The sequence below is a fragment of the Stenotrophomonas sp. MH181796 genome (assembly GCF_009659995.1).
Lineage (GTDB): Bacteria > Pseudomonadota > Gammaproteobacteria > Xanthomonadales > Xanthomonadaceae > Stenotrophomonas > Stenotrophomonas riyadhensis.
Genome location: NZ_RAHU01000007.1, coordinates 1 through 56,316, shown reverse-complemented (window position 1 = coordinate 56,316; position 56,316 = coordinate 1). Strand labels below are relative to the sequence as shown.

At 66.8% G+C, this 56,316-nt stretch carries 50 protein-coding genes and 1 tRNA gene (1 of these 51 only partly in view); 25 read left to right on the top strand and 26 right to left on the bottom strand.

Annotation, left to right across the window (positions count from 1 at the left end):
- Together D5301_RS17370 and D5301_RS17365 are read right to left on the bottom strand one after the other, a co-directional pair.
- On the bottom strand, window positions 1–302 hold the 5' portion of the coding sequence (locus D5301_RS17370; RefSeq protein WP_110711578.1) for a GNAT family N-acetyltransferase. 145 nt of this gene lie to the left of the window's left edge; 302 of the gene's 447 nt are visible here — the first part of the coding sequence; its start codon is at window positions 300–302; its stop codon lies off the left edge, out of view.
- Between the two features lie 182 nt (window positions 303–484).
- Window positions 485–1,390 (bottom strand): LysR family transcriptional regulator ArgP, encoded by a 906-nt coding sequence (locus D5301_RS17365; RefSeq protein ID WP_006424060.1) that lies wholly within the window; start codon window positions 1,388–1,390, stop codon window positions 485–487.
- Between the two features lie 138 nt (window positions 1,391–1,528).
- Here D5301_RS17365 and D5301_RS17360 point away from each other — a divergent pair, with 138 nt between their 5' ends.
- Together D5301_RS17360 and D5301_RS17355 are read left to right on the top strand one after the other, a co-directional pair.
- A complete protein-coding gene (locus tag D5301_RS17360; RefSeq protein ID WP_005415673.1) occupies window positions 1,529–2,164 on the top strand; it encodes a LysE family transporter in 636 nt (211 codons plus the stop codon).
- Between the two features lie 178 nt (window positions 2,165–2,342).
- The gene (locus tag D5301_RS17355; protein WP_153856400.1) at window positions 2,343–4,331 is read left to right on the top strand and encodes a prolyl oligopeptidase family serine peptidase; all 1,989 of its coding nucleotides are present in this window, start codon (window positions 2,343–2,345) and stop codon (window positions 4,329–4,331) included.
- 55 nt (window positions 4,332–4,386) lie between these two features.
- Here D5301_RS17355 and D5301_RS17350 read toward each other — a convergent pair whose 3' ends face one another.
- Window positions 4,387–6,141, bottom strand: coding sequence for an oligopeptide:H+ symporter (locus D5301_RS17350; RefSeq protein WP_094002397.1), 1,755 nt, complete (start codon window positions 6,139–6,141; stop codon window positions 4,387–4,389).
- Window positions 6,142–6,396: 255 nt separating this feature from the next.
- On the opposite strand from D5301_RS17350, the gene D5301_RS17345 reads away from it, so the two are divergent.
- The 3 genes from D5301_RS17345 to D5301_RS17335 all read left to right on the top strand — a co-directional run bounded on the left by D5301_RS17345 (window position 6,397) and on the right by D5301_RS17335 (window position 12,034).
- Entirely contained in the window at window positions 6,397–8,361 is a 1,965-nt protein-coding gene (locus D5301_RS17345) for an oligopeptide transporter, OPT family (RefSeq protein ID WP_153856399.1), read from the top strand.
- Between the two features lie 234 nt (window positions 8,362–8,595).
- Window positions 8,596–10,674: a S9 family peptidase gene (locus D5301_RS17340; protein WP_153856398.1), complete on the top strand. Its 2,079-nt coding sequence runs from the start codon at window positions 8,596–8,598 to the stop codon at window positions 10,672–10,674.
- 130 nt (window positions 10,675–10,804) lie between these two features.
- Window positions 10,805–12,034, top strand: a complete 1,230-nt coding sequence (locus tag D5301_RS17335; protein ID WP_153856397.1) for a DUF819 family protein — start codon at window positions 10,805–10,807, stop codon at window positions 12,032–12,034.
- 201 nt (window positions 12,035–12,235) lie between these two features.
- Here the strand turns inward: D5301_RS17335 and D5301_RS17330 are convergent, their stop codons facing one another.
- Genes D5301_RS17330 through D5301_RS17310 form a run of 5 tightly spaced genes read right to left on the bottom strand, consistent with a single transcriptional unit; the run spans window position 12,236 to window position 15,257 of the window.
- Entirely contained in the window at window positions 12,236–12,715 is a 480-nt protein-coding gene (locus tag D5301_RS17330; RefSeq protein WP_110711585.1) for a hypothetical protein, read from the bottom strand.
- A 46-nt stretch (window positions 12,716–12,761) separates the two neighbouring features.
- The gene (minE, locus tag D5301_RS17325; RefSeq protein ID WP_004148073.1) at window positions 12,762–13,022 is read right to left on the bottom strand and encodes a cell division topological specificity factor MinE; all 261 of its coding nucleotides are present in this window, start codon (window positions 13,020–13,022) and stop codon (window positions 12,762–12,764) included.
- Between the two features lie 2 nt (window positions 13,023–13,024).
- The gene (minD, locus tag D5301_RS17320) at window positions 13,025–13,834 is read right to left on the bottom strand and encodes a septum site-determining protein MinD (protein ID WP_010483375.1); all 810 of its coding nucleotides are present in this window, start codon (window positions 13,832–13,834) and stop codon (window positions 13,025–13,027) included.
- A gap of 35 nt (window positions 13,835–13,869) precedes the next feature.
- Window positions 13,870–14,658: a septum site-determining protein MinC gene (gene minC / locus D5301_RS17315; protein WP_204303175.1), complete on the bottom strand. Its 789-nt coding sequence runs from the start codon at window positions 14,656–14,658 to the stop codon at window positions 13,870–13,872.
- Window positions 14,659–14,660: 2 nt separating this feature from the next.
- A complete protein-coding gene (locus tag D5301_RS17310; RefSeq protein WP_008267255.1) occupies window positions 14,661–15,257 on the bottom strand; it encodes a GNAT family N-acetyltransferase in 597 nt (198 codons plus the stop codon).
- A gap of 150 nt (window positions 15,258–15,407) precedes the next feature.
- On the opposite strand from D5301_RS17310, the gene D5301_RS17305 reads away from it, so the two are divergent.
- The 4 genes from D5301_RS17305 to D5301_RS17290 all read left to right on the top strand — a co-directional run bounded on the left by D5301_RS17305 (window position 15,408) and on the right by D5301_RS17290 (window position 19,028).
- Window positions 15,408–16,604: a sensor histidine kinase gene (locus D5301_RS17305; RefSeq protein WP_153856396.1), complete on the top strand. Its 1,197-nt coding sequence runs from the start codon at window positions 15,408–15,410 to the stop codon at window positions 16,602–16,604.
- Window positions 16,604–17,245 (top strand): response regulator transcription factor, encoded by a 642-nt coding sequence (locus D5301_RS17300; protein WP_006424175.1) that lies wholly within the window; start codon window positions 16,604–16,606, stop codon window positions 17,243–17,245. Before D5301_RS17305 ends, D5301_RS17300 begins: the two co-directional genes overlap by 1 nt.
- Before the next feature lie 233 nt (window positions 17,246–17,478).
- The gene (locus D5301_RS17295; protein WP_110711588.1) at window positions 17,479–18,552 is read left to right on the top strand and encodes an SRPBCC family protein; all 1,074 of its coding nucleotides are present in this window, start codon (window positions 17,479–17,481) and stop codon (window positions 18,550–18,552) included.
- A gap of 104 nt (window positions 18,553–18,656) precedes the next feature.
- Window positions 18,657–19,028 (top strand): DUF423 domain-containing protein, encoded by a 372-nt coding sequence (locus D5301_RS17290; RefSeq protein ID WP_110711589.1) that lies wholly within the window; start codon window positions 18,657–18,659, stop codon window positions 19,026–19,028.
- Window positions 19,029–19,420: 392 nt separating this feature from the next.
- Here D5301_RS17290 and D5301_RS17285 read toward each other — a convergent pair whose 3' ends face one another.
- Genes D5301_RS17285 through D5301_RS17265 form a run of 5 tightly spaced genes read right to left on the bottom strand, consistent with a single transcriptional unit; the run spans window position 19,421 to window position 22,119 of the window.
- Window positions 19,421–20,230 carry a M15 family metallopeptidase gene (locus D5301_RS17285; RefSeq protein ID WP_153856395.1) on the bottom strand — a complete coding sequence of 270 codons (810 nt, stop codon included), beginning with the start codon at window positions 20,228–20,230 and terminating at the stop codon, window positions 19,421–19,423.
- Between the two features lie 9 nt (window positions 20,231–20,239).
- A complete protein-coding gene (locus tag D5301_RS17280) occupies window positions 20,240–20,833 on the bottom strand; it encodes a PH domain-containing protein (RefSeq protein WP_032127599.1) in 594 nt (197 codons plus the stop codon).
- 3 nt (window positions 20,834–20,836) lie between these two features.
- The gene (locus D5301_RS17275; RefSeq protein WP_032127598.1) at window positions 20,837–21,016 is read right to left on the bottom strand and encodes a DUF4177 domain-containing protein; all 180 of its coding nucleotides are present in this window, start codon (window positions 21,014–21,016) and stop codon (window positions 20,837–20,839) included.
- Window positions 21,013–21,192 carry a hypothetical protein gene (locus D5301_RS17270; protein WP_049398902.1) on the bottom strand — a complete coding sequence of 60 codons (180 nt, stop codon included), beginning with the start codon at window positions 21,190–21,192 and terminating at the stop codon, window positions 21,013–21,015. Before D5301_RS17270 ends, D5301_RS17275 begins: the two co-directional genes overlap by 4 nt.
- 45 nt (window positions 21,193–21,237) lie before the next feature.
- Complete coding sequence (locus D5301_RS17265; protein WP_032127597.1) at window positions 21,238–22,119, bottom strand: SPFH domain-containing protein; 882 nt, start codon at window positions 22,117–22,119, stop codon at window positions 21,238–21,240.
- A 137-nt stretch (window positions 22,120–22,256) separates the two neighbouring features.
- Between D5301_RS17265 and purT the strand changes: the two genes are divergently transcribed.
- The gene (purT, locus tag D5301_RS17260) at window positions 22,257–23,444 is read left to right on the top strand and encodes a formate-dependent phosphoribosylglycinamide formyltransferase (RefSeq protein ID WP_153856394.1); all 1,188 of its coding nucleotides are present in this window, start codon (window positions 22,257–22,259) and stop codon (window positions 23,442–23,444) included.
- A gap of 77 nt (window positions 23,445–23,521) precedes the next feature.
- On the opposite strand, the gene D5301_RS17255 is transcribed toward purT, so the two are convergent.
- Both D5301_RS17255 and D5301_RS17250 read right to left on the bottom strand, forming a co-directional pair.
- On the bottom strand, window positions 23,522–24,730 hold the full coding sequence (locus tag D5301_RS17255) for an endonuclease/exonuclease/phosphatase family protein (protein ID WP_153856393.1): 1,209 nt from the start codon (window positions 24,728–24,730) through the stop codon (window positions 23,522–23,524).
- Window positions 24,731–24,768: 38 nt separating this feature from the next.
- Complete coding sequence (locus D5301_RS17250) at window positions 24,769–25,524, bottom strand: arginyltransferase (RefSeq protein WP_049447050.1); 756 nt, start codon at window positions 25,522–25,524, stop codon at window positions 24,769–24,771.
- Window positions 25,525–25,680: 156 nt separating this feature from the next.
- On the opposite strand from D5301_RS17250, the gene D5301_RS17245 reads away from it, so the two are divergent.
- On the top strand, window positions 25,681–26,241 hold the full coding sequence (locus D5301_RS17245) for an EF-hand domain-containing protein (protein WP_153856392.1): 561 nt from the start codon (window positions 25,681–25,683) through the stop codon (window positions 26,239–26,241).
- Window positions 26,242–26,292: 51 nt separating this feature from the next.
- Here D5301_RS17245 and D5301_RS17240 read toward each other — a convergent pair whose 3' ends face one another.
- From D5301_RS17240 to D5301_RS17225, 4 genes are all read right to left on the bottom strand, one after another.
- Complete coding sequence (locus tag D5301_RS17240; protein WP_049398908.1) at window positions 26,293–27,510, bottom strand: sigma-70 family RNA polymerase sigma factor; 1,218 nt, start codon at window positions 27,508–27,510, stop codon at window positions 26,293–26,295.
- A 207-nt stretch (window positions 27,511–27,717) separates the two neighbouring features.
- Complete coding sequence (locus D5301_RS17235; RefSeq protein ID WP_153856391.1) at window positions 27,718–28,227, bottom strand: pathogenicity-like protein; 510 nt, start codon at window positions 28,225–28,227, stop codon at window positions 27,718–27,720.
- A gap of 4 nt (window positions 28,228–28,231) precedes the next feature.
- Complete coding sequence (tesB, locus tag D5301_RS17230) at window positions 28,232–29,140, bottom strand: acyl-CoA thioesterase II (RefSeq protein WP_008265305.1); 909 nt, start codon at window positions 29,138–29,140, stop codon at window positions 28,232–28,234.
- A 138-nt stretch (window positions 29,141–29,278) separates the two neighbouring features.
- A complete protein-coding gene (locus D5301_RS17225; RefSeq protein ID WP_153856390.1) occupies window positions 29,279–30,055 on the bottom strand; it encodes an enoyl-CoA hydratase/isomerase family protein in 777 nt (258 codons plus the stop codon).
- Window positions 30,056–30,089: 34 nt separating this feature from the next.
- On the opposite strand from D5301_RS17225, the gene D5301_RS17220 reads away from it, so the two are divergent.
- A complete protein-coding gene (locus D5301_RS17220; protein WP_153856389.1) occupies window positions 30,090–30,536 on the top strand; it encodes a copper chaperone PCu(A)C in 447 nt (148 codons plus the stop codon).
- 71 nt (window positions 30,537–30,607) lie between these two features.
- On the opposite strand, the gene D5301_RS17215 is transcribed toward D5301_RS17220, so the two are convergent.
- From D5301_RS17215 to uvrA, 3 genes are all read right to left on the bottom strand, one after another.
- On the bottom strand, window positions 30,608–31,333 hold the full coding sequence (locus D5301_RS17215; RefSeq protein WP_153856388.1) for an enolase: 726 nt from the start codon (window positions 31,331–31,333) through the stop codon (window positions 30,608–30,610).
- Window positions 31,334–31,431: 98 nt separating this feature from the next.
- The gene (locus D5301_RS17210) at window positions 31,432–31,839 is read right to left on the bottom strand and encodes a thioesterase family protein (protein ID WP_006424673.1); all 408 of its coding nucleotides are present in this window, start codon (window positions 31,837–31,839) and stop codon (window positions 31,432–31,434) included.
- Window positions 31,839–34,841: an excinuclease ABC subunit UvrA gene (gene uvrA / locus D5301_RS17205; RefSeq protein WP_153856387.1), complete on the bottom strand. Its 3,003-nt coding sequence runs from the start codon at window positions 34,839–34,841 to the stop codon at window positions 31,839–31,841. Before uvrA ends, D5301_RS17210 begins: the two co-directional genes overlap by 1 nt.
- Window positions 34,842–35,157: 316 nt before the next feature.
- On the opposite strand from uvrA, the gene rplU reads away from it, so the two are divergent.
- The 3 genes from rplU (at window position 35,158) to cgtA (ending at window position 36,978) form a co-directional block, all read left to right on the top strand.
- The gene (gene rplU / locus D5301_RS17200; RefSeq protein WP_005408557.1) at window positions 35,158–35,466 is read left to right on the top strand and encodes a 50S ribosomal protein L21; all 309 of its coding nucleotides are present in this window, start codon (window positions 35,158–35,160) and stop codon (window positions 35,464–35,466) included.
- A gap of 18 nt (window positions 35,467–35,484) precedes the next feature.
- Complete coding sequence (rpmA, locus tag D5301_RS17195) at window positions 35,485–35,748, top strand: 50S ribosomal protein L27 (RefSeq protein ID WP_005415704.1); 264 nt, start codon at window positions 35,485–35,487, stop codon at window positions 35,746–35,748.
- 177 nt (window positions 35,749–35,925) lie between these two features.
- Window positions 35,926–36,978, top strand: coding sequence for an Obg family GTPase CgtA (gene cgtA / locus D5301_RS17190; RefSeq protein WP_153856386.1), 1,053 nt, complete (start codon window positions 35,926–35,928; stop codon window positions 36,976–36,978).
- A gap of 195 nt (window positions 36,979–37,173) precedes the next feature.
- On the opposite strand, the gene rpsT is transcribed toward cgtA, so the two are convergent.
- Window positions 37,174–37,443 carry a 30S ribosomal protein S20 gene (gene rpsT / locus D5301_RS17185; RefSeq protein ID WP_005408560.1) on the bottom strand — a complete coding sequence of 90 codons (270 nt, stop codon included), beginning with the start codon at window positions 37,441–37,443 and terminating at the stop codon, window positions 37,174–37,176.
- A gap of 117 nt (window positions 37,444–37,560) precedes the next feature.
- Between rpsT and murJ the strand changes: the two genes are divergently transcribed.
- From murJ to D5301_RS17150, 7 genes are all read left to right on the top strand, one after another.
- Window positions 37,561–39,165: a murein biosynthesis integral membrane protein MurJ gene (gene murJ, locus D5301_RS17180; RefSeq protein WP_110711602.1), complete on the top strand. Its 1,605-nt coding sequence runs from the start codon at window positions 37,561–37,563 to the stop codon at window positions 39,163–39,165.
- A gap of 75 nt (window positions 39,166–39,240) precedes the next feature.
- Window positions 39,241–40,188 (top strand): bifunctional riboflavin kinase/FAD synthetase, encoded by a 948-nt coding sequence (locus D5301_RS17175; RefSeq protein ID WP_110711603.1) that lies wholly within the window; start codon window positions 39,241–39,243, stop codon window positions 40,186–40,188.
- Window positions 40,185–43,016 carry an isoleucine--tRNA ligase gene (gene ileS, locus D5301_RS17170; protein WP_180855542.1) on the top strand — a complete coding sequence of 944 codons (2,832 nt, stop codon included), beginning with the start codon at window positions 40,185–40,187 and terminating at the stop codon, window positions 43,014–43,016. The genes D5301_RS17175 and ileS overlap by 4 nt, the downstream gene beginning before the upstream one ends.
- Window positions 43,016–43,540, top strand: a complete 525-nt coding sequence (gene lspA / locus D5301_RS17165) for a signal peptidase II (protein WP_153856385.1) — start codon at window positions 43,016–43,018, stop codon at window positions 43,538–43,540. The genes ileS and lspA overlap by 1 nt, the downstream gene beginning before the upstream one ends.
- A 27-nt stretch (window positions 43,541–43,567) precedes the next feature.
- Window positions 43,568–44,518: a 4-hydroxy-3-methylbut-2-enyl diphosphate reductase gene (ispH, locus tag D5301_RS17160; protein ID WP_019337505.1), complete on the top strand. Its 951-nt coding sequence runs from the start codon at window positions 43,568–43,570 to the stop codon at window positions 44,516–44,518.
- A gap of 222 nt (window positions 44,519–44,740) precedes the next feature.
- The gene (locus tag D5301_RS17155) at window positions 44,741–46,624 is read left to right on the top strand and encodes a M61 family metallopeptidase (RefSeq protein WP_153856384.1); all 1,884 of its coding nucleotides are present in this window, start codon (window positions 44,741–44,743) and stop codon (window positions 46,622–46,624) included.
- Complete coding sequence (locus tag D5301_RS17150; protein WP_153856383.1) at window positions 46,621–47,286, top strand: lysoplasmalogenase; 666 nt, start codon at window positions 46,621–46,623, stop codon at window positions 47,284–47,286. The genes D5301_RS17155 and D5301_RS17150 overlap by 4 nt, the downstream gene beginning before the upstream one ends.
- A gap of 153 nt (window positions 47,287–47,439) precedes the next feature.
- On the opposite strand, the gene D5301_RS17145 is transcribed toward D5301_RS17150, so the two are convergent.
- Genes D5301_RS17145 through D5301_RS17135 form a run of 3 tightly spaced genes read right to left on the bottom strand, consistent with a single transcriptional unit; the run spans window position 47,440 to window position 51,742 of the window.
- A complete protein-coding gene (locus D5301_RS17145; protein ID WP_324187343.1) occupies window positions 47,440–50,238 on the bottom strand; it encodes a TonB-dependent receptor in 2,799 nt (932 codons plus the stop codon).
- A gap of 11 nt (window positions 50,239–50,249) precedes the next feature.
- Window positions 50,250–51,218 (bottom strand): FecR domain-containing protein, encoded by a 969-nt coding sequence (locus D5301_RS17140; protein WP_153856381.1) that lies wholly within the window; start codon window positions 51,216–51,218, stop codon window positions 50,250–50,252.
- Window positions 51,215–51,742: a sigma-70 family RNA polymerase sigma factor gene (locus D5301_RS17135; RefSeq protein ID WP_110711610.1), complete on the bottom strand. Its 528-nt coding sequence runs from the start codon at window positions 51,740–51,742 to the stop codon at window positions 51,215–51,217. Before D5301_RS17135 ends, D5301_RS17140 begins: the two co-directional genes overlap by 4 nt.
- Before the next feature lie 238 nt (window positions 51,743–51,980).
- Between D5301_RS17135 and D5301_RS17130 the strand changes: the two genes are divergently transcribed.
- From D5301_RS17130 to D5301_RS17120, 3 genes are all read left to right on the top strand, one after another.
- Window positions 51,981–54,851: an autotransporter outer membrane beta-barrel domain-containing protein gene (locus D5301_RS17130; protein ID WP_153856379.1), complete on the top strand. Its 2,871-nt coding sequence runs from the start codon at window positions 51,981–51,983 to the stop codon at window positions 54,849–54,851.
- 97 nt (window positions 54,852–54,948) lie between these two features.
- Window positions 54,949–55,953 (top strand): 2-hydroxyacid dehydrogenase, encoded by a 1,005-nt coding sequence (locus D5301_RS17125; protein ID WP_153856378.1) that lies wholly within the window; start codon window positions 54,949–54,951, stop codon window positions 55,951–55,953.
- A 50-nt stretch (window positions 55,954–56,003) separates the two neighbouring features.
- Window positions 56,004–56,079 (top strand) — tRNA-Thr (locus tag D5301_RS17120).
- The last annotated feature ends 237 nt before the right edge of the window (window positions 56,080–56,316 follow it).

Here is a 56,316-nt window from a genome sequence, read left to right as displayed (position 1 = left end):
AGGCTGACCACTTCCTGCAGCAGCTGGCGGCCGATGCCGCGGCCTTCGTAGTCCGGCAGCAGGGCCAGCACCAGCACCTCGCCGCTGTCGCGGTCGGCGAAGCAGTAGCCGGCCATGCGCTCGCCTTCCCAGGCGACGCGGCCGATGAAATCACCGGCCGAGATGCCCTCGGCCCACGTCTGAGCGGTGATGCCCAGCTGTGCCAGTTGTGCAGCACTGAAGGCATTCTCGCGGGTACGCCCGCGCAGGTCGATGCAGGCGGCGGCATCGTCGGGGTGGGCATCGCGGACCGAGATGGGCATGCAGGGCATCCTTGCAATGATCGGCCCGCCAGTATCCGCATCACGCATGGACCCGGTGTGGAGGCTTCGTGGAGATTGGATGGAGCAAAAAGGGGACGGAGGGGATTAAGTCGTCTTTGCCTGATATGTCGTTTGGGTCTTAAACGACTTAATCCCCTCCGTCCCCTTTTAGCGGCTTTCGCTCAACGCTTGCGCCGGATCAGCGCCGAGGAGGCGTCCAGCACCGCGCGGGTCAGCAGGGCCATGGTCTGTACGTCGCCCTTCCAGTGCTGCCAGTACAGCGGCACGTCTTCCCACGCGCGCTGGCGCACATAGACCAGGCGGCCGGCGTCCAGATGCCGCTTGACCAGGGGCAGGGGGTTCATGGTCCAGCCCATGCCGCCCAGGTTGGCCTGCACGAACGCGCGGGTGGAGGGAATCCACCAGGTCGGCGCGGTGCTGGGCAGGTCGTCGCCCGCCATCCGTCGGGCGAAGCGCGACTGCATTTCGTCCTTGCGGTTGAACACCAGCACCGGTGCCTGCGCCAGCGCTTGTGCGGTCACACCCTTGGCGAAGTGGCGCTCACGGAACTCGGGGGTACAGGTCGCCGCGTAGCGGATGCTGCCCAGGGCGTGGATCTGGCACCCCTGCACCGGCTCGTCCAGCGTGGTCACCGCGCCCAGCACCGTGCCCTGGCGCAGCAGTTCAACGGTGTGGTCCTGGTCTTCCACGCGCAGGTCCAGCGTGGTGCCGGTGCTCTGCGCGAACTGCGAGGCGGCCTGCGGGAACCAGGTTTCCAGGCTGTCATGGTTCACCGCCACCGGGATGCTGGCCTGCGGCAGGTCTTCGTCAGCCAGGCCCATCCGGTGCAGCGCGTCGTGTTCGAGCAGAGCGGTCTGCTCGGCCAGCTGCACCAGTACCTGGCCCTCGGCGGTCGCGGTGGCCGGGGTGCCGCGCTTGACCAGCAGGCGGCCGACCCGATCCTCCAGCGCCTTGACCCGCTGCGAGATGGCTGACGGCGTGACATTCAGCGACTGTGCGGCGCGGTCGAAGCTGCCTTCGCGGATCACTGCGGCGAGGGCGCGCAGCTGGGCATGGTCGATACGCATCGAATTAAGTTCCGCTAATGTTGGTTTAGGAAGTTTAGCTCGTCTTTTTCATGTTGCGGCGCGACAATGGCGCCTGTTCCGGTGCTGTCCGCCTTCGCGAGGCACCGTCCCCCCAAGCAATACAAGGCAGTGAATCCCATGTTCTCGGTCATCTCCGCCAGCACCGGCCTCGGTGCCTGGTTCTCTGGTGCAGCTACCGGCATCGGCCTGTTCGCCGTGGTCGGCGCCCAGAGCGCCTTCATTCTGCGCCAGGGCATCCTGCGCAAGCACATCGTGCCGGTGGTCGCCACCTGTGCGGCCATCGATGCGATCTTCATCTTTGCCAGCGTGGCCGGCCTGCGCACGCTCACTTCGGCGCTGCCGTGGCTGACCACCGCCGTGCTGTGGACCGGCGTGGCGTTCCTGGCCTGGTACGCAATGAAGTCGGCACGCCGTGCGATCGCCGGTGGCGGCGGCATGGGCGAGGCTGACAGCGACGACGGCAGCCGCCGCGCGGTGCTGATGGCCGCGGTCGGCTTTTCGCTGATCAACCCGCACTTCTGGCTGGACATGATGGTGATCGGCTCCATCGCCGAGAACTTCGGCAACGCCCGCATGGCCTTCGCCGCCGGCGTGGTCACTGCCAGCTGCCTGTGGCTGACCGCGCAGGGCCTGGGTGCACGCCTGCTGGCGCCGCTGTTCACCAAGCCCAGCACCTGGCGCGTGCTCGACGGCACCATCGCCGTGATCCTCAGCATCCTGGCCCTCATGTTGGCGGTGCGCGGGGTCCACTGACCCGGCGCACGCCCCCCGAACCCACGTCCTGACTCTCTCTCCAAGGTAGTGGTAACGACGGCACCGGCAACGGTGCCGTCGTTTTTTCCGCGTTGTCCCGTCTGCCTCTGGCAGGGACTGCAGAAGCCTGCCTAGAATCCGCCATCAGGACAAGGTGTCCGCAGGAGCAGGGGGAAGGATGCGCAGGACGATACTGGCGGCCGCATTGGCCGCCCTGGGGTGCGTTGCGATCGGCGGCGCGGGTGCGGTGGACCTGTCGCAGTACGTGCGGCAGGAAGCCTTCACCGACATCAAGATTTCACCGACGGGCGAGTACGTGGCGGCGACCGTGCCGCTGGAGGATGCCACCGCGATCGTGGTGCTGCGTCTCAAGGACAAACAGATGGTCGGCAATTTCCGGCCACCGGACAAGAATCATGCCTACGAGTTCGATTGGGTCAGTGACGAGCGACTGCTGATCGGGCTGGCCCAGAAATGGGGCTCGCTCGACCAGCCCAATCCCACCGGCGAGCTCTATGCGATCAATGCCAATGGCAACCGCGGCGAGCTGCTGGTGGGCTACCGGGTGGAAAGCAAGGGGCCGGGCACGCGGATCCAACCGAAGAAGGTGGAGGCCGTTGCCGCGTTCCTGGCCGATGACCTGCCAGATGATGAGCGCAACGTGCTGGTCACTGTCTGGCCACTGTCGGAAGATCCATTCACCCGCGTCGATCGCATGGATGTGACCAGCGGGCGTCGCTCGCGGGTCGCGTCTTCACCGGTAAGGCGCGGCGAGTTCACCACCGACGGTGCGGGCGAGGTCCGCTTCGTGCATGGCGCCGGCAGTGACAACGTCAACAAGCTCTACTTCCGTGAACGTTCCGGCGACAACTGGAAGCTGATCAACGACGAAGCCGTCAGCAAGCGCATCGAAACCGCCATCGGCTTCTCCGCTGATGGCAGCGTGGCCTATCTCAATGCCGAGCAGGCACAGGGCCCCAATGCGATCATCAGCTGGAATCCGCAGACCGGCGAGCGCGCGACGCTGTTGCGTGACGAGATGGTCAATCCGTACCGGATCATCCATCGGCCCGGGACCCACGTGCCGGTCGGTGCGTTGTATCTGGGCGATACGCCGCGCACCCGCTTCTTCGACGAGAAGTCGCCGGAGGCGCGCTTGTACCGCAGCCTGGAGGCGGCATTCGGCGGCGCGGTCTACATCACCTCCAGCACCCGCGATGGGCGTGTCGTGCTGGTGGAAACCTGGTCAGGCACCAATCCGGGCGATTTCTACGTGTATGACACAGTCGCGCGCAAGGCCGACCACCTGATCAGCCGCAGTGAGTGGATCGACGTGGACCGCAGCGCCAGCGTGCGGTCGATTGCCTTGAAGGCCCGCGACGGCCTGCCGTTGCACGGCTTCCTGACCCTGCCGGCCGGCAGCGACGGGCGCAACCTGCCGATGGTGGTGATGCCGCATGGTGGCCCGTTCGACATCTTCGATTCCGGCCAGTACGACCGCGAAACGCAGATGCTGGCCGCCGCCGGTTATGCCGTGCTGCAGGTCAACTTCCGCGGGTCAGGCAACTACGGCCGGGCCCACACCCAGGCCGGTGCGCAGCAGTGGGGGGCGGCGATGCAGGACGACGTCACCGATGCCACCCGCTGGGCGATCAGCGAAGGCATCGCCGACGGCCGTCGCATCTGCATCTACGGCGCCAGCTACGGGGCCTACTCGGCGATGATGGGCGCTGCCCGCGAACCGGGGCTGTACCAGTGCGCGGCCGGTTATGTCGGCGTCTACGACCTGCCGATGATGTATACCCGCGGTGACATCCAGGACCGCGGTTCAGGCGTGACCTACCTGCGCGAATGGCTGGGGGACCCGGCCAAACTGGGCGCGGTGTCGCCGGTGAACCTGGCCGAGCGGATAAAGGTGCCGGTGTTCCTCGCGGCCGGTGGCGAAGACAAGCGCGCGCCGATCCAGCACACGGAGCGCATGGAAGCGGCGCTCAAGCGTGCCGGCACGCCGGTGGAAAGCCTGTACTACAAGACCGAAGGCCACGGCTTCTACACCGAGGCCCATCGCAGCGAGTACTACGGCAAGCTGTTGGCCTTCCTGTCACGCAGCCTGGGCGGCAAGACCGCAACGACTGCACCTGCGGCCGGCAAGGACAAGGCGCCGTAAGCTGACAGGGCGGCGGATGATCGGTCCGCCGCCCTGGATTTCCACACGTGGGGGCTTACTTCACCCCGTGCATCATCTTCTTCAGCAGCGGCGCGGCGATGAAGGCGGCCAGCGCACATCCCAGGCCGATCCACATCAGCAGCCAGAACAGGTGCGCATAGGCGCCGGCGGCGGCCACCATGTCCAGCGATTCGCCTTCCGGCACCTCGATTGCCGCCAGCTTGCCGAACAGCGCGGCCAGCGTTTCCGAGAACGCGGTGGCCAGGAACCAGGTGCCCATCATCAGGCTCATCACCCGCGGCACGGCCAACTGGGTCACCGCCGACAGGCCGACCGGCGACAGGCACATCTCACCGCTGGCCAGCAGGAAGTAGGCCAGTACCAGCCACCACACGCTGGCCATCTCGCCAGTGGCGCCAACCTGTTGCGCGGCCAGCGCCAGCGGCACGAACGAGAGCGCGCCGATCACCAGGCCCCAGGCCGACTTCACCGGCTTGCCCGGCTCCCAGCCGCGGCGGTCCATCCACGTCCACAGTGCGGCGAAGGCCGGCGCCAGCAGCACCAGGAACAGGCCGCCGAGGTAGGTCAGCGAGCCGGCGGTCTGCGGAATCACCAGGCAGTCGCGCACCAGCAGCACCAGCATCAGAACGACAATGGCGGCGAAGAACGTGCGCGGCGCGGCCGAACCCGGGCGCCGCTCGGACAGGCGCGCGCTGACCACGAAGCCCAGCGGTGCCAGCAGCAGCGAGATGATCGACCACGGCAACGGGGTACCGCCGGTGATCACCAGCGAGGGCACGATGTCCTTGGTCAGCAGGCGGTCGGTGAAGGTCACCCACGAGCCGTACGACTGCTCGTACATCGTGAAGAACACCAGGGCCATGAAGATCAGCACCATCAGTGCGATCATCTGCTGGCGCTGCACCGGCGTGCACTTGCTGCCGGTGAACCAGGCAAACCAGACCAGCACGCCACCAAGCACCACCAGCATCAGCATCAGCGCCAGGCTGATTTCACCACCCAGCGCGAACGCGCCGTTGCCGGCCGCCCACATCAGCCACGCCACCGGCAACACACCGAGCACCGCGCACAGATAGATGAGCCATTCGCGCGGCAGGCCCAGCACCTTCTGCTTCAGCGCGGCCGGTTGCGGCGGCTCGGCGTGGCCCTGCAGGTACTTCTGGCCCCACAGGAACATCGCCAGGCCGGCCAGCATGCCGATGCCGGCCGCACCGAAACCGTACTTCCAGCCATAGGCCTCGCCGAGGAAACCGCACACCAGCGAGGAGAACAGCGCGCCCAGGTTGATGCCGGCGTAGAACAGCGAGAAGCCCGAATCGCGGCGCGGATCGTCCTTGGCGTACAGCTTGCCGACGATGGTGGAAATGTTCGGCTTCAGGAAGCCGACACCCATGATGATCAGCGCCAGCGACAGGTAGGTCACCGCCAGCGCCGAGGTGTCGCGCACCACTTCGCCGTTCACCCGATACGCGGCGTGGCCCTCGAAGGCCATGCCAAGGTGGCCGAGCACCAGCAGGATGCCGCCGAACAGCACCGCCCGGCGCATGCCCAGCCAGCGGTCGGCCAGCATGCCGCCGAACACCGGGATGCAGTACACCAGGCCGCCATAGGCACCGAGCAGGTCCAGGCCGGCCTTGTCGCCGAACAGGTGGTACTTGGTCAGGTACAGCAGCAGCAGCGCCTTCATGCCATAGAAGGAGAAGCGCTCCCACATTTCGGTGAAGAAGCAGACGTAGACGCCCTTGGGATGGCCCAGGAAGTCGTCGGAGGCGGTAGCGGCAACGGTCATCGACGGCGGGGACAGCGGAAAGGGCGCGATTATAGAAGGGCAGGGGCCGGATCACGGCGCTTATGACAAATACGACTTAATCCCCTCCGTCCCCTTTTTGCGGCAGGCGCTGCGCGGCTTTGCGGGATCGGCCGGTTGGCCTTGCCGCACCGGTCGGGCGGCCGGGTGGGCCTGCGCCGGCGGTGACCATGCGCACTGGACTTGCCGCCCCCTGAACGCTAGCGTGATCGGGATTTTTTGCCAGCAGGGGCTTCCATGAACCACGACGCTGCGCCCAAGCAGCTCACCTTCCGCGCAGTGGCCCTGGCCATCGTGCTGGCGGTGGTGCTGTCGGCCGCAAACGCCTACCTCGGTCTGTTCGCAGGCCTGACCATCGCCACCGCCATTCCCGCTGCGGTGATTTCCATGGGCGTGCTGCGCCTGCTGGGCGGTGGCTCCATCCTTGAAAACAACATCGTGCAGACCGGCGCCTCGGCCGGTTCGTCGATCGCCGCCGGTGTGATCTTCACCATCCCGGCGCTGGTGATCATGGGCTACTGGCCGGACTTCAAGTACTGGTGGGTGCTGGGCATCGCCGGTCTGGGTGGCCTGCTGGGCGTGCTGTTCTCGGTGCCGCTGCGCCGTTCGATGATCGTTGAAGATCCGCTGCCGTTCCCGGAAGGCAAGGCAGCAGCCGAAGTGCTCAAGGCCGGTGAGAACCCGGGCCCGGGCCTGAAGATCCTCGGCCTGTCGGCGGTGATCGGTGCCTTCGTCAAGCTGGCCGCGGAAAGCGGCATGCGCCTGATCCCGGACGCCTGGGCCACCTCGGCCTACGTCGGCAGCTCCAAGGTCACCGCCTTCATCGGCACCAACCTGTCGCCGGCGCTGCTGGGCGTGGGCTACATCGTCGGCCTCAATGTCGGCATCGTGGTGGTGTCCGGTTCGATCCTGACCTGGCACATCGCCATTCCGATCTACCAGGCGTTCTTCATGAACACCGATCCGGCACTGGCGGCGTCGGTTGCTGCGGCTTCTTCCACCGAGGCGGCGTTCGCCATCTGGGGCGCGAAGATGCGCTACCTGGGCGTCGGCGCGATGCTGATCGGCGGCATCTGGACCCTGATCTCGCTGCGCAAGTCGCTGCTGAACGGCGTCAAGAGCGGCTTCGCTGCCGCCCGCAAGAGTGGTGGCCCGGTGCTGGCGCACACCGAGCGCGACCTGCCGATGAAGTGGATGCTGGTCGCCCTGGTGGTCTTCGTGCTGCCGCTGCTGGCGCTGTACCAGGCCATCGTCGGCCAGTGGCACGTGTCGATCCCGATGACCCTCATCATGATCGTCGCCGGCTTCCTGTTCGTGTCGGTCTCGGCCTACCTGGCCGGCCTGATCGGCTCGTCCAACAACCCCGTTTCGGGCATCACCATCTCCACCATCCTGTTCGCGTCGGCCGTGCTGGTCGTGCTGCTGGGCGCCGACGGCCTGAAGCCGGTGGGCGCCGGCGGTGCGCCGCTGGGTGCGGTGGCCGCGATCATGATCGGTGCGGTGGTGTGCTGCGCCGCCGCGGTCGGTGGCGACAACCTGCAGGACCTCAAGGCCGGCTACATCGTTGGTGCCACCCCGTGGAAGCAGCAGCTGATGCTGGGCATCGGTGCGTTCTCGTGCGCGCTGATCATGGCCCCGGTGCTGAACCTGCTGGCTACCGCCTACGGCATCGGCGTGAAGTCCGAGCTGCACCCGAACGCGCTGGCCGCGCCGCAGGCCAACCTGATGGCCTCGGTGGCCAAGGGCCTGTTCGGTGGCGAACTGCCGTGGACCTTCATCGGCATCGGTGCCGTGGTCGGTGCGGCCATCATCGCCTTCGACAGCTGGCTGAAGTCGCGCAACGCCCGCTTCCGCGTGCCGGTGCTGGCCGCCGCCATCGGCATCTACCTGCCGCTGGAACTGATGGTGCCGATCTTCCTCGGCGGCCTGATCGCTTACCTGGTCGAGCGCTTCCACAAGGTGCGTGCCGATGACGAAGAAGGCCGTGACCGCGTGCACAAGCCGGGCGTGCTGTTTGCTGCCGGCCTGATCACCGGTGAGGCGCTGATGGGCATCGCCATCGCGATTCCGATCGTGGTCAGCAGCCGCGCCGATGTGCTGGCCGTGCCGTTCCACCTGCCGGGCGCACAGTGGATCGGCCTGGCCGTGCTGTTCCTGGTCGGCTGGCTGATCTACCGCACCGGCAAGCGCGCCGTGGCGTGATGCACGGGGTCGGATCCCTTCCCGCAGGGAAGGGCTCTGACCCGGTAGTGCCGGCCGCTGGCCGGCAACCAGACAGATTGCCGGCCAGCGGCCGGCACTACCGCAAACCGCGCTACGGCGCGGTTTGCCTTTTCTGGCGAAGGCATCGACCCGTCCCCGGCCATGACCGATGGCCTTGGCAGCCCCGGCCGCACGGGCCTACCATCGGTTTTTTGCCGTCCTGCGGAGACCCCGATGAAACTGCGTCATGCCCTGCTGCCACTGAGCCTGCTGGCTGCCCTGCCCAGCGTTGCCGCTGCCCGTGGCCTGGAAGTCCGCGACATGGTGGCCATGGATCGCGTCTCCGCGCCGGTACTGACCGCCGATGGTGGCACCGTGGTGTTCGCCAAGCGCAGCGTGGATGCCAACCTGAAGGCCTCCACCGCACTGTTCGCGCGCAACCTGCGCACGCGTGACGCGGCCCCGCCGAAGCAGATCACCCCGGCTGGCTGGAGCGTCAATTCCGCGTCGCTGTCGGCCGATGGCCAGACCGTGTATTTCCTCAGCGCCAAGAACGGCAGCCAGCAGCTGTACGCGCAGCCGATCAACGGCGGCACCCCGCGCCAGCTGACCGACTTCCCGGTGGACGTGGACAGCTACCACGTGTCGCCGCAGGACGACCGCGTGCTGTTCAGCGCCGGCGTGTTCCAGGCCTGTGCCTCGGACCTGGCCTGCACCGAGAAGAAGCTCAAGGACGTCGCCGGTGCCAAGGCCAGCGGCAAGGTCTTCGATTCGCTGTTCGTGCGCCACTGGGATACCTGGAACGACGGCCGCCGCAACACCCTGTTCGTGGCACCGCTGCCGGCAGCCAAGGCCGGTGCGGTCAAGGGCGCCTCGGCGCTGAGCGCGACCATCGACGGTGATGCGCCGTCAAAGCCGTTCGGTGGCAACGATGATTTCGCGTGGTCGCCGGATGGCGCCAGCGTGGTCGCCAGCATCCGCGTGGCCGGCAAGCAGGAGCCGTGGTCGACCAACTTCGACCTGTACCGCTTCGACGCGGCCGGCAAGCAGGCGCCGGTCAACCTGACCGCCTCCAACCCGGCCTGGGATGCTGGCCCGGTGTTCAGTGCCGACGGCAAGACCCTGTTCTACCGCGCGATGAAGCGCCCGGGCTTCGAGGCCGACCGCTTCGGCCTGATGGCGATGGACCTGGCCAGCGGCAAGACCCGCGAGATCGCGCCGCAGTGGGATCGCTCGGCCGGCGGCATCACCCTGTCCGCCGACGGCGCCAGCATCTACACCACTGCCGATGACCTCGGCGAGCACCCGCTGTTCCAGATCGACGTGGCCAGTGGCAAGGCCACCAAGCTGATCGGCGACGGCAGCGTGACCTCGGTCGACGTGGCCGGCAACAGCGTGGCGATCACCCGCAACAGCCTGAAGAGCAACGACCAGGTGCTGGTCGGCCTGCTGCCGGCCGCAGGCGAAGCCATCGGCGAGCTGCGCGCGCTGACCCCGGCCGCAGGCGACGTGCTGAAGGACGTCAGCTTCGGTGAGTACGAACAGTTCGAGTTCAAGGGCTGGAACAACGACACCGTGCATGGCTACGTGGTCAAGCCGCACAACTACCAGGAAGGCAAGTCGTACCCGGTCGCGTTCCTGATCCACGGCGGCCCGCAGGGCAGCTTCGGCAACGGCTGGAGCTATCGCTGGAACCCGCAGACCTATGCGGGCCAGGGCTACGCCGTGGTGATGATCGACTTCCATGGTTCCACCGGCTACGGCCAGGCCTTCACCGATGCGATCAGCCAGCACTGGGGCGACCGCCCGCTGGAAGACCTGCAGAAGGGCTGGGATGCGGCGCTGAAGAAGTATTCCTTCCTAAACGGTGACAAGGCCTGTGCGCTGGGTGCCAGCTACGGCGGCTTCATGGTCAACTGGATCGCCGGCAACTGGAACAGCCCGTTCAAGTGCCTGGTCAACCACGACGGCGTGTTCGACCAGCGCATGATGGGCTACGCCACCGAAGAACTGTGGTTCACCGAGTGGGAGCAGGGCGGTACCCCGTACCAGAAGGCCGCGAACTACGAGAAGTTCAACCCGGTCAACCACGTGGCGGACTGGAAGAAGCCGATCCTGGTCATCCATGGCCAGCAGGACTTCCGCATCCCGGTCGAGCAGGGCCTGGCCGCGTTCACCGCCGCCCAGCGCCAGGGCATCGAATCGAAGTTCCTGTACTTCCCGGATGAAAACCACTGGGTGCTGAAGCCGAACAACAGCATCCTGTGGCATGACACCGTCAATGCCTGGCTGAAGCAGCACATCGGCAACTGATGAGTACAGCGCCGCCCTTCGGGGCGGCGCTTTTGCTTACGGGTAGTGCCGGCCGCTGGCCGGCAACCACATGCTGCTTCCACCCATACCGGATTGCCGGCCAGCGGCCGGCACTGCCAGGAGCGCCCGCATGATCCAGAACGACATCGTCGTCTTCGGTTTGATCGCCGCCACCCTGGGCGCCGTGTTCTGGACCGCTTCCCGCGAGCAGGGCCTGTGGAAACGCTTCTACACGTTCGTGCCGGCACTGCTGCTGTGCTACCTGATTCCCGGCATCTACAACACCGCCGGCCTGATCGACGGGCAGAACACCAAACTCTACAACCCGATCGCGCGCGACATCCTGCTGCCTGCGGCGCTGATCCTGCTGACGCTTGCGGTGGACATCAAGGGCATCCTGCGGCTCGGCCCGAAACTGGTGCTCATGTACCTGGGCGCCTCGGCCAGCATCATGCTCGGCGCGGTAGTGGCCTTCCTGCTGATGCGCGCCGTGCATCCGGAAACCGTGGCCGGTGACACCTGGGCCGGCATGGCGGCGCTGGCCGGCAGCTGGATCGGCGGCGGTGCCAACATGCTGGCGATGCGCGAAGTGTTCGACGTCAACGCGACCACGTTCGGCCAGTTCGCGGTGGTCGATGTCGGTGTCGGTTACGTGTGGATGGCGGCGCTGATCTTTCTTGCTGGTCGTGCGGCGAAGATCGACGCGCGCAGTGGCGCCGATACCTCGGCCATCGATGAGCTGAAGGAGCGCATCGCGCGCTTCCAGGCCGAGCACGAGCGCATTCCCAGCCTCACCGACCTGATGCTGATCGTGGCGGTGGCCTTCGGCGGCGTCGGCCTGTCGCATGCGATTGGCGCGCCGCTGGCGGCCTGGTTCAAGACCAACGTCGGCTGGGCCTCGCAGTTCAGCCTGGATGCGCCGTTCGTGTGGGTGGTGGTGTTGTCGACCACCTTGGGCCTGAGCCTGAGCTTCACCCGTGCCCGCAACCTGGAAGGCGCGGGCGCATCGCGCCTGGGCTCGCTGCTGTTGTACTTCCTGATCGCCTGCATCGGCATGCAGATGGATCTGCTGGCGCTGCTGGACCGCCCATGGCTGTTCCTGCTCGGCCTGATCTGGATTGCCGTGCACATCGTGCTGCTGTGGTGCCTGGGCAAGCTGCTGAAGGTGCCGTTCTTCTACTTCGCCATCGGATCGCAGTCGAACATCGGTGGCCCGGCTTCGGCGCCGGTGGTGGCTGCAGCGTTCCATCCGGCGCTGGCGCCGGTGGGCGTGTTGCTGGGCACGATGGGCTACGCCACGGGAACCTACCTGGCCTACGTCGTCGGCATCACCCTGCGCGCGCTGGCAGGGCAGGGGTGATGGGTATTGGGGTCAGATCCCTTTTGCGCAGCAAAAGGGATCTGACCCCGGTTCACGGTGGATCACGCCACCGGCAACCCGCGTTCGATCAACCACGCCTTCGCGTCTTCGGCGTCCTGCTCGAACCGCGCCGAGTGAAAAGAGGGGCGCCGCAGGGTCCGGCGCGTCGCCACGCGCCCGTGGCCAACCGCGCCCGCGGCTTTACGCCACCGGCAACCCGCGTTCGATCAACCACGCCTTCGCGTCTTCGGCGTCCTGCTCGAACCACGCCTGCGTAGACCCCAGCCGATACGTATACCCCCAGGCATCCATGTCAGCCATCAGCCGCTGGCTGCCGACACCAGCCAGCTGTCCGGCCAGCACGATCTGCAGATAGCAGGTGGCGTCTTCCTCGGCCACCGAGTCGGTGGCGTCGGTATGCACCTGCGCACGCCGTTCCGGCGGCAGCACGATCAGATGGCAGGCTTCGTGCAGCATCGAGTGCACGGGCGTGTCATCGCGCACGTACACGTTGCTGGCGATGATGCCGGCCTCGGGCTCGCCCCAGTAGCTGCCGGGAATCGGTTCACCGGCCGCCACGTGGTGCAGCTGCAGGCCATGCGCGGCGAGCAGGCACTGCGCATCGGCGAAGGCGATGTCGCCCACGCAGGTGATGTCCACGGCGGTTGTCGTATCGGTCATGCGGGTCAGGCAGCCCCGCCCGTGCAGGCACGGGCGGGGCAGAGCATCAGGGTTTGTCCGGGCCTTCAGGCAGCGCCACGGAGATGTCCAGCACATCGTGCTGGCCATCCTTCACCAGGTCGACCTTCACTGCATCGACGTCGATGTTCACGTACTTCTTGATCACTTCCAGCAGCTCGCGCTGCAGCAGCGGCAGGTAATCGGGGCCGCCGCGGTTGCTGCGCTCCTGCGCGATGATGATCTGCAGGCGGTTCTTGGCGGTTTCGGCGGTGGTCTTCTTCGCTTTGAGGAAATCAAACAGGCCCATGCTTACCCTCCGAACAGCTTGCTGAAGAAGCCCTTCTTCTCGACGTTGGTGAAGCGCATCGGGCGTTCTTCGCCGAGGATGCGCGCGACGGCGTCGTCATAGGCCTGGCCGGCTGCGGACTCGACATCCAGGATGACCGGCTCGCCCTTGTTGGAGGCGTTGAGCACGTCACCCGACTCGGGGATCACGCCGATCGCCTTCAGGCCGAGCACTTCCTCGACGTCGGCGATGCTGAGCATCTCGCCGCTTTCCACGCGCAGCGGGGTGTAGCGGGTCAGCAGCAGGAAGGCCGGCACGTCCTGGCCGGACTCGGCCTTGTGGGTCTTGGAGTCGAGCAGGCCGATGATGCGGTCCGAGTCGCGCACCGACGACACTTCCGGGTTCACCACCACCACGGCGCGGTCGGCGAAGTACATCGCCAGGAAGGCGCCCTTCTCGATGCCGGCCGGGGAGTCGCAGATGATGTAATCGAAGCCGTCGGCGGCCAGGTCCTTCAGGACCTTGCCCACGCCTTCCTGGGTCAGTGCGTCCTTGTCGCGGGTCTGCGAGGCGGCCAGCACGTACAGGTTCTCGAAGCGCTTGTCCTTGATCAGGGCCTGCTTGAGGGTCGCTTCGCCGTGCACGACGTTGACGAAGTCGTACACCACGCGGCGTTCGCAGCCCATGATCAGATCGAGGTTGCGCAGGCCGACGTCGAAGTCGATCACCGCCACCTTCTTGCCGCGCCGTGCCAGGCCGCAGGCCAGGCTCGCGCTGGAAGTGGTCTTGCCGACGCCGCCCTTGCCGGAGGTGACTACGATGATTTCAGCCAAAGGACTTCTCCTGATGATTCTGTTTGGGTGCTGCGTCAGTCCAGCGCAGCGATCTTGATCTGGTCCTGTTCCAGCCACACCTGCACGGCTTTGCCGCGCAGGTTGTCCGGGACATCGTCCAGTACCTTGTAATGGCCTGCAATGGCGACCAGTTCCGCATGGAAATCACGGCAGAAGATGCGTGCCGCGGTGTTGCCCTGGGCCCCTGCCAGCGCGCGGCCGCGCAGGGTGCCGTAGATATGGATGCTGCCATCGGCAATGACTTCGGCGCCGGCGCCGACGGTGGCCATCACGGTCAGGTCGCAGTTCTCCGCGTACAGCTGCTGGCCTGAACGCACGTTGCCCAGCTGCATGCGGCCCGGCTGCGGGGCGGCGGCGTCGGCGACCTTTGCCACGGGCGCGGCGGGGGCCGGTTTCGGCTCGGCACGCACGACGCGGCGCGGTTCCGCTGCCGGCGGTGGCGGGGCCGGTTCGGCCTCTGCACGCTCGTACTGGGCGCGGAACTTGGCCAGCAGCGGAAGGCCGAGCTGCTGCGAGAGCAGATCGACCGCGCTGGTGCCGTAGGCCAGTGCCACCGGCAACACGCCGGCGCTGCGCAGGCCATCGACCAGCGCCTGTGCGGTGGCCACGTCCGGCACCTGGCTCAGGCCGCCGAAGTCGAGGATCACTGCCGCGCGGCCGAACAGTTTCGGTGCGCGGGTCACGCGCTCGTGCATTTCCTGCACGAGACGCTCGACATCAAGGGTACGGATGCGCAGGTTGGCGATGCCTACCTGGCCGATCTTCAGTTCACCGGCCTGTTCGTAATCGAAATTCACCGCCACGCTCAGGTCCCCGTCGGTCGCTGTGCCTGCGCCGGCAGTTGCCGGGCGCGTGTCCACGCCACATCCGGCAGCTTGCCACGATAGGTCTCCTGGACCCACGGGTAGCTGCACAGTTCCTTGGCCAGCATGCTGGCACGCACGTCAACCTGGGCCATGGTGTTCTGGCCCAGCTCGCGGAAGCCGAAGCTGCCGTGGAAGAGCAGGGCGGCATCGGCGCCATGGTCGAGGAAGACCTCGCAGGTCATCTGCGGGTAGCGCAGCTCGGCGAAGCTCTGTGCGTCGGCATAGAACGCACGGCCGACGCCACCGCCACGCCGGCGGCTGGCGACCACGATGCGGTCGATATAGAAGAACGGGGTGTCCAGCTGCTGCTTGAACCAGGCGAAATTGCTGCTGTCGTGCTGGCTGTCGCTGCCGAAGCCGATCAGGAATCCGGCCAGGTTGCCGTCGCGCTCGGCGACGCGGAAGTACTCAGCGGTTTCGTAGAACAGGCGCAGGCGGGCCGCATCCAGGGGAAGGATGGCCAGGCCAGCGTTGTTGTTCAAAGCCAGGACGGAATCGAGCTCGTGCTCGCGCACGTCGCGGATGACAATCGACATTGTGACTCCGTGGGGTAACGCGGTTGGTCCATCAAAGGACCCTGCGCACGATTATTGCATGCCCGGGGTGGGCTGCGGCATGAACAGGCGACCGGGCAGGCATGACTTCCGTGGGGTGCGGTACGCGGGCGTGGCCCGTAGAGTGCTGGCATGTTGGGAGTCCTCAGCCATACCCGTGTCCTCCGCCTGGCCGGCCTGTTCACCTGGGTCATGGTCGGCCTGCCGCTGGCGTACTCGCAGTTCGAGAACCTGCACAGCCGCAACGACATGGGCGGCTGGGCGATCCTGCTGTTCGTCGCCTACCTGTCCTTCGGCACCGCCTATTACTGGCTGACCCGCATCCTGCGCAGCGACAGCCACACCAGCTGGCTGGACCGCGGCCTGTTGCTGCTGCTGACGATCTCGGCGCTGGGGGTCAGCTTCCTCAGCGGCTCGGGCCTGGGCAGCATCCTGATGATGGTCGCCGCGGGGGTCATCCCGTGGATGCTGTCGATACGACTGGGCGTGCTGTGGCTGCTGGTCAGCCAGCTGGCGGTGGCACCGGTCTACTACATGCTGCTGCGCTTCCCGCTGTTCGAAGCGGTGATGCAGTCGCTGCTGTACGGCGGCTTTTCCATGTTCATCTTCGTGACCAGCCTGGTCGCCCGCCAGCAGACCGAGGCCCGCGACGAGCAGCGCCGGCTCAATTCGGAGCTGCGCGCCACCCGGGCCCTGCTGGCCGAGAGCGCCCGGGTCAACGAGCGCACCCGCATCTCGCGCGAGCTGCATGACCTGCTCGGCCACCAGTTGACCGCGCTGACCCTGAACCTGGAAGTGGCCAGCCACCTGGCCGAGGGCCAGGCCCTGGAGCATGTAAAGCGTTCGCATGGCCTGGCCAAGCTGCTGCTGGGCAACGTGCGCGAGGTGGTCAGCCAGCTGCGCGAGACCGGTGCCATCGATCTGGCAGCGGCCCTGCGCCCGCTGACCGAGAACGTGCCCTCGCTGGACATCCAGCTGGAGATCGAGGACCCGCTGAACGTGGAAGACCCGCAGCGGGCCCACGTGCTGCTGCGCTGTACCCAGGAGATCATCACCAACGCGGTACGCCACGCCGGTGCCCGCCACCTGTGGATCAAGGTGTACCGTGAAGCCCCCGACCGGGTGGTGGTGGAGGCCCGCGACGACGGCGTCGGCGCGGATATGGTCAATGTAGGCAATGGCTTGCGCGGCATGCGCGAGCGCCTGCAACAATGTGGTGGCCAGCTGCAGATCGAGACCCGCCCCGGCGAAGGATTCCGGCTGCGGGCGACGGTGCCGGCAACGGTGCTGGTGGCTGCCCTTACCAAGGTTCCTGAAGGAGTACGTTGATGATTCGCGTCTGCCTGGTCGACGACCAAACCCTGGTGCGGCAGGGAATCCGCTCCCTGCTGGCGCTCGACGACGGCATCGAGGTGGTGGCCGAGGCCGGCGATGGCCGGCAGGCGGTCGAGCTGATACCGCAGGTGCGTCCCGATGTGGTGCTGATGGACATGCGCATGCCGGTGATGTCCGGGCTGGAGGCGCTGCAGGTGCTGTCGCGCCAGGAGCAGCTGCCGCCGACCATCATCCTCACCACCTTCGACGACGACCAGCTGGTGCTGGCCGGGCTCAAGGCCGGTGCCAAGGGCTACCTGCTCAAGGACGTGACCCTGGCGCAGCTGGTCGGTGCCATCCGCACCGTGGCAGACGGCGGTTCGCTGGTGCAGCCTGCCGTGACCCAGCGCCTGCTGTCCGGCCTGGAGCACATGCGCAACGAGTTCGTCAGCCTGGACCGCCCGGACCCGCTGACCGACCGCGAGACCGAGATCCTGCGGTTGATGGCCAGTGGCTTCTCCAACAAGGAGATCGCCAACTCGCTGGGTGTGGCCGAAGGCACCATCAAGAACCACGTGTCCAACATTCTCTCCAAGCTGGGCGTCCGCGACCGTACGCGTGCCGTACTGAAGGCGTTCGAACTCCAACTGGTCTGAGAAAAATCGTTCCGGTACAAAGACTTGGGTGATGGTCAGGGGCTGCGGCCAAGGTTGCCCCCTACTGGCCGGTAGCGGTATGCGTTACCCTTCGAATTCTTTGTCCATACAAATACGCAGCCGGCAGGGAAACCGGTGCGCCAATCCCGATAAACAATGCCCGCGAAGCCTGCTAGGATTGGCGCTTCGCTTCAATCAACCCGGCCGTGGGATCGGCCCCGGAGACTCTCTGAATGACCCGTATTATCGAGTTCCTGATCGCCTTGGGGATCGTGGCTGGCCTGTTCGTCATCATTGGCGTATGTCTGCCGGGCGAGCGTCACATCACCGAAAGCATCGAGACCAACCGCAAGATGACGATCGTGTACGACACGGTCAGCAGCCTGCGCCGCTTCAAGGACTGGAACCCGCTGGTACTGCGCGATCCCGCCGTTGAACTGAAGCTGTCCGGCCCGGCCTCCGGCGTCGGTGCCACCCTCGACTTCACCTCCAAGGACCTGGGCACCGGCTCCTGGAAGATCACCGAAGCCGAAGAGAACAAGCGTGTTGCGATCGCCATCGATGACGCCACCAAGGGTCACGACAAGATCACCACCTTCACTCTGGAGCCGACTGGCAAGGGTGGCCGCAACGTCAAGATCACCCAGGACTACTCGGTGAAGTATGGCTTCGACCTGTTCGGCCGTTATGCCGGCCTGTATGTCAGCCGTCAGATCGGCGACGACATCAAGATGGGTCTGTCGCGTATGGCCAACATGCTGGCCAGCGTTCCGAACGTCGACTACCGCACCCCGGAAGCGCCGCTGACCGATCTGGCCATCGTCGATGTGCCGGCTGAAGACCTGCTGGTCGTCAACGCCGGTAACGTGGACCGCGGTCAGGACACGATCACCAAGTCGATCAAGGACAACCAGGAGTGGATCAAGCGCGTGATGGAGGCCAATGGCCTTGAGGCCGCCGGTCCGTTCCGCATCGTCACCACCGACTTCGGCCAGGAGAAGTACGCCTTCGACATCGCCCAGCCGGTGAAGAAGAAGGGTGCTGAAGGTGCCACCGCTGAAGAGCTGACCGTCAAGATCGACGGCGGCGCTCCGGTCAAGTACGTGCACGTGGCTCCGCACCGTTCGGCGCATGCGGCCTACACCGGCCACATGGCGGGTCTGGACGTGGCCCGCAACGGCCTGCGCGCCTGGGCCGTGACCTCGGGCAACGAAGTGATCGACCGTCCGTACGAATCCTGGAAGGACGGCATCGACAAGTCGTTCACCCCGGAAGGTACCTACGACATCTACTGGGCCGTCAAGTAAGCCTCGGCTGACCCATGTAGTGCTGGACACGAAAACGCGCCGCTTATTGCGGCGCGTTTTTTTTCATCTGGCGCCCGGCAAGGGGCGCTGCGCAAGGAGCCCACATGTTCAATCTCGAACGTCGCGCACGTAAGCCTTCCCTGTTGGCCTGCCTCGGTGCGCTGCTGGCAGCTGCTTCGATCGGCCTGTCCGCCTACGCGTCGCACGGTGTGGCCGATCCGTTGGCGCAGCAGCATCTGAACATGGCGGCGTTGTACGCGTTCGCGCATGGCGCGGTGCTGGTGGCGCTGGGGCCGCGCGCGCACGGGGTGATCGCGCACCTGGCGCTGTACGTGCTGCTGCTGGGTGTCCTGCTGTTTTCCGGCAGCCTGGTGGGGGGCGCGTTGTGGCAATGGCCGACGCGGATGGCGCCGATCGGTGGCACCAGCATGATGGCCGGATGGGTGCTGCTGGCGATCAATGCGTTGAGGCGGTGACTGAGTCGAGGTTGTTTCTTCGATCCATGCTGATGCGATCTGCACCGTCCATGGGCGTTACTTTTCTTTTCGCGCGAAAAGAAAAGTAACCAAAAGAAACGCGCCGCCGGCCGCGAGCCGGTGCTGCGCACCGGTCCCCTGCGCTCCTCGGCCCGTCGAGGGGCGGTGCGGGAACTCGCTGCGCTCAGACACCCGCACCTCTTCGCCCTCGCCGGACCTGCGGTGCTCGGCTCGCTTGAAGGCGGACCCAACAGCCGCGCGCTGATCCGTTGTAGAGGCTTCGAGCGAAGCGACCGGCTTCTGTCTTTGCCTTCTTGTTCCATCTCGTGGTGGGCGCGCGGAATCCGCTCGGACAGCTCCATGAAGTTCGCCGTGCAGCCGCCACGAGGGGCTCAGCCGTTGGCCGGTCTCCAGCACCAGTGCCACGGTTCGTAGACGATGCCGTGCGGGTTGTCGCGCGGGTAGCTCAGCTGGAAGCCGTGCGTGCTGGCATGGGTCTGCAGCCACGCGAAGGCGTCGGTGGCTTCGAACGATTCTTCGGCCGGGGCATCACCCGGTGTGCCGATGTCCAGCGCATGGCCGCTGTGGTGTTCACTGAAACCCGGGGCGGCATTGACCTTCAGGATCTCGGTCACGCTCAAGCCGCGCGCAAGCTTCCGTTCGAAGATGCCCAACTGGTAGGCATGGCTGCGGAAGCCGGAAATCGCATCCAGCGCGATGCCGTCCTGCGCGGCGTGCAGGCGCATCCGCCGCCAGCCCTGTGCTGCGCCACGGCGCAGCCACAACGGGCGGGCGAAGCGGTCGCTGCCGGCGAAGTGCAGCAGGCAGGGTTCCGGTTCCAGCGGCAGGCCGCTGTCGTCGGCATAGCGCTGCACATCCAGGCCAAGCTGCTGCAGGCGCTGCTGCAGCCCGGCCAACGGAAGCCAGTGTTCTTCCAGCGCAGCGCCGAACGGGCGCGCCGCCGTAGCGTCGAGCAGTGCCAGTGCGTCCTCGACCCCGGGCTCGCGCGGCAGGCGCGGCACCATCGAATGCACGCCGTGCGGCAGTACCGCCGCCAGATAGCGGCCATCACGCTTGCGCCGCAGCACCCACTGCGCCTGCGACAGCAGGCGTGCATCCAGGTTGCTGCGTGCGCGCAACAGGTGGGCGGGCCACAGCTCGATGGCCTCGGTATTGATCAGCAGGGGCGGGCGTCGTTGCATCGCCTCAGCTTACTGCCGTGGTGCCGACGCGGCCACCTTGCGCAGCGCATCGAGCAGCGCCTGCGGCCGGTCCACGCTGAGCAGCAGCGTGCTGCCATCACTGACCGGCAGGGCGAGGACACGCGCACGGTCGGTGACCAGCGCGAAGCCCTTGCCGCCACCCTGCAGGCGGAAGTGGCCCGAGTAGAAGCCCGGCATTGAATAGCCATTGGTTTTGACACGGATGCCATAGCGGCGGTCACGCTGCAGGTCGACCACCTCGGCCTGGTCCAGCCGCAGCTGCGCCACCGGCACGCGCCGCCGGTACATCGTCGAGCGCACGTCCAGCACGTTGCCGGCCAGCTCCACCCGGCGGCGGAAGAATGCGGCCCCCAGCCCGACAGCGAGTACAGCGATGACGATCAGGCTCCATGCCGCACTGCCGCCCATCCGGAACCAGGGCGGCGACAGCGTTACTTCGATCCAGGGTGCGTTCGCCGGTGCCTTGTACAGCTGCGCATACAGGCAGGCCACGAAGGCAGCCAGCAGCGGCAGCACGATCCACAGCACGCGCAGCGGCGAACTCTCGGCCACGTCAAAGGGTTTCGGGTCACTGCCGCCCATGGTTCAGGCCTCCTTCTTGAACACCAGCATCGCCGGGCGCATCGGCGCCGGGATGATGATGTTGACCAGCTCCCAGCCCAGCTGGCCCTGCCGGCTCAGCTCGGCCTGGACATCCTCGGCCTTGAGTACGCCCATCATGGAGGTCTTGACCTCGATCGTCTGGTAGCTCCAGCGCTTGCTCATTCCTTGTCCTCCGGCGATGCCTTGGGTTTGGGCAGGCGTCCTGCCTTGCGCAGCGCGTCGCGCAGCACGTATTCGATCTGAGCGTTGAGGCTGCGCAGTTCGTCATCAGCCCAGCGCTGCGCCGCAGCCAGGACGTCGGCGTTGATGCGCAGCGGGTAGGCTTTCTTCTCACTCATGGGGGCTCCTGGCGGGGCGGTGGGGCGCCCCGTTGCGAGTGTGGCTCAATACAGCGAGCCTGCATTGACGATCGGCTGGGTGCCGCGGTCCGAGCACAGCACGGTCAGCAGGTTGCTGACCATGTGCGCCTTGCGTTCCTCGTCCAGCTGCACCACGCCGTTCTTCTGCAGTTCGGCCAGGGCCATCTCGACCATGCCGACCGCACCGGCAACGATGCGCGTGCGTGCGGCGATCACCGCGTTGGCCTGCTGCCGCTGCAGCATCGCCTGGGCGATTTCGGCGGCGTAGGCGAGGTGGCTGATGCGTGCGTCGATGACCTGCACGCCGGCGTCGGCCAGGCGCTCGGCCAGTTCGTTCTTCAGGTGCTGGGAAATCTCGCTGGCATGACTGCGCAGTGCCAGCTGGCCATCCTCATGCTGGTCGTAGGGGTAGCTGGTGGCCATCGCGCGCAGTGCCGATTCGGACTGGATGTGCACGAAGCTCTCGTAGTCGTCCACGTTGTAGACCGCCTCGGAGGCATCGACCACCTGCCAGACGATGACCGCGGCGATCTCGATCGGGCTGCCGTCCAGCTCGTTGACCTTCAGCTTGCCGCTCTCGAAGTTGCGCACGCGCTGGCTGACCCGGCGCTTGGCGTAGAAGGGGTTGTTCCAGCGCAGGCCGTTGTCCTTCACGGTGCCCACGTATTTGCCGAACAGGCTCAGCACCGCCGCCTGGTTGGGCTGGACCGTGTACAGGCCGGCCAGGGCGAAGATCGCCAGCGCCGCCACCAGGATGCCGGCCAGCATCAGCAGCAGGTTGGGGGAACCGGTGCTGGCCTTGGCTGCTACCCCCAGTACGAACAGGGCGCCGCCGGCGAGGGCGACAAGCAGGGCGCCGGCCAGCGTGCCGAGGCCGTTGAGCGAAGACAGCGACTTCTCTTTCATGGCGGTACGTCCTTGAGGGTTCGGAATGAAGATATCAAAGTGATATCACTTGTCGACTACCGTTCGTCGGATGCCATGGCCGGGGTGCCCGGCCAGCTAGAATGCCCACCCGCCTTCACATCGCTGCTGGAACCGCCATGGCCAAGCTTGGAACTCCGTTGTCCCCCTCCGCCACCCGCGTGCTGCTGCTCGGCTCGGGCGAACTCGGCAAGGAGGTGGCCATCGAGCTGCAGCGGCTGGGCGTGGAAGTGATCGCCGCCGACCGCTATGCCGATGCCCCGGCCATGCAGGTCGCGCACCGCTCGCACGTGATCGACATGCTCGATGCGATGGCCCTGAGTGCCCTGATCGCCCAGGAGCAGCCGCACCTGGTGGTGCCGGAGATCGAGGCCATTCACACCGAAACCCTGGTCCAGCTGGAACAGGAGCAGGGCCTGCGGGTGATCCCGACCGCGCGCGCCGCGCGCCTGACCATGGACCGCGAAGGCATCCGCCGCCTGGCCGCCGAGACCCTGGGCCTGCCGACCTCGCCCTACCGCTTCGTCGATACCGAAGCCGAGTACCGCGCCGCTGTGGCCGCCATCGGCCTGCCGTGCGTGGTCAAGCCGGTGATGTCGTCCTCGGGCAAGGGCCAGAGCACGCTGCGCAGCGAGGCGGACATCGCCCCGGCCTGGGACTACGCGCAGACCGGTGGCCGTGCCGGTGCCGGCCGCTGCATCGTCGAAGGTTTCATCGATTTCGACTACGAGATCACCCTGTTGACCGTGCGCCATGCCGGCGGCACCTCGTTCTGCGCGCCGATCGGGCATCTGCAGAAGGACGGTGATTACCGCGAAAGCTGGCAGCCGCAACCGATGTCGAGCGCGGCACTGGCGCGTGCCGAAGAGATTTCGCGCGTGATCACCGATGACCTCGGTGGCTGGGGCCTGTTCGGTGTCGAGCTGTTCGTGAAGGGCGACGAGGTGTGGTTCAGCGAAGTGTCGCCGCGCCCGCACGACACCGGCCTGGTGACGCTGGTCTCGCAGGAACTGAGCGAGTTCGCGCTGCACGCGCGCGCCATCCTCGGCCTGCCGATCCCGGTGATCCGCCAGAGCGGCCCGTCGGCCTCGTGCGCGCTGCTGGCGCATGGCGAGGGCGTGCCGTACTTCAACAACGTCGCCGCCGCCCTGCAGGTGCCGGACACCGCCGTGCGCCTGTTCGGCAAGCCGAGCGTGCACGGCCATCGCCGCGTCGGCGTGACCCTGGCGCGCGCGGAAACCATCGACGAAGCGCGTGCCATCGCGCGTGATGCCGCCGAAGCCATCGGCGTCGAACTGCGCCCGTAAAACAAAAAGGGGACGGAGGGGATTAAGTCGTTTGTGCCACAAACGACTTAATCCCCTCCGTCCCCTTTTTGTGGGGGTTACGGCTTCACGTCCACCCACACCAGGTGGTGGTCGCTACCGTCGGCGATCTTCGCTTCGGGGCTTTCATTGGCCGGCCAGAAGATGCCGCTGCCCACGTATTCGAAACCGGTCGAGGGCAGCACGTAGTCCAGGCGCATGGTGCCGGACTTCGGGCCGAAATCGCCGGTGGCATGGAACGGTGCGCCCTTGCGCTCGATGCCCTTGGCCGCATAGGCCAGGCTGGTCTGCTCGCCGCCGACGCTGCGCGGGGTGGGGTAGCGCAGCACGCGGGCGTTCTCGATCAGTTCGACGATCGCCTCATGGCGGCCATCGCCGTCGACCGGGTCGTTGTTGAGGTCGCCGAGGATCACGAAGCGCGCGTCCTGCGCCAGGCCACCGCACTGCCCCTTGTCGTCGCACAGCCACGGCTTGTCACCCTTGGACAGGTATTCCTGCCACAGGCGCAGTTCGTCGTGGTTGCGCGCGGCGTTGCGCTTTTCCGGGCCATCGAACACTGGCGGCGTCGGGTGCGAGACCAGCGCGTGCACCACGCCGGCCGGGGTCTTCACCGGCACGTCCCAGTGCGACTTCGACGACAGGCGCAGCTGCGACCACACGTGGTCGTTGTAGAAGCTCTTGCCGGTGCGCGGGTCGACCGGACGGATCGCGCCCGGCATCGCGCTCCACTTCAGCAGCTGGAAGCTGCGCACCTTGGCTTCATCGATCGGGTAGCGCGACAGCACCAGCATGCCGTACTGGCCCGGGTGCAGGCCGTAGCCCCAGGCATCGTTGCCGCGGCTGCGGCCTTCGCCGCCGACCACGCCGTTGTTGTCCAGGTCCAGGCCGCTGGGCACGCCGGTGTTGACCGGGGCCAGGTAGCGGTAGGCGAAGTGCAGCGGCTTGCCGCCACCGGGCTGGGCGACGTCCAGGTAGCGCTTCTGGAACAGGTCGGCGGCGCGATGCGCGTCGTCGAAGTCGAATTCGTTCAGCAGCACCAGGTCCGGGCGCACCTGCTGCAGCACCGCGGCGATCTTGCGTGCGTGCTCGCTGTCGCCTTCCAGTTCCTTGATCAGGCCACCGGCGTCATCGGAGTACAGCGAGGTGTTGTAGGTGGCCAGGCGCAGCGCAGCGGACGGCTTTTCGGTCATCGCAGGGGACGTGGCGAAGGCGGGGGCGGTGGCGCCGCAGAGCAGGGCCAGGGCGAGGATCAGGGGTTTGGCGTTCATGGGCCGTATTGTGCACCCGGCCCGGTGTCAGCGGTTTGTCAGCGCCCGTCCAGATCGTTGTCGAAATCGTGCCAGCGGCGGCCATCGTAGGCCTCCAGCGGATGGAAGCGGCGCTTGTAGTCCATCTTCTGGTGGCCGCGGATCCAGTAGCCCAGATAGACGTGCGGCAGGCCCTCGCGGCGGGCCCACTCGATCTGCTGCAGGATCGCGAAGGTACCCAGCCCGCGCGCGGCGTGGTCCGGGTCGAAGAAAGTGTAGACCGCCGACAGGCCGTGTTCGGTGACGTCGGTCACCGCCACCCCCAGCAGCTGGCTGGGCTGGCCGTCGTGGCCGGGCAGGCGCATCTCCATGAAGCGGGTGTGCGACCAGCTGCCGATCAGGAACTGCTCGAACTCGTGCGGGCCGTGGTCATCCATGCCGCCGTTGGCATGGCGGTGGGTGAGGTAGCGGTGGTACAGCGCGAACAGGTCGTCGCGGGCGGTGGCGGCGGTGATCCGCACCTCCAGGTCGTCATTGCGGGCGGCACAGCGGCGTTGGCTGCGATCCGGGGCGAAGCGCGCCACCGGAATGCGCACCGCCACGCAGGCCTGGCAGTGCGCGCAATGCGGCCGGTAGACCAGGTCGCCGCTGCGGCGGAAGCCCCAGCTCAGTGCCAGCGGGTACAGGCCGCCAAGGCGGCGATCGTGCGGGTCCAGCACCAGGTCGCGCGCCACCCGGTCCGACCAGTACCCGCAGGGGTGCTCGCCGGTCTGGAAAAGTCGCAGTTCGTCGTCTCTGTCGCCATGTATCGCCATAGGCACAGCATAGCCCCAGCCTGTCGCAGTGGTGGCGACTGTCCGCCGGATGAATGGAACTGGCAGAGGCGTCAACCGACGTCGCGCCCGGGCGTTGTTGTTCCCCGAGGGTGAAGTGATCACCCCGACGCTGTTCCCATCCCCAGGAGTGACCTCATGATCCGTACCCCCCTGCTGCTGGCCCTGCTGCTCGGCACTTCCGCTTCCGGTATCGCGCTCGCGGCCGACACCCCGACCACGCCCGCGCAGCGCTCGGCCAAGCTGGACACCAACGGCGACGGCGTCATTGACCGCAGCGAGGCGGCTGCCAACCCGCGCCTGGCCGCGAAGTTCGACGAGCTGGACAAGAACAAGGACGGCAAGCTTTCGCGCGATGAGTTGCCGCGCTGGAAGCACGGTCGCCGTGGCCACGGCGGTGAGCGCTGGGCCAAGCTGGACGTCAACAAGGACGGCCGCATCAGCCGCGAGGAGGCCAAGGCCGACCCGCGTCTGGCCGCGCGCTTCGACCAGCTCGATCTCAACAAGGACGGCTACCTGGACAAGGCAGATCGCGAGCTGCGCATGAAGCAGCGCCGTGACGCCTGGTTCGCTGCCGCCGACACCAACAAGGACGGCCAGCTGAGCAAGGCCGAGTTCGACGCCGCCAAGGGCCCGATGCACGGCGGCCCGCGCCACGGCGGTCCGCGCGATGGCGCCGCGCCGAAGCCGCAGCGCTGAGTTTCAACGCAATGAATGACGACAACGCCGGCGCACTGCCGGCGTTGTCCGTTACAGGCGGCCGCTGCGCATCAGTGAGTACACCACCAGCGCGATGACCATCAGGTTCATGGCGATGATGCCGGTGCGGCCGTACATCGATTCGAACTTCCAGTTGATGCCGGTGCGTCCGCGGCGGGCCGAATCGCGCGCGATCATCGGTGCCATCACCCGCTGCAGCGGCACCAGGCACTGGTAGTTGACCACGCCCAGGCCTACCGCCAGCACCGTCAGCTGCGCCCAGACCGGCGCCTGCAGCATCACAGCCAGCAGGATCGCCAGGCACCAGAACATGCCGGTGATGATGTTGAGGTAGAGGAAGCGGCGCACGTCGCGGCGCTCGGATGCCGTTTCGGTGTACGACATCAGGAAGCGTCCGCCCAGATAGCTGCCGATCGCACCACCGACCACGCCGCCGATCACCGCCCCCCAGCTTTCGGCCGGCAGCACGTGCAGCTGGCCCAGCGTGGCAGTCAGCGAGCCCATCGCGGTGCCGCCCGCAGCGCTGGCACCGCCGAGGCCAAGCTTGCTGCCGCCGATGCCGACACCGGTGCCGAGCAGCACCGCAGCACTGGCCGTGCCGGGCGCAGCCACCAGCACCATCGACACCACGGCAGTGGCGAATGCCGCGCTCGGTGCGCTGCTGCGCGCGAACTCGCCGAAGCGCTGCAGCAGGCCATCGCGGACCAGGGCGCGGGCACGCGACAGGCGCTTGCGCACGGCGGCGTCACTGAGCCCAAGCAGGTCGGCCACCTGCTGCGAGCGCTGGCCTTCGCGGTAGTACAGCAACAGCACTTCGCGGCTGTCGGCCGGCAACGCGGAAATGATGTCCTCGGCGGCGATCTCTTCCTCCACCCGCTGCAGGCGATCGGCCGCGCCCGGGGCCGGGTCGGCGGCCATGCCCATCGCAACCTCGGCGGCCTCGCCGGTCAGCGGTCTGCCGCGCTGCGCGCGCAGCCAGTCGCGGGCCAGGTTGCGGGTGATCTGCCGCAGCCAGGGCAGGAAGCTGGTCGAGCTGCGCAGCTGGTGCAGCTGCTGCCAGCCCTTCACGAAGGCCTCCTGGGCGATGTCCTCGCTGGCCTGACGATCGCGGGTGATGGCCAGCGCGATGGCGGTAACCGTGTTCTGGCAGGCCAGCACGATGCGGCCATAGGCGTGCTGGCAACCGCTGGCGGCGGCGGGCAGTTCGCGTTCCAGGGTCTGGTCGATCGATGCGGCGAACGTCGTCATGGCGGCGGCTCTCCTGCTGGGATTGTGTCCCATGACGGAGCCGCGCGCGAAGTGTGACCAGCATTCTGTGCGGTAGTGCCGGCCGCTGGCCGGCAACCTCATGACAAAAAAGGGACGGAGGGGATTAAGTCGTTTGAGGCACAAACGACTTAATCCCCTCCGTCCCCTTTTTGCGGCTGCCGGCCAGCGGCCGGCACTACCCGTGCGTCACTTCGAGGGCTGGATGCGGACCCGGACTTCTTCCTCTTCCGGTGCGGCCTGCGGAGCCGGTTGCGTCTGCTGCGGCTGGGCCTGCGGGGCAGGGGCCGGTGCGACCGGCGCCGGGGCGCCGCGATGGCGCAGGCCGATCACCAGCGCTACGCCGGCGATCACCACCAGCAGGGCGATACGGATGCGCCAGGCCCAGCTGCGGCCACCGCTGCCCTGTTCCGGCGCGTCGCGGAAGGCGAATTCGGCGGTCGGATGGTCGCGGCGGGTGGTGTCGAGCAGGCGCGCCTCGCGCAGGATTTCACGCGCGCGCGGCTGGTCGTCGGCGCGCACGATCCACACCGCTGGGTAGGCGTTGGCGTTGCCCAGGTCGGTATAGCTGAACTGGCCGCGGCGACGGGTCTTGTACGAGCGCCCGTTGGTCACCTTGACGTCGATGCCATGCTCGCGCAGGAGCTCGGCGACGCCTTCGACGGTTTCCACGCGCTGGCTGCTGAAGATCTGGCGCATCGGATCAATCCTTGGCCGGCACGGCGGCGGCCGCGGCCTGGTCGGGAACCACGCGGATCAGGCCTTCCTGCGCGGTGCTGGCCACCAGTACGCCGTTGCGGGTGAAGAACTGGCCGCGGGCCAGGCCGCGCGAATCCTGCGCGCTGGGGCTGTCCAGCGAGTACAACAGCCAGTCATCGGCGCGGAACGGGCGGTGGAACCAGATGGCGTGGTCGAGCGAGGCCATCTGCACGTGCGGGTGGTAGTAGCTGATGCCGTGCGGGAACGTCGCCGTGCCCAACAGGTGGAAGTCGGAGGCGTAGGCCAGCAGCGCCTGGTGCAGCTCCGGGGCATCGCCGACCGGTTCGCTCAGGCGCAGCCACACCTGGTGGTACGGCGGGCGCTTGGGTGGATTGAGTTCGTCACGCGGGTAGACGTGGCGGAACTCGAACGGGCCGCCGCGCGACAGCCAGCGCTGCACCTTGATCGGCAGCCGCTCCAGCACTTCGGCCGGCAGCGGGCGGTTCGGTTCGATGTCTTCAGGCTGCGGCACTTCGGGCATCTTGTGCTGGTGCTCGGCACCGGTTTCGGCCTGCTGGAACGAGGCCGCGCAGAAGAAGATCACCTTGCCGTGCTGGATCGCGGTGACCCGCCGCACCGAGAAGCTGCCGCCGTCGCGGGTACGGTCCACGTCGTAGACGATCGGATGGTCGATGTTGCCGGCGCGCAGGAAGTAGGCGTGCAGCGAGTGCACGTGGCGGCCGTTGTCGACCGTGGCCTGTGCCGCGGCCAGCGCCTGGCCCAGCACCTGGCCGCCGAACACGTACTTGGTACCGATGTCGCGGCTCTGCCCGCGGAACAGGTTGTCCTCCAGCCGCTCCAGCGTGAGCAGGTCGATCAGCTCGGAGACGACGGGTTCGGGCGTGTCGTTCAAGGGGGCGGCCACAGCAATGAAGAGGCCCCGATTATACCGGTCAGGCCAGTCCATCATTGGTAGTGCCGGCCGCTGGCCGGCAACCTCATGATCCTCCTGGGGTACCTGCGGTTGCCGGCCAGCGGCCGGCACTACCGGTTATTTGCCCAGCCGGGCCACCAGCGCCTGCAGGGCATTCTGCGCATCCGGGGCGAACCAGGCCTCGACGAAGCGGTCGAGCTGGATCAGGTCCGGCTGCAGCGCAACGTGCAGGTCCGCGCGGGCAATCGCACGGGTCAGCAGCATCGGCTGGCGCGGCTGCTTGAGCAGGTTCTGCAGCCAGGCCACGGCACGTGCCACCACCAGGTTACCTTCGGCCAGTTCGTCGACCAGGCCGATCTGCAGCGCCTGTTCGGCCGGCACCAGCGAACCGGTGGTCAGCAGGACGCCGGCGCGGTGCACGCCCACCGCACGGCGCAGCAGGCGCTGGATGCCCTCCGGTGCGATCAGGCCCACCTGCACTTCGTTCAGGCCGATGGCATACGGCCGCGACGGATCGGCGCTGCGCGCCATCACCCGGTAGTCGCAGCACAGGGCCAGCACGCAGCCACCCGCCGGTGCGTGGCCGGTGATCGCCGCGACCACCGGGATACGGCTCTCGGCCAGCGTGCGCACGGCGCCAAAGAAGGCGTTCCAGGTGTCCAACAACTTGTGCTTGTCATCGCCATGCGAGAGCAGGTGCGGCACGTCCATGCCACCGGTGAAGATGCGCTCGCTGCCCGACAGCACGATGCCGTGCGCGTCTTCGGCCATGGCCAGCTCGATGGCATGGATCAACTGCCGGCACAGTTCGGTGTCCAGTGCGTTGACCGGCGGCCGCGCCAGGCGCAGTTCGCGGATGGGGCCATGGTTGATCACCTCGATGAGCGTCGTCATGCTGCGGTCTCGTTGCGAAGAAGGAACCTGGGCGATGATAACCACACCATTCGTTGGCGTACTGTTGGTTCTGTGTGCGGCCGCAGCATCGGCCTCGGCGGCGGAACCGGCCTGCGTCACGGTGGAGCAGGGCTGGGCGCGGCTGCCACCGAATCCAGCGATGCCGATGACCGCCGGCTATGGCGTGATCCACAACGGCTGCAGCAAGGCGGTGGCGATCACCGGCGCGACCAGCAGCAGCTTCAATGATGTGTCGCTGCACGAAACCACGATCACGGATGGGGTCAGCCGGATGCGCGCGATCGAGCGCCTGCCGCTGGCGCCGGGCGCACGTGCCGAGCTCAAGCCCGGTGGCCTGCACCTGATGCTGATGCAGGGCAAAGGCGCGTTGAAGGAAGGCCAGGCGCTGCCGCTGCGACTGCAGCTGGAAGGTGGCGGCGAAGCGAGCGCGACGCTGACCGTGCGCAAGGCCGCGCCATAGCGGGATGGTAGTGCCGGCCGCTGGCCGGCAGCACGCGAAATGCCAGCAGTGGCCGGCACTACCAGGCGGGTTTATGACCAGTCGTACGAGAACAGCACCGTGCGGCTTTCCGGCTCGTACAGCATCACGATCGCATCGGCGCCGGTGGCGCACCAGTTGTAGCCGGCCACGTCGGCCACGGCGAAGAATTTGTTGCCATTGCGGGTGATGATCACTGTTTCGGCATCGTCCGCAGCGTTGGGGTCATCGGCTGCTTCGGTGAAGCCCAGCTCGAATGCTGCGGGAATCTCCGCGGTCTCGGTCCAGTTGCCGAAACCGATCGGGCCACCCAGCGTATCCAGGTAATCGCGCTCGCTGGCCTCACCCTTGCCGTAGCGCGAGTAGCAGGCGAGGCGGCCATGCGTGGCATGGTAATCGCGGGCCTTGGCGTAGCTCTCGCGCATCTGCGCGATGTGTTCCTGCGCATCCTTGTCCTGTACCGCATCACTGATGAAATAGCCCGCGTTGCCGAGGAAGCGCATCTCGTTGCCGGCGGTCAGTTCGAAGGCGATCCAGTTGGTGCCGGTGAAATCGTTGTGGTGTTCTTCGGTGGTCTCGCCGATGCAGCCGTCATACGGCTCGATCGGGCACAGCATCGTTGCCACCTGGCCGGCCAGTTCCGGGCGCAGCACGCCGAGGTCGATCTTCAGTAGCGGCAGCAGGTGCTGGCCGAGCCAGGCCTGGTCGGCGGGGAAGACATCGGTGGGGAAGGCGACCATGCCGGGCAGCAGGTCGCGCAGTTCAGTCTGGTGGATCATGTCAGTCCTTTGATCAGTGTCGGTAGGGCCGGCCGCTGGCCGGCATCCGCGATACATCTGGAGGTTGCCGGCCAGCGGCCGGCACTACCACAGGCGCGTCAGGTCGACGCGCTGCGGATCGCCTCCGGCAGCGGTGCGCTCTTGCCGGTCTGGGTGTCCATCCAGACCACCACCACGTTGCCGTCCGAATAGAGCTTCGATTCGTCCTGCTGGTCGACGATGCGGTGGCCGATGGTCACGCTGCTGTTGCCCAGGCGCTCGACGAACAGCTCGACCAGGATGTCGTTGGGCCACACGATCGGCAGCCGGTAGTTGACGTTGGTCGCGGCCACCACCGGTGCGATGCGGTCGGTCATCGACACACCGTCCACGCCCAGCATCCAGCGCACGCGCGCTTCTTCCAGGTAGGAGATGTACTTGGCGTTGTTCACATGGCCCATGCTGTCCATGTCACGCCAGCGCACGCTGATCGGGATGCGGGCCAGGATCTTGTGTTCGCTGCTCATCAGGCGTCCTTTTTCTTCTTGCTGGCAGTGGCGGTCTTGCTGGTTTTGCCGGTGCTCTTGGCAGCCACGGCCTTCTTGACTGGCTTTTCCGCCTTTTCAGGCTTCACCTTGCGCGGCGGGCGGGCGTCTGGCTTGTTGGCCACGGCAGCCGGCTGCTCGGGGCGCGCGCTGGTGGACGGCAGCATGCGCGCCAGGAACTGGCCGGTATACGACTGCGGACAGGCCGCCACGTCTTCCGGCGTGCCGGTGACCAGGATGGTGCCGCCACGGTGGCCACCTTCCGGACCGAGGTCGACGATCCAGTCGGCGGTCTTGATCACGTCCAGGTTGTGCTCGATCACCACCACCGTATTGCCTTCGTCGCGCAGCTTGTGCAGCACGCCCAGCAGTGCTTCGATGTCGTGGAAGTGCAGGCCGGTGGTCGGCTCGTCGAGGATGTACAGGGTGCGGCCGGTATCGCGGCGCGACAGTTCCTTGGAGAGCTTCACGCGCTGCGCTTCACCACCGGACAGCGTGGTCGCGCTCTGGCCCAGCTTGATGTAGCTCAGGCCGACGTCGACCAGTGTTTCCAGCTTGCGCGCAATCGACGGTACCGGCTCGAACAGCTTCAGTGCATCCTCGACGGTCATTTCCAGCACGTCGTTGATGTTGAAGCCCTTGTACAGGATCTCCAGCGTTTCGCGGTTGTAGCGCTTGCCATGGCAGACGTCGCAGGGCACGTACACGTCCGGCAGGAAGTGCATCTCGACCTTGATCAGGCCGTCACCCTGGCAGGCTTCGCAGCGGCCGCCGCGCACGTTGAAGCTGAAACGGCCCGGCGAATAGCCGCGCGCACGCGCTTCGGGCACCTGTGCGAACAGTTCGCGCAGCGGCGTGAACAGGCCGGTGTAGGTGGCCGGGTTCGAGCGCGGGGTGCGGCCGATCGGCGACTGGTCGATGTCCACCACCTTGTCGAACAGGTCCAGGCCATCGATCTCCTTGTACGGAGCGATCGGGTGCGAGGCACCGTTGATCTCGTTGGCGGCCAGCGAGAACAGGGTGTCGTTGATCAGGGTCGACTTGCCCGAGCCGGATACGCCGGTCACGCAGGTCAGCAGGCCCGACGGAATCGCCAGGTCCACGCCCTTCAGGTTGTTGCCGGTCGCCCCGCGCAGGTGCAGGGTCATCTTCGGGTTCGGCGTGTGCCGGCGCGCCGGAATCTCGATCGCGCGCTTGCCCGACAGGTACTGGCCGGTCAGCGAGCGCGGTGCCTCCAGGATGTCCTGCAGGGTGCCCTGGCCGACGATCTCGCCGCCGTGCACGCCCGCGCCCGGGCCGATGTCCAGCACGTAGTCGGCCAGCCGGATCGCATCCTCGTCATGCTCGACCACGATCACCGTGTTGCCGAGGTCGCGCAGGCGGGTGAGGGTACCGAGCAGGCGTTCGTTGTCGCGCTGGTGCAGGCCGATCGACGGCTCGTCGAGCACGTACATCACACCGACCAGGCCGGCGCCGATCTGGCTGGCCAGGCGGATGCGCTGTGCCTCGCCACCGGACAGGGTGTCGGCCTTGCGCTCCAGGGTCAGGTAATCCAGGCCGACATCGACCAGGAAGCCGAGGCGTTCGCCGATCTCCTTGACGATCTTCGCGGCGATCTCGCCACGCCAGCCCGGCAGGCTCAGTTCACTGAAGAACTTCAGTGCCTCGTCGATCGGCAGCACCACCAGCTCCGGCAGCGGACGGTCGGCCACGAACACGTTGCGCGCCGCCTTGTTCAGGCGCGCACCATGGCATTCCGGGCACGGCTGTTCGCTGATGTACTTGGACAGCTCCTCGCGCACCGCCGGCGACTCGGTTTCCTTGTAGCGGCGTTCGAGGTTGGGAATGATGCCCTCGAAGCGATGCTTGCGCTGGGTGCGGCCGCCAGCTTCGGTGAAGTAGGTGAAGGTGATCGTTTCGTCGCCGCTGCCGTACAGCACGGCCTGCTGCACCTTGGCCGGCAGCGAGTTCCAGGCGGCGTCCACGTCGAACTTGTAGTGCTTGGCCAGCGAGGCGATCAGCTGGAAATAGTAGGCGTTGCGGCGGTCCCAGCCGCGCACCGCACCGGCGGCCAGCGACAGCTCCGGATGCACCACCACGCGCGAGGGATCGAAGAACTCGGCGATGCCCAGGCCATCGCAGCCGGGGCAGGCGCCCATCGGTGCGTTGAACGAGAACAGGCGCGGTTCCAGCTCCGGCAGCGAGTAGTCGCACACCGGGCAGGAGTACTTGGAGGAGAACAGTGCCGGCGTGGCGTCGGCGGTGTCCAGGCTCTGCACCGAGGCCATGCCATCGCCCAGCTTCAGTGCGGTCTCGAAGCTCTCGGCCAGGCGTTGCTTGATGTCCTCGCGCGGGCGGAAGCGGTCGATCACCGCCTCGATGGTGTGCTTCTGGCGCAGCGCCAGCGGCGGCACCGCATCGATTTCATACAGCTCGCCGTCCACGCGCACACGCACGAAGCCCTGCGCACGCAGCTGGTCGAACACCTGTGCGTGTTCGCCCTTGCGGTCGCGGATGACCGGCGCCAGCAGCATGTAGCGCTGTTCCGGGTCCAGCGTCAGCACCTGGTCGACCATCTGGCTGACTGTCTGCGCTTCCAGCGGGTAGCCGTGGTCCGGGCAGCGCGGGGTGCCGACGCGGGCGTACAGCAGGCGCAGGTAGTCGTAGATCTCGGTGATGGTGCCGACCGTCGAACGCGGGTTGTGCGAGGTCGACTTCTGCTCGATCGAGATGGCCGGGGACAGGCCTTCGATGTGGTCCAGGTCCGGCTTTTCCATCACGCTCAGGAACTGGCGCGCATAGGCTGACAGCGACTCGACGTAGCGGCGCTGGCCTTCTGCATAGATGGTGTCGAACGCCAGCGAGGACTTGCCCGAACCGGACAGGCCGGTGATCACGATCAGCTTGTCGCGGGGCAGGTCGAGGTCGAGGTTCTTCAGATTGTGCGTCCGCGCGCCGCGGATGCGGATGAAATCCATCGCCATGGGGGATCCGGTTGTGGGGGCGTTGGCTGGGTGCCGGGCCAGCAGGGAACGGCAATCGGTCAGCCTACCGAGGTGACCAGATGGGGGCAATGGGCGACAATGCCAGCCCGATGTCTCACCTGATGAGACAGGCCGACAGGCAGGGGTCAGATCCCTTTTCACGACGTGAAAAGGGATCTGACCCCGTTCCGGCCAGGCCCCCGGGCCGTTCAGGGGTTGACTTGACCCGCGCCCGCTGATCTGCGTACAATCCCGCTCCTGTCCGCCCTCGATGGCGGCAGCTCAGACCACAATAACTACAGAGGAAGGCCTGGTCATGTACGCAGTACTGGTCACCGGCGGTAAGCAATACCGCGTGGCGCAGGGCGAAAAGCTCCGCATTGAAAAGCTCGAAGTCGAAGTCGGCAGCGAGATCAAGTTTGACAACATCCTGATGCTGGGTGACAGCGACGGCGTGAAGCTGGGCGATGCGCTGAAGGGCGCTGCCGTCACCGCCAAGGTCCTGTCCCAGGGTCGTGCTGACAAGGTCCGGATCATCAAGTTCCGTCGCCGCAAGCACCACATGAAGCGTCAGGGTCACCGTCAGTACTACACCGAAATCGAGATCACCGGCATCGCCGGCTAAGCATCAGGAGAAGCAGTCATGGCACATAAAAAGGGCGTAGGCTCCTCGCGCAACGGTCGCGACTCCAACCCGAAGTACCTGGGCGTCAAGATCTTCGGCGGCCAGGCCATCGAAGCCGGCAACATCATCGTGCGTCAGCGCGGCACCCAGTTCCACCCGGGTTCGGGCGTTGGCCTGGGCCGTGACCACACCCTGTTCGCCCTCGTGGACGGCAAGGTGGAGTTCTCGGTCAAGGGCGCCAAGAAGCGCCGCACCGTCAGCATCGTCTCGGCCGACGCCTGATTCAGGCATCGCCGGCACCCGTGCCTCGGCATGGGGGTGCTGCATGAAGAGCCCCGCTTCGGCGGGGCTTTTCGTTAGAGTGAAAGCAAGACCGGCCAGGCCGGGTTGCCGGCCAGCGGCTGGCATAACATTCAAGGCGACGGCTGGCAGGCCGCGCCCATCGCAGGCATCGAAACAATGAAACTGGTAGACGAAGCAGAAATCGAAGTGTTCGCCGGCAACGGCGGCAACGGCTGCATTGGCTTCCGTCGCGAGAAGTTCATTCCGCTCGGCGGCCCGGACGGCGGCGACGGCGGTGCGGGCGGCAGCGTGTATATCCGCGCCGACGAAAACCTGAACACCCTGGTCGACTTCCGCCATGACCGCATCTTCAAGGCGCAGCGTGGCGAGAACGGCATGGGCCGCCAGGCCTATGGCAAGGGCGGCGAAGACCTGACCATCACCGTGCCGGTCGGCACCGTGGTCATCAACGTCGCCACCGATGAAGTCATCGGCGACCTGACCCAACATAACGACCGTCTGCTGGTGGCCCAGGGTGGCCGCGGCGGCTTGGGCAACATGCATTTCAAGAGCTCGACCAACCGCTCGCCGCGCCAGGCGCTGCCGGGCGAGCCGGGCGAAGAGCGCACGCTGAAGCTGGAGCTGAAGCTGCTGGCCGACGTCGGCCTGCTGGGTTTCCCCAATGCCGGCAAGAGCACCCTGATCCGTGCCGTTTCGGCGGCGACGCCGAAGGTGGCCGATTACCCGTTCACCACGCTGTACCCGAACCTGGGTGTGGTGAAGGTGGAGAACTACCGCAGCTTCGTGATCGCCGACATTCCGGGCCTGATCGAGGGCGCGGCGGATGGTGCCGGCCTCGGCGCGCAGTTCCTGCGCCACCTGCAGCGCACCCGCCTGCTGCTGCACCTGGTGGACATCTCGCCGATGGAAGGCGGCGTGGAAGGCATTTCCCCGGTCGAGCAGGTGCGTGCGATCGAGCGCGAACTGGAAAAGCACGATCCGGAGCTGCTGAACAAGCCGCGCTGGCTGGTGCTGAACAAGGCCGACCTGATGTTCGAAGACGAAGCGAAGGCGGCGGCCGAGCAGATCGTCGCCGAGCTGGGCTGGAAGGAGCCGTGGTTCCTGGTTTCCGCGCTGGGCCGCGAAGGTACCTTCCCGATCATGAGCCGGATCATGGCCTTCTTCGATCGCCAGAAGGAAGACGAGCTGGAAGCCCGCAACGCGCAGTAATGCTGTTGTGGTTCCATGCGAAAAACCCGGCTTCGGCCGGGTTTTTCATTTTCCGGTAGTGCCGGCCGCTGGCCGGCATTCCTCGGGGTTGCCGGCCAGCGGCCGGCACTACCGGATCGCGGGCAACAAAAAACCCGGCCGGGGCCGGGTTCTTGTCTGCTGCCCGACCCCGAAGGGCAGGGCGGCAACGCCGGATCAGGCGGCCTTGAGGGCCTTGATGCGGTCGTTCAGGCGGCTCTTGTGACGAGCAGCCTTGTTCTTGTGGATCAGGCCACGCGCGCTGAAGCGATCCAGGATCGGCTGGGCAACGGCGAAGGCGGCTTCGGCGCCGGCGGCATCGTTGGCGTCCAGCGCCTTGATCACTTTCTTGACAGCGGTGCGCAGCATCGAGCGCTGAGCCACGTTGCGCGCGTTGCGCACGACGGTCTGCTTGGCGCGCTTCTTGGCGGACTTGATATTGGCCACGGTGGTGGTTTCCTGAAAAAATCGGTGTTATGGGAACAGCAAGCTAGCTAGTATGATGGCGTAAGAAATGCACGTCAAGTCGATTGTCAAGAGGGACGCTGAGTGAGTTCACCCAAGTTGTTGCGGGGCCTGCTGTCGTTCAGCAGCATGACCATGGTCTCGCGCGTTCTCGGACTTGTCCGGGACTTCGTGGTGACCACCACGTTCGGCACCAACGCCATCACTGATGCTTTCTGGGTCGCCTTCAGGGTACCCAATTTCCTGCGCCGGTTGTTCGCCGAAGGGTCTTTCGCCACCGCTTTCGTGCCGGTGTTCACGGAAGTGAAGGAAACCCGCAGTCACGCCGAGCTGCGCGAACTGATGGCCCGGACCGCCGGCACCCTGGGCGGGGTACTGATGCTGGTCACCGCGCTGGCGCTGATCTTCGCGCCGCAGCTGGCCTCGGTCTTCTCAAGTGGTGTTGATACCGATCCGGTCAAGCAGGGCCTGCTGGTCGACCTGTTCCGCCTGACCTTCCCGTTCCTGCTGTTCGTATCGCTGACCGCACTGGCCGGCGGCGCACTCAACAGCTTCCAGCGCTTCGCGATGCCGGCGCTGACCCCGGTCATCCTCAACCTGTGCATGATCGCCGGCGCGCTGTGGCTGGCGCCGCGGCTGGGCGGCACCCCGGAAAAGCAGATCCTGGCGCTGGGCTGGGCGGTACTCGCCGCCGGCATCCTGCAGCTGCTGTTCCAGCTGCCGTCGCTGAAGGGCATCAACCTGCTGACCCTGCCGCGCTGGGGCTGGAGCCATCCGGGCGTGCGCAAGGTGATGACGCTGATGGTGCCGACCCTGTTCGGTTCCTCGGTGGCGCAGATCAACCTGCTGCTGGATACGGTGATCGCGGCCAAGCTGACCGACGGCTCGCAGTCCTGGCTGTCGCTGGCCGATCGCTTCCTGGAGCTGCCGCTGGGCGTGTTCGGCGTGGCGCTGGGCACGGTGATCCTGCCGGCGCTGGCCCGCCACCACGTCAGTACCGACCGCGAGGGTTTCTCGCGCTCGCTGGACTGGGGCCTGCGCATGACCCTGCTGATCTCGGTGCCGGCCATGTTGGGCCTGCTGCTGCTGGCCGAACCGCTGATCGCGACCATCTTCCAGCACGGCCAGTTCAGTGCCTTCGATACCCGCATGACCGCGCTGTCGGTGTACGGCCTGAGCTTCGGCCTGCCGGCGTTCGCCCTGCTGAAGGTGGTGCTGCCGGCGTTCTATGCCCGCCAGGACACCAAGACCCCGGTCCGTGCCGGCGTGGCCGCGCTGGTGGCCAACATGGTGTTCAACTTCGCCCTGCTGGCCGTGCTGTACCAGGTCATGGTGCCGGACGAGCTGAAAGCGCAGGGCGTGATGGCTGCCATCGGCAAGCAGCCGGGCCTGCACCTGGCGCTGGGCATTGCCAGCGCGCTGTCCAGTTACCTGAACCTGGGCCTGCTGTGGTACTGGCTGGGCAAGACCGACGTCTACCAGCGCCGGCCGGGCTGGGGCGGCTATCTGGTACGCCTGGTGCTGGCCTGCGTGGCCATGGTTGGCGTGCTGCTGGCCCTGCTGCACTGGCTGCCGGGCTTCTCCGCGATGAGTGTGTGGGAGCGGATCGGTGCCCTGGCGCTGCTGGTCGGCGGCGGCGGCGCGACCTACGCGGTGGCCATGCTGGCGATGGGCTTCCGCCCACGCGACCTGCGCGGGCATTGATCGCGGCCCGTGGCGGCTATACTTCAGGGTTACACCATTGAAGCGGCGGCCCCGGTCGGGCCGGAACGAGAGTTGATGAGCAGGCTGTTCAGAAGCGTCGAGGGCGGGGAGCTGTTCCCCAACGGAAGCGTGGTCTGTATCGGCGCATTCGACGGCCTCCATCTGGGCCATCGTGCGCTGGTGCGCCATGCGGTTGCCCGCGCGCGCGCCTTGGGCGTGGCCGCCGTGGCCGTGGCATTCGAGCCGCTGCCGCGTGAATTCTTCGCCCAGGGCACGCCGCCGCCGCGGCTGACCCTGGCGCGCAGCAAGGTCGAGATCCTGCGCGAGCTCGGCGTCGATGCGGTCGGCCTGCTGCGTTTCGACGCGGCGATGGCGGCGATGCCGGCCGAGACCTTCGTGCGCCAGTTGCTGGTCAAGCGCCTGGGTGCGCGTGAGGTCTGGATCGGCCCGGAGTTCTGCTTCGGCAACCGCCGCCGTGGCGATCTGGCCCTGCTGCAGAAGCTGGGCGCCGAGCTGGGCTTCAGCGCTGGCGAGATCGAAGCGGTGGATCTGCACGGCGAGCGCATCTCCAGCACCCGCATCCGCCAGCTGCTGCAGGACGGCGATTTCGCCCGTGCCGGCGACCTGCTCGGCCGTCCCTACGCGATCAGCGGGCGGGTGGTGCGCGGCCGCCAGCTCGGTCGTACGCTGGGCTTCCCCACTGCCAACCTGCGCTTCCCGAAGACCCCGGCACTGTCGGGCATCTACGCAACCTGGGTGCACGGCGTGTTCGACCAGCCCTGGCCTTCGGTGTCCAGCTTCGGTACGCGGCCGACCGTGGACGGCGTGGAGCCGTTGCTGGAAGCCCATCTGTTCGATTTCCAGGGCGACCTGTACGGGCGCCACATCGACGTGGAGTTCGTCGCCAAGCTGCGCGACGAAGAGAAATTCAATGATCTGGCGGCACTGACCGACCAGATGCACCGCGATGCCGAACAGGCGCGCGCCATCCTTTCCGAACATAGATTGCGAGCCACTGCGTGAGCCAGGACTACAAGACCACCCTGAACCTGCCAGCCACCGAATTCCCGATGCGCGGCGACCTGCCCAAGCGCGAGCCGGGCATTCTGGCGCGGTGGGAAGAGCAGGGGCTCTACCAGCAGCTGCGCGACAACGCCGCCGGCCGCCCGCTGTTCGTGCTGCATGATGGCCCGCCGTACGCCAACGGCCGCATCCACCTGGGCCACGCGGTCAACAAGATCCTGAAGGACATCATCGTCAAGTCGCGCTACCTGGCCGGCTTCGACGCGCCCTACGTGCCGGGCTGGGACTGCCATGGCCTGCCGATCGAAATCGCGGTCGAGAAGAAGTGGGGCAAGGTCGGCACCAAGCTCGACGCCGTCGAATTCCGCCAGAAGTGCCGCGAGTTCGCCGAAGAGCAGATCAACATCCAGCGCGTGGACTTCAAGCGCCTGGGCGTGACCGGCGACTGGGACAACCCGTACAAGACCCTGAGCTTCGACTTCGAAGCCAACGAGATCCGTGCGCTGGCCAAGGTCGTGGCCAATGGCCACCTGGTGCGTGGCGCCAAGCCGGTGTACTGGTGCTTCGACTGTGGCTCGGCGCTGGCGGAGGCCGAGATCGAGTACCAGGAAAAGGAATCGCCGGCGATCGACGTGGCCTACGCCGCGCGCGATGCGCAGGCCATCGGCCAGGCGTTCGGTGTGAGCGTGCCGGCTGATGTGGAAGTGGCCGTGCCGATCTGGACCACCACCCCGTGGACGCTGCCGGCTTCGCTGGCGGTGTCGCTGGGCGCGGAGATCAACTACGTGCTGGCCGAAGGCCCGGCGCACAACGGCAAGCGCCGTTGGCTGGTGCTGGCCGCGGCGCTGGCCGAGCGCGCGCTGCAGCGCTATGGCGTCGAAAACGTGGTGCTGCACGGTGAAACCACCGGTGCCGCGCTGGAGAACCAGCTGCTGGCGCACCCGTTCTACCCGGAGCGCGAGATCCTGGTGCTCAACGGCGACCACGTCTCCGACGAGGACGGTACCGGTGCGGTGCACACCGCCCCCGGCCACGGCCAGGAAGACTTCGTGGTCAGCCAGAAGTACGGCCTGCTGGACAAGTACAACGCTGGCCAGGTGACCCCGATCGACGGCCGTGGCGTGTACCTGGAATCGACCCCGCCGGCCGGTGACGTGGTGCTGGCTGGCCAGCACCTGTGGAAGGCGCAGGAGGCCATCGTCGGCGTGCTGCGCGACAACGGTTCGCTGCTGGCCTTCCACCCGATCCGCCACAGCTACCCGCACTGCTGGCGCCACAAGACGCCGGTGGTGTTCCGCGCCACCCCGCAGTGGTTCATCTCGATGGACAAGGCCAACCTGCGCAACGATGCGCTGGCCGCCATCGACACCGTCGGCTGGTTCCCGACCTGGGGCAAGGCGCGCATCCAGAGCATGGTCGACGGTCGCCCGGACTGGACCATCTCGCGCCAGCGCACCTGGGGTGTGCCGATCGCCCTGTTCACCCATCGCCAGACCGGCGAGATCCATCCGCGTTCGGTGGAGCTGATGCAGCAGGTTGCCGACCGCGTCGAGGCCGAGGGCATCGACGTGTGGTACTCGCTGGATGCCGCCGAACTGCTGGGCGCCGAAGCGGCCGATTACGAGAAGGTCACCGACATCCTCGACGTCTGGTTCGACTCGGGCGTGACCCATGAAGGCGTGCTTGCCGCGCGTGGCTTCGGCAAGCCGGCCGACCTGTACCTGGAAGGTTCCGACCAGCACCGCGGCTGGTTCCAGTCCTCGCTGCTGACCGGCGTGGCGATCGACAAGCGCGCGCCGTACAAGCAGTGCCTGACCCACGGCTTCACCGTGGACGAGCACGGCCGCAAGATGTCCAAGTCGCTGGGCAACGGCATCGAGCCGCAGGACATCATGAACAAGCTGGGCGCGGACATCCTGCGCCTGTGGATCGCCTCGGCCGACTACAGCAACGAGATGTCGCTGTCGCAGGAGATCCTCAAGCGCAACGCCGACGCCTACCGTCGCCTGCGCAACACCGCACGCTTCCTGCTCGGCAACCTGGACGGTTTCGATCCGGCCCAGCACCTGCAACCGCTCGACCAGATGGTCGCGCTGGACCGCTGGATCGTGCATCGCGCGTGGGAGCTGCAGGAGAAGATCAAGGCGGCCTACGACGGCTACAACATGGCCGAGATCGTGCAGCTGCTGCTGAACTTCTGCAGCGTGGACCTGGGCTCGCTGTACCTGGACGTGACCAAGGACCGCCTGTACACGATGCCGACCGATTCGCACGGTCGCCGTTCGGCACAGAGCGCGATGTACCACATCGCCGAAGCGTTCACCCGCTGGGTGGCGCCGATCCTGACCTTCACCGCCGACGAGCTGTGGGGCTACCTGCCGGGCGAGCATGCCGGACACGTGTTGTTCACCACCTGGTACGACGGCCTGGCGCCGCTGCCGGCCGATGCCCAGCTCAGCGCCGCCGACTTCGACCAGCTGCTGGCCGTGCGCGAGCAGGTGGCCAAGGTGCTGGAACCGATGCGTGCCAACGGCGCGATCGGTGCTGCGCTGGAAGCGGAAATCACCATCGCCGCCAGCGAAGAGCAGGCCGCGCGCTGGCAGCCGCTGGCCGATGAACTGCGTTTCCTGTTCATCAGTGGCGACGTGCAGGTGCGCCCGGCGACCACCGACGAGGTGTTCGTCAGCGCCCAGCCGACCACCAAGGCCAAGTGCGTGCGCTGCTGGCACCACCGCGCCGACGTCGGCAGCAACGCCGACCATCCGGAACTGTGCGGCCGCTGCGTGAGCAACATCACCGGTGCCGGCGAACTGCGGAGCTGGTTCTGATGAGCGCCGCACGTCCGCATCCGAACGCCCTGGTCTGGCTGCTGCTGTCGGCCGCCATCATCGGCCTGGACCAGTGGTCCAAGGCCTGGGTGTTGTCGAGCCTGCCGGAGTTCCAGCCGGTGGTGGTCATCGACGGCTTCTGGAACTGGTACCGCACCTACAACACCGGTGCCGCGTTCAGTTTCCTGAGCGACGCCGGTGGCTGGCAGAAGTACTTCTTCACGGCGCTCGCGATCGCCATCAGCGGCCTGATGGCCTGGTGGCTGCGTAGCACTGCGCGCGGCAACTGGAAGGCGGCGGTGCCGTACGCGCTGATCATCGGCGGCGCGATCGGCAACGTGATCGACCGCCAGGTGCATGGCCATGTGGTCGATTTCATCCAGTGGTACGTGGGCAGCTACACCTGGCCTTCGTTCAACATCGCCGATTCGGCCATCGTGGTGGGTGCCATCGGCATCGCCCTGTTTGGCCTGTTCGACGGCAAGTCCGCCAAAAAGGCGGATAATGCCAATCCGAAACCGTAAGCCGGCCGCTGCCGGGAGATTGAACTGATGGATGTGCTGCTCGCCAACCCGCGTGGTTTCTGTGCCGGTGTCGATCGTGCGATCGAGATCGTCAAGCGCGCGATCGAAACGCTGGGCGCGCCCATCTACGTCCGCCATGAAGTGGTGCACAACCGCTTCGTGGTCGATGACCTGAAGCAGCGCGGCGCGATCTTCGTCGAAGAACTCGACGAAGTGCCGGACAACAACACGGTGATCTTCAGCGCGCATGGCGTGTCTCAGGCCGTGCGCCAGGAAGCCGAGCGTCGTGGCCTGAAAGTGTTCGATGCCACCTGCCCACTGGTGACCAAGGTCCACTTCGAGGTTGCCCGCCACTGCCGTGCCGGCCGTGACGTGGTGCTGATCGGCCACGCCGGTCACCCGGAAGTGGAGGGCACCATGGGCCAGTGGAACCGCGAAGCCGGCACCGGCCAGATCTATCTGGTCGAGGATGTCGAGCAGGTTGCCACGCTGCACATCAACCAGCCGGAAAACTTCGCCTACACCACCCAGACCACGCTGTCGGTGGACGACACGCGCGGCATCATCGATGCATTGCGCGAGCGTTTCCCGGCGATGCAGGGCCCGAAGAACGACGACATCTGCTACGCCACGCAGAACCGCCAGGACGCCGTGCGCGACCTCGCCAAGCGCTGCGACCTGGTGCTGGTGGTCGGTTCGCCGAACAGCTCGAACTCCAACCGTTTGAGCGAGCTGGCCCGTCGTGAAGGCGTGGAGTCGTACCTGATCGACGGCGCGCACGAGATCGACCCGGCGTGGGTGGCAGGCAAGCAGCATATCGGCGTGACCGCCGGTGCCTCGGCGCCGCAGGTGCTGGTCGATGGCGTGCTGGCGCGCCTGGCCGAGCTGGGCGCCAGCGGCGTGGGCGAGCTGGACGGCGAACCGGAATCGATGGTGTTCGCGCTGCCGAAGGAACTGCGCCTGCGCCTGGTCGACTGACCGGGAAGCGCCTCATCCACGCATGGCGTGGATCTACTGAAACTGCTCTGGTGGGTGCGAACCAGCACAAGGTGGCTGCAAACCAGCACAAGGTGGGTGCGAACCTTGGTTCGCACGCTTCTGGGCATGCACGGATGGGCGCGCGCCCATGACCTTTGGCCATGGGGCGGGGCACTTTACGGGCCTAGCATCGGAAGATTCTCCGTTGTTGGAAGTTGCCCGATGAAGACCCGAGCCTTGGCGATGTCGTTGCTGTTCGCGCTGGCGGCCACGCCTGCACTTGCGCAGACCTCGCCACCGGCGAACGCGGCGGCTCCCGGCCTGCTGCGCATCGATGTCGACGCGCGCGATCTGGCCCGTCGCATCTTCAAGGTGACCGCCACCGTGCCGGTCAAGCCCGGCCCGGTCACCCTGCTGTACCCGCAGTGGATTCCCGGCAACCATTCGCCCACCGGCCCGATCGACAAGCTGGCCGGCCTGCGCGTGACGGCCAACGGCAAGCCGCTGGCCTGGCAGCGTGACCAGTTCAACGTCTATGCGTTCAAGGTGAACGTGCCCGAGGGCGTGAGCGAGATCGTCGCCCACTTCGATTTCCTGTCCTCGCAGGGCGGCAGCCAGGGCCGGGTGGTGATGACCCCGGAAATGCTCAACCTGCAGTGGAACGCCAACTCGCTGTATCCGGCCGGTGTCGACGCTCGCCAGCTGCAGGCGCAGGCCAGCGTGACCCTGCCCAAGGGCTGGTCGTTCGCCACTGCGCTTGAAACCGCGCGACGCGATGGCGATACCGTCGTCTTCAAGCCGATCTCGTATGACCATCTGGTCGATTCGCCGTTGTTCGCCGGCGAGCACTACCAGCGCATCGATCTCGATCCGGGCGCGAAGGTGCCGGTGCACCTCAATGTGTTTGCCGACGACGCCAAGTCGCTGAAGCCGAGCGAGGCGCAGATCACCATGCACCGCGCGCTGGTGCAGCAGGCCGACAAGCTCTATGGTGCGCGCCACTACAACCACTACGAGTTCCTGCTGGCGTTGACCGACCGCCTCGGTGGCATCGGCCTGGAGCATCACCGCTCCAGCGAGAACAGCGCCGACCCGGGTTACTTCACCGAGTGGGACAGCAACGCGTGGATGCGCGACCTGCTGCCGCATGAGTACACCCATTCGTGGAACGGGAAGTACCGTCGCGGCGCCGATCTGGCCACCGCCAACTTCAACGTGCCGATGGGCGACAGCCTGCTGTGGGTGTACGAGGGCCAGACCCAGTTCTGGGGCCAGGTGCTGGCCGCGCGGTCGGGCCTGTGGTCGACCGCGCAGGCGCGCGACATGCTGGCCAACGTGGCCGCGACCTATGACCGTGGTCGCCCGGGCCTGGCCTGGCGGCCGCTGCAGGACACCACCAACGACCCGACCATCGCCCAGCGCCGCACGTTGCCCTACCGCAACTACCAGATGAGCGAGGACTACTACTCCGGCGGCCAGATGCTGTGGCTGGAAGTGGAGGGCAAGCTGCGCGAACTGAGCGGCAATCGCCGCAGCCTGGACGACTTCGCACGCGCCTTCTTCGGGGTCGGTAATGGCGATTGGGACGTCAACCCGTACACCTTCGATGATGTGGTCGCGACCTTGAACGGCATCGCGCCGTACGACTGGGCGACGTTCCTGCGCGGGCGCCTGGACGGACATGGTTCGTTGACCGGCGGCCTGGAACTGGCGGGCTGGAAGCTGGTTTACCGCGATACCCCGAACGACGCCTACAAGGCGCAGGAAAAGCGCGCCAAGGCCGCGTTGCTGGCGTACTCGCTGGGTGCGACCGTGCTCGACAACGGCACGGTCGGTGACGTGATCTGGGACAGTCCGGCGTTCAACGCCGGTCTTGCACCGGGCATGAAGGTGATCGCGGTTGGCGGCCGTGAATACAGCAGCCAGCGCTTGAAGGACGCCGTCGCCGGCGCGGCGAAGGACAAGGCGCCGATCGTGTTGCTGGTGAAGCAGTTCGATCGCATCGAAACGATGAGCATCGCCTACCACGGTGGCCTGCAGTACCCGGTGCTGGAGCGCATCGCCGGCAAGCCTGACCGCCTGGCGGACCTGTGGAAGGCGCGATGAAACCGCGTGCCCGCGATGGCGTGATCCTGCTGATGGCGGTCCTCGCCATCGTCGGTGCCTACCTGCAGGGTGACGGACGCTGGCTGCACTGGCTGGCCAAGCCGGCTACCACGCTGTTGATCGCTGCCATCGCCTGGCGCGTGCACGATCCCGCGCAACCGTTCTATCGGCGAGCGGTGCTGGCCGGCATGCTGCTGTCGTGCGTGGGCGACATCGCGCTGATGCTGCCGATGGACGCGTTCGTGCCGGGGCTGGTCGCGTTCCTGTTGGCGCACCTCTGCTACATCGTCGCCTTCCGCGATGGCCTGCGTGCCGGGCGTGGGCTGCTCGCTGCCGTCGTACTGCTGGGCGCATTCGCCGTGCTCAACGTGATGGGCCTGTGGCCGCACCTGCCGGCGCCGATGCGCATTCCGGTACTGGCCTATGTGGTGGTGCTGGCCTCGATGGCGGTGCTGGCCCTGGCACGGCAGTGGCGCCGCCCGCAGCCTGACGCCATGGAGGCAGCCAGTGCCCGCTGGGCCGCTGCCGGTGCCGTGCTGTTCGTCGCCAGCGATTCACTGTTGGCCTGGGACCGCTTCGCCGGTGGCCTGCCACTGGCCAGCCTGCTGGTGCTGTCCACGTACTACGCCGCGCAGTACGCCATCGCGCGCTCGGTGAAATAGCAAAAAGGGGACGGAGGGGATTAAGTCGTATGCAGCATCAAGGCATATGCGACTTAATCCCCTCCGTCCCCTTTTTCTGTTGTCTGCCGGGGCCACACCGTGCGTGATGTGTGCAGCAGGCGCGGGGCGAGTGCCGACTGTCCTTGCGCCCTGTCAGCGGAACTGCAGGGTAAGCAGGTAGTAGCGACCGAGCGGGTCGTCCAGCCCGGGCATCTGGCCGCCATTGCCGACCAGATAGTTCACCGGTTGAGCATCAAGCACATTGTGCACGTCCAGTGCTGCGACGATGCGTGGGCCGAGGCGGCGTGCCAGGTGCAGGTTCCAGCGCAGCTGGCGTGGATTCATGCAGTGGTTCCGGTCGACCTGATCCTGTGGGCACTCGGCCCCCGGCAGCCAGGCGCGGGTGCGCCCGACCTGGTTGCCGCGCAGGGCGATGTCCCAGTTGCTGTTCTGCCATTGCACGTTCAGCACCGCAGCCAGTTCGGGTGTCACGTGGCCGCGCAGGTCCACGGCAGCCTCATGGTCACGGCGGCGACGCAGTTCCTGCTGTTTCAGCGCATCGAGCGAGAACAGCCATTGGCCGTTGCTGCCGGAATCGATGCGGTACTCGCCACGCAGGACCCAGTTGCGGGACGTGGTGCGGCCGATGTTGTCGAACGACAGGCGCAGGCTGCTCAGGTGGCCGTCTTCATCCAGTTCCCAGGTGCTGCGATTCCACACCGCGTCGCTCGGCTGCAAGGCGAGGATCTCGTTGCGCAGTTCCACGATGTTGTGGGTCAGCGATAGCGAGAACGTGTCGTTGGGCGTCCACGTGGCCGCCAGCGAATGGCTGCGTGATCGCTCGGCCTTCAGTGCATCGTTCTCCACCACGTTGGCGGTGACGCTGCAGCCGCCACCGCGCGTGGCCATTGCACACTCCGGGAGCGCACTGGAAACCGGAAGCGTGATCGACCCGAAGTAGCCGGGAGGCCGCCGTTGCTCGAACAGGCTCGGCGCACGGTAGCCGCGCCCGCTGGCCAGCAGGAACGACCAGTGCGGCGTCGGGCTCCAGCGCAGTCCGGCGCGTGGCGAGAATGCCATGAAGCCGCCGTCGCGGTCCCAGCGTGCAGCCAGGTCGGCGCGCAGCGTGGGTGCCAGCGGCAGGCCCAGCTCGGTGTAGATGCCACTGCTTTGTCGCGACAGGCGGCGTTGCTGCTGCGGCAGGCCCAGCGCAAGGTCGCCCTGGCTCAGCAGCGCGTCCGGACGCGAGGTCCAGCGTTCGTGGCGCAGGTCGATGCCGGTGGCCAGCTGCGCATTGCCGCCGGGCATCGCCATCAGCTCACGCTGCACGCCCCACCAGCCCTGCCATTGCGCGGTGCTGCCGTGGTTGCGGATGGACGGAAACAGCGTGTCCGCCTCCGCCGCCGGAGGTGCGTCGAAACCGGGAGTGAACCTGCGCGCCTGCGTTGCTTCAAGCAGGCGCGTCGTGCGCACTGTGCCTGCAGTGGACAAGGTGACTTCGCTGCGCTGCGCACTGATGCCCGCCTCCCAGCTGCGCCGGCCCTGGTCACGGCCGATGCCGAAGGTGAGGTCGGCATCGGTGGCGCGGACGCTGGGGCGCACGTTGCCGGCCTCGCGCAGGACACTGTTGAAGGTGATCCCCCGCGAGACAACCGCAACGGCGGTCGGGCCCAGGTCGAAGCGCTGGCGGTTGTGACTGGCCCGCGCCTCGACATAGGCATAGCGTCCCTCACCACGTTCGTGCCGGTAGTGCAGGTAGGCCGACGCAGTGTCCGAGGCGGGTTGCAGCGAGCGCGGCCGCGCGCTGTCGAACCAGCAGCCATCCTCGCGCCGCTTCAGGGGCGGCTCGCAGCGCCGGGCGGGCACGTACCAGTTGCCGGAGATCGCGCCGATCGGATACAGCGAGGTTTCCGCATGCCAGTCACGCTGGTCGCCGGCGACATGCTCGACACGGTGCAGATCGACGCCGGCAAACCAGCGGTCTCCGTTGGCACGCACGCCGCCCGTAGCGGCCTGCAGGCGGTACTGGCCGGCATCACCGCGGCTGCTCAGGCCGGTCTGCAGCATGGCTTCGGGCCCATCGGCCTGGTCGCGCAGGATGATGTTGACCACGCCGGACATGGCATCGGCCCCATAGATGGCCGAGGCACCGCCGCGTACCAGTTCGATGCGGTCGACGAAACTGAGCGGAATGCCACCGAGGTCGGTGAGCCCGCCCTGTTCCAGCGACACCATCGGATAGCGTGGCAGGCGCCGGCCATTGACGAGGAACAGGGTGGCACGCGGTCCCATGCCGTCGAAGCTGGTGGTGGCAGCAGCACCGACCGGCAGGTACTGCGAGTCGCCGCCGCGCGAGGTACTCATGGCGGGATGGCCGTTCATGCCGGGCAGGTGGCGTAGCAGATCGAACAGATTGCCGTAGCCACTGCGCAGGATGTCGTCGCGATCGATGGTGGTGACTGGCAGCGTGGTCTGCACCGAGGTACGCGGCAGCCGGCTGCCGGTGACGTGGATGGTCGCCAGTTCCACCTGGTGTGGCGTGTCGGTGGGCTTGGCGGCCGGGCGCGGGACGCGCGCGGCTGCGACCCCGTGCGGCGGCTTGGCCAGAGTTTCGGGATGGACCCGCCGCACGACAAAGGCACCCGAAGACGTGCGCAGGATGCTCACGGGCAGGCCGGCAACCAGCTGCTTCAGGGAGGCCGCGGTATCGCGCTGGCCACGGGTGCCATCGGTGCGCAGATCATCCAGTTCACGTGCGTCGAACAGCAGGGCGGTGCCACTCTGCCGGGCCCACCGCTGCAAAGCCGGTAACAGCGGGCCGGCGCCCACGTCGATCTCCAGCGTGCCCGCGGGCTCGCTGGCATCGGCCATCGGTAGTGCGGCAACACCCAGCGCAAGGCATAGCAGGGCGCGGAGCAGCCCCCACTGCAGCGCATCCGGACCTGCCTTCACTGCCGGTCTCCTCAGTACGTGCGGCGCAGTTCCAGCGCGCCATCCGGACGCGTCTGGCCAGCGACGGACCAGCCCAGTTCCAGCGCCGACAGCAACTCCTGTGCATCGCCTGCGCGGAAGGTGCCGCTCACGGCCAGGTCTGCGATCTCCGGATCGGCGATCACCAGCGGCGTGCGGCCATAGCGGTTCATGCGTTCGACCACGATCGACAGAGGCGTGGCGTCGAAGATCAGCTGCCCATGCAGCCAGCCTTCGGCCGCCGCCGTGGACGACAGTGCCGGCCCTGGCTGGATGCGCCCGGACGGCAGCACCTGCAGTTGCTGACCGGGCGCCAGTGTGTGCTGGGCTGCGCCGTTGCTGACTTCCACCGCACCCTCCAGCAGCGCGACTTCGACCAGGCCATCGTGCAGGCGTTCGACCTGGAAGGTGGTGCCGATGTCGCGGATCGTACTGTCGCCGGCGTGCAGCTGCAGTGCCTTGTTCGACGGCGCGACCTGCAATTGCAGACGTCCGCGTTCAAGCTCCAGCTCGCGATGGCGCCAGCCGAAACGGGCACGCAGCGTGGTGCCGGCATCCAGCGTGGCCACGCTGCCATCGGCCAGCGTCAGTTGTCGCGGCAGTTGGCTGTCATTGGCATAGCGCTGGGGTGTGGGGTTGCCATCCACAGCCACCATCCAGCCCATGCCGACAGCCAGGCAGATGCCGGCGGCGGCGCCGAGCGCAGGCAGCCAGCGGCGTCGGGGCGCGCGTGCCGCGCGTGCTGCAGCGGTGCGCAGCCAGGGGTCCGCTGCCAGGCCCTCACCCTGCTGGAACAGGTTCTCGGCCTGCACCCAGGCTTTGACATGGTCAGGGTCTTCGGCCAGCCAGTCCTCGAACGACTCGCGCTCGGCCGGCGTGCAGTCCGGGGCTTCCAGCCGCGCCACCCAGCTGCTGGCGCGCTCGAACAGCGAGGCGTCTTCCATGTGCCGGTGGCTGTTCATTCCGTATCCCTGTCATTGTGCAGTGGATCCGGTCCCAACTCCTGGCGCAGCCCCTGCAGGGCACGGGCGATGTGTTTTTCCACGGTCTTGGCTGTAATTCCACAGTGCCGCGCGATCTGTGTATAGCTCATGCCGGTGATCCGGTTGAGCAGGTACACCTCGCGCGCGCGCTCGGGCAGTTTGAAGAGGGCCTGCCGCAGCAGGGACAGCATCTGCCCCGACTCGGCCTGGCGCAATGGATCCGGTGACGAGCTGGTGGGCTCGTCGCTGCCATCGTGCTCGGCCAGTGACAGATGCGGTCGCGATTGTGGCGAGCGACCGCGATCCGCCAGGCGATTGCGGGCGATACGATACAGCAGCAGGCGCAGTTCGTCGGGGCCGTGCGCACGATAACGGATCAGCCGTTCCATGCAGTCCTGGGCGATGTCCTCTGCATCCTCCGGCCCGACGCCCCGCGTGCGCAGGAACGCGCACAACGGTGCCCGTTCTTCGCGCACGAACGCGATGAAAGCGTCCGCAGGCACGGGCGGCTCCGGCGCGTGATGGATCAGGGGGGACGGGGCGGACAGGGCTGGCCTCGACAGACATTGGCGGATGCGTCATCGAGTTTTACGCGACGATGACCGGATGGGGAAGAGTGTGTAGTACTGCGCGTTTCATTATGAATGCGTTCATGTTTATTGGCCGGGCAGGCTGGGGGAGTTTGCGGTACTCCGACGTTTGACTCTTTACCCGCGTGTTGCGGGTGGAGAGAGAGAACGTATGAAGCATTCGAAGTTGAGCCTGGCCCTGGCCGGGCTGATCGGCGTTGGCGCCATCGCGGCAGCTGATGACGTCATGGCAATGAGTTATCACGTGCAGGGTGACCGCATCTTCCTGAGCGGCGGCGTCACCTATGCCGACGTTGTGTCGCTGCCCGCGTTGCTGGCCAAGGCGCAGGCCGAGGGCCGGCCGATCCGTGAGGTGGTGCTGCGCACGTCCAATGGTGGTGCGTTGATCGCCGGCGAGTGGCTGCAGGGCATCATCCGTACCTCCGGACTGAACACCATCGTGTCCGGTCACTGCATTTCATCCTGCTCGATCATGCAGTCTGGTGGCGTCGAGCGTTATCTGGCCGGCGACCTGCCGATCGTCGACTCGGTGCAGATCCACGCGGCCAGCAATGGCGGCAAGGTGATCTACACGCCGTCGCCACGCATGACCCAGATCTATACCGGCAACTACGGTGGTGGCATGGATGCCGGCCTGCTGCAGAAGGCGATGTACGAGGTGGTGCAGCCGAACGGCCTGCTGGTGTTCCGCGATCCGGCACGCGGCACGGGCCCCTCGGTCACCTTCGATCCCGATGGCAGCGGCAGCAAGCTGGAGTCGTTCCCCGGCCAGGACATCTACAGCAACAAGATCATCACCGCGAACGGTTACCGCGATCCGGGTGACACCCTCAACGTCACGGCCAACGTGAGCGGCGACATCAACCCCGCTTACCTGCGCACCGGTCGCCAGCTGCAGACCTTCGTCGATGATGATTTCGCGCGCTGGAACACCAACTGGCAGTCTACTTACATCAACCTGGCGCAGAGCATCTACAACGCCTCCAGCAAGGGTCCGCAGGGCATCGGCCCGGATTCGGTGCAGGACTACCTCAACGATCCGGGCATCCAGGCGCTGCTGCTGTCCAAGTTGCGCCTGGCTGACCTGGACGTATCCACGCTCGACAACGCCATGGGCGTGATCCGCGTGACCAACGGTGCCACCTGGCGCACGGCCGCCACCACCGGCGCCGACTTCATGCTGGTCGACAACGGCACCATCGCACTGGAAGGCGGCGCGCTGCGTGCGTCGGAAGTGCGCGTGCTGGGCGCCGGCACGCTGGTCGGCCATGGCGACGTGGCCGGCACCGCGATGGATCTTGATGCACTGGGCAGCGGTTCCGGCCCCTCCTGGCGCGAGGATGGCTTCAACCGCCTGCGCGTGTTTGGCACGCTGATGCCGCGCGGCGGTGATCTGGTCACCCATGGCTACGTCAACATCATGCCGGGCGGCAAGCTGTTGTTCGACGTCACCGAGAACGGCGGCGCGGCCACGGGCCGACTGCGCGTGGGCACGTTCTTCGATGACGAACCGACCGATGGCGCGCTGGTGATCGCCAAGGGCGCCTTCCTCGAACTGAATGTGGCGCAGGGCTACTACGGCCAGGACTTCCGCCGTGACCTGGTGCAGGGCCCGATCTACCAAGGTGGCTTCGAAGACGTCGTGCGCCTGGGGGACACCGGCTACAGCGCCAGCATCACCGCTGGCGACGTGTTCCGTCCGCGCCACAACTCGCTGCTGAGCTTCAACGTGAAGCAGACCGCCGACGGCCTGTGGCTGACGGCAAACCCCGGCTTCGATCAGCTGGGCCTGTTCACCAACGCCACCTCCGGCGACGGGCTGGGCCGCGCGCTGGCGACCGCCTCCGCCCGCCAGGACAGCGGCCTGAAGTCGCTGCTCGGCGCGCTGCAGTTCGCCGACCGTGATGTGATCGCGCAGCAGGCCGGTGTCCTGCGTGGTGACGCGCACGCCAGCCTGCGACTGGCCGACAATGCACTGATCGGCAGCATCGGCAACGTCGTGCAACAGCACCAGGCGGCGATGCGCAGTGGCGGTGATGCAGACGGGCTGGCTTCGCAGGCCGCGCAGTCGGTTTCGTCGCAGCCGGGCATGCGCCATGGCAGCCTGTTCAACCAGCTGGCCATGCATCTGGTCGAGCCGGCCGGCGGCGGTGCTGGCGGCAACGAGGCAGGGCACAGCCGTGGGCTGTGGGCGCGCGGTTTTGCCAGCCATGGCCGCATTGATGCCGACGGCGGCGTGGCCGGCCTGAGCCACAATGTCGGCGGTATCGTGATCGGTGCCGATACCCGCGTGGCCGATGACCGCGTCACCCTGGGCGTCAGCGTGGCAGCGGCGGACATGTCGACCAAGGCCAGTGATGGCTCCGGGTTCAGCGGTGACGTGCGTGCGCTGGACGTGGGCGGTTACCTGGATGCGACGTACTCGCGCGGCTACCTGTCGGCAGCGGTGCGCTACACCGACCTGCGCCATGACACCCGTCGCAGCATCGGTGGTATCGATGGCCTGCAGCAGCCCCTGCGTGCGAAATACAGCAACGATGCGATCTCCGCGCGTGTCGAACACGCGTTTTCGTTCACCACCGGCAACGGCCTGGTGATCCAGCCGCTGCTGCCGGTGGTGGACTACGCGCGTACCTCGGCCACCCGCTTCAATGAAGGGCAGGGCGCGGGTGCGCTGGTGGGCCGCAGCGGCAGCCTGGAGAGCATCCGCGTCGGCGCCGGCCTGCAGCTGTTCAAGACCTTTGAAGGCAACAACGGCGAGCGCATCACGCCGCGCGCGCGGGTGGTCTGGCAGAAGGAACTGGGCGATTCGCAGGCCCGCTACAGCACTGGCTTCGCGGCTGCGCCGGATCTGGTGTTTGGCGCCAGCAGCCAGGCCGTGGGCGAGCAGGTGCTGGCCTGGAACCTGGGTGTGACCAGTCGCGCCAGCGAGCGCCTGTCGATCATGGCCGACTACGTTGGCGAGCGCCGTGATGGGCAGATCCAGAACGGCGTGATGCTGGGTCTGGGCTACAAGTTCTAAGTGACGCCCGGCACCGGCGATGACGGCATCGCCGGTGCCATCCCAACGCGGGTGCTGCTGCGGTATGGTCGGTATGCCATTCCACCCAGGCCCGTCCATGCAGATCGCCGTCTTCAGCGCCCGCCCCTATGATCGTCGTTTCCTTGAGGAGGCCAACCAGCGCGATGCCGCTGGAAAGGGCTTTGCGTTCGTCTATTTCGATGCTGCGCTGGATGTGCATACGGCCGCGCTGGCGCAGGATTGCACCGCGGTCTGCGTGTTCGTCAACGATCGACTTGATGCGCAGGTGCTGCGCGCGCTGCACACGTTGGGTGTGCGGGCCGTGCTGCTGCGCTGTGCGGGCTTCAACAATGTGGATCTGGGGGAGGCGAAAGCGCTGGACCTGTTCGTCGCGCGTGTGCCGGCCTATTCCCCCGAAGCGGTGGCCGAGCATGCACTGGCGCTGGTGATGACCCTCAACCGCCAGACCCATCGTGCCTACAACCGCGTGCGCGAGGGCAACTTCATGCTCGATGGCCTGCTCGGGCGCACCTTGCATGGCCGCACGGTCGGCATCGTCGGTGCCGGCAAGATAGGCCTGGCCACCGCGCGTATCTTCAAGGGCATGGGCTGCACCGTGCTGGGGCATGATCCGTATCCATCGTCGGGCTTTGAGGGTGTGGGCGACATGGTTGAACGGGATGAACTGCTGTCGCGTGCCGACATCGTCTCGCTGCATTGCCCTTTGACGCCCGAAACCCAGCACCTGATCAACGACGCCTCGCTGGCGCGGATGAAGCCCGGCGCGATGCTGGTCAATACCTCACGCGGCGCACTGGTCGACACCCATGCGGTGATCCGCGCGCTGAAGTCGCGCCGGCTGGGGCATCTGGCCATCGACGTGTACGAGCAGGAGAGCGCGCTGTTCTTCCAGGACCTGTCCGGCGAGATCATTGACGATGAGGCCTTCCAGCGGCTGATGACCTTCCCCAATGTGCTGGTGACCGGACATCAGGGCTTCTTCACTGTGGAGGCGCTGCAGGAGATCTCGGCGATCACGCTGGGGAATCTGCGGGATTTCGTGGCCGGGCGGGCGTGCGGGAACCGGGTGGAGGCGGGCTGAGCCGGGTGGATTGACCGCCGGGGCGCCCAGCCCGTAAAATCGCGGGCTCCGCCGGAATAGCTCAGTTGGTAGAGCGGCGCATTCGTAATGCGTAGGTCGCAGGTTCGACTCCTGTTTCCGGCACCAGTTGCATGAAAAGCCCCGGCCTAGGCCGGGGCTTTTTGTGCTTTGGTAGCGCCGAGCCATGCCTGGCGGAATGCCGGCCCCAGTAGTGCCAGCCCATGGCTGGCAGCCCCTAATTTCCGAATCTCGCGGCCAGCCCGGCTTCCCAGGCGCTTAGCGCCGCGCCCTGTTCCCGATCTGGAAACCGCACCCGCCCATTCCTGTGCTATGAATATCCAGCCTTGCTCCAAGGCTCTTTCA

What these genes read in the sequence shown, in the direction of transcription:
- D5301_RS17365 (WP_006424060.1), bottom strand. Translation starts at nt 1,390, where the DNA reads ATGCGTATCGACCATGCCCAGCTGCGCGCCCTCGCCGCAGTGATCCGC.
- D5301_RS17360 (WP_005415673.1), top strand. Translation starts at nt 1,529, where the DNA reads ATGTTCTCGGTCATCTCCGCCAGCACCGGCCTCGGTGCCTGGTTCTCT.
- D5301_RS17355 (WP_153856400.1), top strand. Translation starts at nt 2,343, where the DNA reads ATGCGCAGGACGATACTGGCGGCCGCATTGGCCGCCCTGGGGTGCGTT.
- D5301_RS17350 (WP_094002397.1), bottom strand. Translation starts at nt 6,141, where the DNA reads ATGACCGTTGCCGCTACCGCCTCCGACGACTTCCTGGGCCATCCCAAG.
- D5301_RS17345 (WP_153856399.1), top strand. Translation starts at nt 6,397, where the DNA reads ATGAACCACGACGCTGCGCCCAAGCAGCTCACCTTCCGCGCAGTGGCC.
- D5301_RS17340 (WP_153856398.1), top strand. Translation starts at nt 8,596, where the DNA reads ATGAAACTGCGTCATGCCCTGCTGCCACTGAGCCTGCTGGCTGCCCTG.
- D5301_RS17335 (WP_153856397.1), top strand. Translation starts at nt 10,805, where the DNA reads ATGATCCAGAACGACATCGTCGTCTTCGGTTTGATCGCCGCCACCCTG.
- D5301_RS17330 (WP_110711585.1), bottom strand. Translation starts at nt 12,715, where the DNA reads ATGACCGATACGACAACCGCCGTGGACATCACCTGCGTGGGCGACATC.
- minE (WP_004148073.1), bottom strand. Translation starts at nt 13,022, where the DNA reads ATGGGCCTGTTTGATTTCCTCAAAGCGAAGAAGACCACCGCCGAAACC.
- D5301_RS17310 (WP_008267255.1), bottom strand. Translation starts at nt 15,257, where the DNA reads ATGTCGATTGTCATCCGCGACGTGCGCGAGCACGAGCTCGATTCCGTC.
- D5301_RS17305 (WP_153856396.1), top strand. Translation starts at nt 15,408, where the DNA reads ATGTTGGGAGTCCTCAGCCATACCCGTGTCCTCCGCCTGGCCGGCCTG.
- D5301_RS17300 (WP_006424175.1), top strand. Translation starts at nt 16,604, where the DNA reads ATGATTCGCGTCTGCCTGGTCGACGACCAAACCCTGGTGCGGCAGGGA.
- D5301_RS17295 (WP_110711588.1), top strand. Translation starts at nt 17,479, where the DNA reads ATGACCCGTATTATCGAGTTCCTGATCGCCTTGGGGATCGTGGCTGGC.
- D5301_RS17290 (WP_110711589.1), top strand. Translation starts at nt 18,657, where the DNA reads ATGTTCAATCTCGAACGTCGCGCACGTAAGCCTTCCCTGTTGGCCTGC.
- D5301_RS17285 (WP_153856395.1), bottom strand. Translation starts at nt 20,230, where the DNA reads ATGCAACGACGCCCGCCCCTGCTGATCAATACCGAGGCCATCGAGCTG.
- D5301_RS17280 (WP_032127599.1), bottom strand. Translation starts at nt 20,833, where the DNA reads ATGGGCGGCAGTGACCCGAAACCCTTTGACGTGGCCGAGAGTTCGCCG.
- D5301_RS17275 (WP_032127598.1), bottom strand. Translation starts at nt 21,016, where the DNA reads ATGAGCAAGCGCTGGAGCTACCAGACGATCGAGGTCAAGACCTCCATG.
- D5301_RS17270 (WP_049398902.1), bottom strand. Translation starts at nt 21,192, where the DNA reads ATGAGTGAGAAGAAAGCCTACCCGCTGCGCATCAACGCCGACGTCCTG.
- D5301_RS17265 (WP_032127597.1), bottom strand. Translation starts at nt 22,119, where the DNA reads ATGAAAGAGAAGTCGCTGTCTTCGCTCAACGGCCTCGGCACGCTGGCC.
- purT (WP_153856394.1), top strand. Translation starts at nt 22,257, where the DNA reads ATGGCCAAGCTTGGAACTCCGTTGTCCCCCTCCGCCACCCGCGTGCTG.
- D5301_RS17255 (WP_153856393.1), bottom strand. Translation starts at nt 24,730, where the DNA reads ATGAACGCCAAACCCCTGATCCTCGCCCTGGCCCTGCTCTGCGGCGCC.
- D5301_RS17250 (WP_049447050.1), bottom strand. Translation starts at nt 25,524, where the DNA reads ATGGCGATACATGGCGACAGAGACGACGAACTGCGACTTTTCCAGACC.
- D5301_RS17245 (WP_153856392.1), top strand. Translation starts at nt 25,681, where the DNA reads ATGATCCGTACCCCCCTGCTGCTGGCCCTGCTGCTCGGCACTTCCGCT.
- D5301_RS17240 (WP_049398908.1), bottom strand. Translation starts at nt 27,510, where the DNA reads ATGACGACGTTCGCCGCATCGATCGACCAGACCCTGGAACGCGAACTG.
- D5301_RS17235 (WP_153856391.1), bottom strand. Translation starts at nt 28,227, where the DNA reads ATGCGCCAGATCTTCAGCAGCCAGCGCGTGGAAACCGTCGAAGGCGTC.
- D5301_RS17225 (WP_153856390.1), bottom strand. Translation starts at nt 30,055, where the DNA reads ATGACGACGCTCATCGAGGTGATCAACCATGGCCCCATCCGCGAACTG.
- D5301_RS17220 (WP_153856389.1), top strand. Translation starts at nt 30,090, where the DNA reads ATGATAACCACACCATTCGTTGGCGTACTGTTGGTTCTGTGTGCGGCC.
- D5301_RS17215 (WP_153856388.1), bottom strand. Translation starts at nt 31,333, where the DNA reads ATGATCCACCAGACTGAACTGCGCGACCTGCTGCCCGGCATGGTCGCC.
- D5301_RS17210 (WP_006424673.1), bottom strand. Translation starts at nt 31,839, where the DNA reads ATGAGCAGCGAACACAAGATCCTGGCCCGCATCCCGATCAGCGTGCGC.
- uvrA (WP_153856387.1), bottom strand. Translation starts at nt 34,841, where the DNA reads ATGGCGATGGATTTCATCCGCATCCGCGGCGCGCGGACGCACAATCTG.
- rplU (WP_005408557.1), top strand. Translation starts at nt 35,158, where the DNA reads ATGTACGCAGTACTGGTCACCGGCGGTAAGCAATACCGCGTGGCGCAG.
- rpmA (WP_005415704.1), top strand. Translation starts at nt 35,485, where the DNA reads ATGGCACATAAAAAGGGCGTAGGCTCCTCGCGCAACGGTCGCGACTCC.
- cgtA (WP_153856386.1), top strand. Translation starts at nt 35,926, where the DNA reads ATGAAACTGGTAGACGAAGCAGAAATCGAAGTGTTCGCCGGCAACGGC.
- D5301_RS17175 (WP_110711603.1), top strand. Translation starts at nt 39,241, where the DNA reads ATGAGCAGGCTGTTCAGAAGCGTCGAGGGCGGGGAGCTGTTCCCCAAC.
- lspA (WP_153856385.1), top strand. Translation starts at nt 43,016, where the DNA reads ATGAGCGCCGCACGTCCGCATCCGAACGCCCTGGTCTGGCTGCTGCTG.
- ispH (WP_019337505.1), top strand. Translation starts at nt 43,568, where the DNA reads ATGGATGTGCTGCTCGCCAACCCGCGTGGTTTCTGTGCCGGTGTCGAT.
- D5301_RS17155 (WP_153856384.1), top strand. Translation starts at nt 44,741, where the DNA reads ATGAAGACCCGAGCCTTGGCGATGTCGTTGCTGTTCGCGCTGGCGGCC.
- D5301_RS17150 (WP_153856383.1), top strand. Translation starts at nt 46,621, where the DNA reads ATGAAACCGCGTGCCCGCGATGGCGTGATCCTGCTGATGGCGGTCCTC.
- D5301_RS17140 (WP_153856381.1), bottom strand. Translation starts at nt 51,218, where the DNA reads ATGAACAGCCACCGGCACATGGAAGACGCCTCGCTGTTCGAGCGCGCC.
- D5301_RS17130 (WP_153856379.1), top strand. Translation starts at nt 51,981, where the DNA reads ATGAAGCATTCGAAGTTGAGCCTGGCCCTGGCCGGGCTGATCGGCGTT.
- D5301_RS17125 (WP_153856378.1), top strand. Translation starts at nt 54,949, where the DNA reads ATGCAGATCGCCGTCTTCAGCGCCCGCCCCTATGATCGTCGTTTCCTT.